The organism is Aurantimonas sp. A3-2-R12 (assembly GCF_036016755.1).
Lineage (GTDB): Bacteria > Pseudomonadota > Alphaproteobacteria > Rhizobiales > Rhizobiaceae > Aurantimonas > Aurantimonas coralicida_A.
Genome location: NZ_JAYXIH010000008.1, coordinates 56,880 through 112,817, shown reverse-complemented (window position 1 = coordinate 112,817; position 55,938 = coordinate 56,880). Strand labels below are relative to the sequence as shown.

The 55,938-nt window shown below is 64.1% G+C and carries 55 protein-coding genes and 4 pseudogenes (2 of these 59 running past the window's edge); 26 read left to right on the top strand and 33 right to left on the bottom strand.

What is annotated here, in order from left to right; all coding sequences use genetic code 11:
* Positions 1-245, top strand: the final stretch of a protein-coding gene (locus tag VSX60_RS06660) for a c-type cytochrome (protein WP_327623364.1). Its footprint begins 499 nt before the window's first position; 245 of the gene's 744 nt are visible here — the last part of the coding sequence; its start codon lies off the left edge, out of view; its stop codon occupies positions 243-245.
* A gap of 48 nt (positions 246-293) precedes the next feature.
* Here the strand turns inward: VSX60_RS06660 and VSX60_RS06655 are convergent, their stop codons facing one another.
* The 3 genes from VSX60_RS06655 to VSX60_RS06645 are packed head-to-tail and all read right to left on the bottom strand — an operon-like array spanning position 294 to position 2,603.
* The gene (locus tag VSX60_RS06655; protein WP_327623363.1) at positions 294-935 is read right to left on the bottom strand and encodes a TVP38/TMEM64 family protein; all 642 of its coding nucleotides are present in this window, start codon (positions 933-935) and stop codon (positions 294-296) included.
* Between the two features lie 7 nt (positions 936-942).
* Positions 943-1,866 carry a TatD family hydrolase gene (locus VSX60_RS06650; protein WP_327623362.1) on the bottom strand — a complete coding sequence of 308 codons (924 nt, stop codon included), beginning with the start codon at positions 1,864-1,866 and terminating at the stop codon, positions 943-945.
* Positions 1,863-2,603, bottom strand: a complete 741-nt coding sequence (locus VSX60_RS06645) for an EboA domain-containing protein (RefSeq protein WP_327623361.1) — start codon at positions 2,601-2,603, stop codon at positions 1,863-1,865. Before VSX60_RS06645 ends, VSX60_RS06650 begins: the two co-directional genes overlap by 4 nt.
* 293 nt (positions 2,604-2,896) lie before the next feature.
* On the opposite strand from VSX60_RS06645, the gene VSX60_RS06640 reads away from it, so the two are divergent.
* The gene (locus VSX60_RS06640; RefSeq protein WP_327623360.1) at positions 2,897-4,282 is read left to right on the top strand and encodes an alkaline phosphatase family protein; all 1,386 of its coding nucleotides are present in this window, start codon (positions 2,897-2,899) and stop codon (positions 4,280-4,282) included.
* A 23-nt stretch (positions 4,283-4,305) separates the two neighbouring features.
* On the opposite strand, the gene VSX60_RS06635 is transcribed toward VSX60_RS06640, so the two are convergent.
* Genes VSX60_RS06635 through VSX60_RS06625 form a run of 3 tightly spaced genes read right to left on the bottom strand, consistent with a single transcriptional unit; the run spans position 4,306 to position 7,538 of the window.
* Complete coding sequence (locus VSX60_RS06635; protein WP_327623359.1) at positions 4,306-5,148, bottom strand: UbiA family prenyltransferase; 843 nt, start codon at positions 5,146-5,148, stop codon at positions 4,306-4,308.
* The gene (eboE, locus tag VSX60_RS06630) at positions 5,145-6,332 is read right to left on the bottom strand and encodes a metabolite traffic protein EboE (RefSeq protein WP_327623358.1); all 1,188 of its coding nucleotides are present in this window, start codon (positions 6,330-6,332) and stop codon (positions 5,145-5,147) included. Before eboE ends, VSX60_RS06635 begins: the two co-directional genes overlap by 4 nt.
* Positions 6,333-7,538 carry a 3-dehydroquinate synthase gene (locus VSX60_RS06625; RefSeq protein WP_327623357.1) on the bottom strand — a complete coding sequence of 402 codons (1,206 nt, stop codon included), beginning with the start codon at positions 7,536-7,538 and terminating at the stop codon, positions 6,333-6,335.
* A 100-nt stretch (positions 7,539-7,638) separates the two neighbouring features.
* Between VSX60_RS06625 and VSX60_RS06620 the strand changes: the two genes are divergently transcribed.
* Together VSX60_RS06620 and VSX60_RS06615 are read left to right on the top strand one after the other, a co-directional pair.
* Positions 7,639-8,007, top strand: a complete 369-nt coding sequence (locus VSX60_RS06620) for a transmembrane 220 family protein (RefSeq protein WP_327623356.1) — start codon at positions 7,639-7,641, stop codon at positions 8,005-8,007.
* A gap of 284 nt (positions 8,008-8,291) precedes the next feature.
* On the top strand, positions 8,292-9,113 hold the full coding sequence (locus VSX60_RS06615) for an IS5 family transposase (RefSeq protein ID WP_327623371.1): 822 nt from the start codon (positions 8,292-8,294) through the stop codon (positions 9,111-9,113).
* 119 nt (positions 9,114-9,232) lie between these two features.
* On the opposite strand, the gene VSX60_RS06610 is transcribed toward VSX60_RS06615, so the two are convergent.
* From VSX60_RS06610 to VSX60_RS06555, 12 genes are all read right to left on the bottom strand, one after another.
* Positions 9,233-9,496, bottom strand: a complete 264-nt coding sequence (locus VSX60_RS06610; RefSeq protein ID WP_327623355.1) for a hypothetical protein — start codon at positions 9,494-9,496, stop codon at positions 9,233-9,235.
* Positions 9,497-10,453: 957 nt separating this feature from the next.
* Positions 10,454-10,666 carry a KTSC domain-containing protein gene (locus VSX60_RS06605; protein ID WP_327623354.1) on the bottom strand — a complete coding sequence of 71 codons (213 nt, stop codon included), beginning with the start codon at positions 10,664-10,666 and terminating at the stop codon, positions 10,454-10,456.
* 8 nt (positions 10,667-10,674) lie between these two features.
* A complete protein-coding gene (locus VSX60_RS06600; protein ID WP_327623353.1) occupies positions 10,675-12,501 on the bottom strand; it encodes an ATP-binding protein in 1,827 nt (608 codons plus the stop codon).
* A complete protein-coding gene (locus VSX60_RS06595; RefSeq protein ID WP_327623352.1) occupies positions 12,498-13,682 on the bottom strand; it encodes an SIR2 family NAD-dependent protein deacylase in 1,185 nt (394 codons plus the stop codon). Before VSX60_RS06595 ends, VSX60_RS06600 begins: the two co-directional genes overlap by 4 nt.
* 447 nt (positions 13,683-14,129) lie before the next feature.
* Positions 14,130-15,254: an acetylornithine deacetylase gene (gene argE / locus VSX60_RS06590; protein WP_327623351.1), complete on the bottom strand. Its 1,125-nt coding sequence runs from the start codon at positions 15,252-15,254 to the stop codon at positions 14,130-14,132.
* 144 nt (positions 15,255-15,398) lie between these two features.
* A complete protein-coding gene (locus VSX60_RS06585) occupies positions 15,399-16,370 on the bottom strand; it encodes an agmatinase (protein ID WP_327623350.1) in 972 nt (323 codons plus the stop codon).
* A gap of 93 nt (positions 16,371-16,463) precedes the next feature.
* Positions 16,464-17,213: an amino acid ABC transporter ATP-binding protein gene (locus VSX60_RS06580; protein WP_442873061.1), complete on the bottom strand. Its 750-nt coding sequence runs from the start codon at positions 17,211-17,213 to the stop codon at positions 16,464-16,466.
* A 154-nt stretch (positions 17,214-17,367) separates the two neighbouring features.
* Positions 17,368-18,012, bottom strand: coding sequence for an amino acid ABC transporter permease (locus VSX60_RS06575; RefSeq protein ID WP_327623349.1), 645 nt, complete (start codon positions 18,010-18,012; stop codon positions 17,368-17,370).
* A complete protein-coding gene (locus tag VSX60_RS06570) occupies positions 18,009-18,689 on the bottom strand; it encodes an amino acid ABC transporter permease (protein WP_327623348.1) in 681 nt (226 codons plus the stop codon). Before VSX60_RS06570 ends, VSX60_RS06575 begins: the two co-directional genes overlap by 4 nt.
* A 28-nt stretch (positions 18,690-18,717) precedes the next feature.
* Positions 18,718-20,091 carry an MmgE/PrpD family protein gene (locus VSX60_RS06565; RefSeq protein ID WP_327623347.1) on the bottom strand — a complete coding sequence of 458 codons (1,374 nt, stop codon included), beginning with the start codon at positions 20,089-20,091 and terminating at the stop codon, positions 18,718-18,720.
* A 37-nt stretch (positions 20,092-20,128) separates the two neighbouring features.
* Complete coding sequence (locus tag VSX60_RS06560) at positions 20,129-20,911, bottom strand: transporter substrate-binding domain-containing protein (RefSeq protein WP_327623369.1); 783 nt, start codon at positions 20,909-20,911, stop codon at positions 20,129-20,131.
* A gap of 98 nt (positions 20,912-21,009) precedes the next feature.
* A complete protein-coding gene (locus VSX60_RS06555) occupies positions 21,010-21,423 on the bottom strand; it encodes a RidA family protein (RefSeq protein ID WP_327623368.1) in 414 nt (137 codons plus the stop codon).
* Between the two features lie 171 nt (positions 21,424-21,594).
* Between VSX60_RS06555 and VSX60_RS06550 the strand changes: the two genes are divergently transcribed.
* The 3 genes and pseudogenes from VSX60_RS06550 to VSX60_RS06540 form a co-directional block, all read left to right on the top strand.
* Positions 21,595-22,479, top strand: a complete 885-nt coding sequence (locus tag VSX60_RS06550; RefSeq protein ID WP_327623346.1) for a LysR family transcriptional regulator — start codon at positions 21,595-21,597, stop codon at positions 22,477-22,479.
* Between the two features lie 151 nt (positions 22,480-22,630).
* On the top strand, positions 22,631-23,263 hold the full coding sequence (locus VSX60_RS06545) for a tyrosine-type recombinase/integrase (protein ID WP_327623345.1): 633 nt from the start codon (positions 22,631-22,633) through the stop codon (positions 23,261-23,263).
* Between the two features lie 148 nt (positions 23,264-23,411).
* A pseudogene (locus VSX60_RS06540) lies at positions 23,412-23,744 on the top strand (transposase); the annotation flags it as partial.
* Between the two features lie 250 nt (positions 23,745-23,994).
* Here the strand turns inward: VSX60_RS06540 and VSX60_RS06535 are convergent.
* The gene (locus VSX60_RS06535; RefSeq protein ID WP_327623344.1) at positions 23,995-24,363 is read right to left on the bottom strand and encodes a substrate-binding domain-containing protein; all 369 of its coding nucleotides are present in this window, start codon (positions 24,361-24,363) and stop codon (positions 23,995-23,997) included.
* A 731-nt stretch (positions 24,364-25,094) separates the two neighbouring features.
* Here VSX60_RS06535 and urtA point away from each other — a divergent pair.
* The 7 genes from urtA to VSX60_RS06500 all read left to right on the top strand — a co-directional run bounded on the left by urtA (position 25,095) and on the right by VSX60_RS06500 (position 32,396).
* Positions 25,095-26,414: an urea ABC transporter substrate-binding protein gene (urtA, locus tag VSX60_RS06530; RefSeq protein WP_327623343.1), complete on the top strand. Its 1,320-nt coding sequence runs from the start codon at positions 25,095-25,097 to the stop codon at positions 26,412-26,414.
* A gap of 102 nt (positions 26,415-26,516) precedes the next feature.
* Entirely contained in the window at positions 26,517-28,145 is a 1,629-nt protein-coding gene (urtB, locus tag VSX60_RS06525; protein ID WP_442873060.1) for an urea ABC transporter permease subunit UrtB, read from the top strand.
* On the top strand, positions 28,142-29,308 hold the full coding sequence (urtC, locus tag VSX60_RS06520; protein WP_327623342.1) for an urea ABC transporter permease subunit UrtC: 1,167 nt from the start codon (positions 28,142-28,144) through the stop codon (positions 29,306-29,308). The genes urtB and urtC overlap by 4 nt, the downstream gene beginning before the upstream one ends.
* Before the next feature lie 4 nt (positions 29,309-29,312).
* Positions 29,313-30,170 carry an urea ABC transporter ATP-binding protein UrtD gene (gene urtD / locus VSX60_RS06515; RefSeq protein ID WP_327623341.1) on the top strand — a complete coding sequence of 286 codons (858 nt, stop codon included), beginning with the start codon at positions 29,313-29,315 and terminating at the stop codon, positions 30,168-30,170.
* Between the two features lie 295 nt (positions 30,171-30,465).
* A complete protein-coding gene (gene urtE, locus VSX60_RS06510) occupies positions 30,466-31,161 on the top strand; it encodes an urea ABC transporter ATP-binding subunit UrtE (protein ID WP_327623340.1) in 696 nt (231 codons plus the stop codon).
* Positions 31,162-31,282: 121 nt separating this feature from the next.
* Positions 31,283-32,071: an urease accessory protein UreD gene (locus VSX60_RS06505; protein WP_327623339.1), complete on the top strand. Its 789-nt coding sequence runs from the start codon at positions 31,283-31,285 to the stop codon at positions 32,069-32,071.
* 22 nt (positions 32,072-32,093) lie between these two features.
* Positions 32,094-32,396 (top strand): urease subunit gamma, encoded by a 303-nt coding sequence (locus VSX60_RS06500; RefSeq protein ID WP_327623338.1) that lies wholly within the window; start codon positions 32,094-32,096, stop codon positions 32,394-32,396.
* A gap of 48 nt (positions 32,397-32,444) precedes the next feature.
* Here the strand turns inward: VSX60_RS06500 and VSX60_RS06495 are convergent, their stop codons facing one another.
* Positions 32,445-32,771 (bottom strand): hypothetical protein, encoded by a 327-nt coding sequence (locus VSX60_RS06495; protein ID WP_327623337.1) that lies wholly within the window; start codon positions 32,769-32,771, stop codon positions 32,445-32,447.
* A 359-nt stretch (positions 32,772-33,130) separates the two neighbouring features.
* Here VSX60_RS06495 and VSX60_RS06490 point away from each other — a divergent pair, with 359 nt between their 5' ends.
* From VSX60_RS06490 to VSX60_RS06470, 5 genes are all read left to right on the top strand, one after another.
* Positions 33,131-33,706 carry a HupE/UreJ family protein gene (locus VSX60_RS06490; protein WP_327623336.1) on the top strand — a complete coding sequence of 192 codons (576 nt, stop codon included), beginning with the start codon at positions 33,131-33,133 and terminating at the stop codon, positions 33,704-33,706.
* A gap of 43 nt (positions 33,707-33,749) precedes the next feature.
* The gene (locus tag VSX60_RS06485) at positions 33,750-33,872 is read left to right on the top strand and encodes a hypothetical protein (protein ID WP_327623335.1); all 123 of its coding nucleotides are present in this window, start codon (positions 33,750-33,752) and stop codon (positions 33,870-33,872) included.
* Complete coding sequence (locus VSX60_RS06480) at positions 33,869-34,174, top strand: urease subunit beta (protein ID WP_327623334.1); 306 nt, start codon at positions 33,869-33,871, stop codon at positions 34,172-34,174. Before VSX60_RS06485 ends, VSX60_RS06480 begins: the two co-directional genes overlap by 4 nt.
* Positions 34,175-34,277: 103 nt before the next feature.
* Positions 34,278-35,120, top strand: coding sequence for a cyclase family protein (locus VSX60_RS06475; protein WP_327623333.1), 843 nt, complete (start codon positions 34,278-34,280; stop codon positions 35,118-35,120).
* Between the two features lie 11 nt (positions 35,121-35,131).
* A complete protein-coding gene (locus tag VSX60_RS06470) occupies positions 35,132-35,530 on the top strand; it encodes a carboxymuconolactone decarboxylase family protein (protein ID WP_327623332.1) in 399 nt (132 codons plus the stop codon).
* A gap of 22 nt (positions 35,531-35,552) precedes the next feature.
* Here VSX60_RS06470 and VSX60_RS06465 read toward each other — a convergent pair whose 3' ends face one another.
* Positions 35,553-35,765, bottom strand: a complete 213-nt coding sequence (locus VSX60_RS06465; protein ID WP_327623331.1) for a hypothetical protein — start codon at positions 35,763-35,765, stop codon at positions 35,553-35,555.
* A 405-nt stretch (positions 35,766-36,170) separates the two neighbouring features.
* Here VSX60_RS06465 and ureC point away from each other — a divergent pair, with 405 nt between their 5' ends.
* Together ureC and VSX60_RS06455 are read left to right on the top strand one after the other, a co-directional pair.
* Positions 36,171-37,883, top strand: a complete 1,713-nt coding sequence (gene ureC / locus VSX60_RS06460; RefSeq protein WP_327623330.1) for an urease subunit alpha — start codon at positions 36,171-36,173, stop codon at positions 37,881-37,883.
* A 2-nt stretch (positions 37,884-37,885) separates the two neighbouring features.
* Positions 37,886-38,104: a DUF29 family protein gene (locus VSX60_RS06455; protein ID WP_327623329.1), complete on the top strand. Its 219-nt coding sequence runs from the start codon at positions 37,886-37,888 to the stop codon at positions 38,102-38,104.
* A gap of 23 nt (positions 38,105-38,127) precedes the next feature.
* Here the strand turns inward: VSX60_RS06455 and VSX60_RS06450 are convergent, their stop codons facing one another.
* Complete coding sequence (locus VSX60_RS06450; RefSeq protein ID WP_327623328.1) at positions 38,128-38,760, bottom strand: hypothetical protein; 633 nt, start codon at positions 38,758-38,760, stop codon at positions 38,128-38,130.
* 112 nt (positions 38,761-38,872) lie between these two features.
* Here VSX60_RS06450 and VSX60_RS06445 point away from each other — a divergent pair, with 112 nt between their 5' ends.
* The 5 genes and pseudogenes from VSX60_RS06445 to VSX60_RS06425 form a co-directional block, all read left to right on the top strand.
* On the top strand, positions 38,873-39,349 hold the full coding sequence (locus VSX60_RS06445; protein WP_327623327.1) for an urease accessory protein UreE: 477 nt from the start codon (positions 38,873-38,875) through the stop codon (positions 39,347-39,349).
* Entirely contained in the window at positions 39,346-40,089 is a 744-nt protein-coding gene (locus VSX60_RS06440; protein ID WP_327623326.1) for an urease accessory protein UreF, read from the top strand. Before VSX60_RS06445 ends, VSX60_RS06440 begins: the two co-directional genes overlap by 4 nt.
* Complete coding sequence (gene ureG / locus VSX60_RS06435) at positions 40,086-40,718, top strand: urease accessory protein UreG (RefSeq protein WP_327623325.1); 633 nt, start codon at positions 40,086-40,088, stop codon at positions 40,716-40,718. The genes VSX60_RS06440 and ureG overlap by 4 nt, the downstream gene beginning before the upstream one ends.
* A gap of 56 nt (positions 40,719-40,774) precedes the next feature.
* Positions 40,775-41,080: pseudogene (locus VSX60_RS06430) on the top strand (amidohydrolase family protein); the annotation flags it as partial.
* Positions 41,079-41,366: pseudogene (locus tag VSX60_RS06425) on the top strand (tyrosine-type recombinase/integrase); the annotation flags it as partial. The pseudogenes VSX60_RS06430 and VSX60_RS06425, both read left to right, overlap by 2 nt.
* Positions 41,367-41,588: 222 nt before the next feature.
* On the opposite strand, the gene VSX60_RS06420 reads toward VSX60_RS06425, so the two are convergent.
* From VSX60_RS06420 to VSX60_RS06370, 11 genes and pseudogenes are all read right to left on the bottom strand, one after another.
* A complete protein-coding gene (locus VSX60_RS06420; protein WP_327623324.1) occupies positions 41,589-43,172 on the bottom strand; it encodes a gamma-glutamyltransferase family protein in 1,584 nt (527 codons plus the stop codon).
* A gap of 6 nt (positions 43,173-43,178) precedes the next feature.
* Entirely contained in the window at positions 43,179-44,504 is a 1,326-nt protein-coding gene (locus tag VSX60_RS06415) for a TRAP transporter large permease (protein ID WP_327623323.1), read from the bottom strand.
* Positions 44,505-44,507: 3 nt separating this feature from the next.
* Positions 44,508-45,047, bottom strand: coding sequence for a TRAP transporter small permease subunit (locus tag VSX60_RS06410; protein WP_327623322.1), 540 nt, complete (start codon positions 45,045-45,047; stop codon positions 44,508-44,510).
* Positions 45,044-46,132, bottom strand: a complete 1,089-nt coding sequence (locus VSX60_RS06405; RefSeq protein ID WP_327623321.1) for a TRAP transporter substrate-binding protein — start codon at positions 46,130-46,132, stop codon at positions 45,044-45,046. The genes VSX60_RS06410 and VSX60_RS06405 overlap by 4 nt, the downstream gene beginning before the upstream one ends.
* Positions 46,133-46,323: 191 nt before the next feature.
* Positions 46,324-46,895 (bottom strand): annotated as a pseudogene (locus VSX60_RS06400) (helix-turn-helix domain-containing protein); the annotation flags it as partial.
* A 135-nt stretch (positions 46,896-47,030) separates the two neighbouring features.
* Positions 47,031-49,706, bottom strand: a complete 2,676-nt coding sequence (locus VSX60_RS06395) for a nitrate reductase (protein WP_327623320.1) — start codon at positions 49,704-49,706, stop codon at positions 47,031-47,033.
* Positions 49,707-49,716: 10 nt separating this feature from the next.
* Entirely contained in the window at positions 49,717-50,073 is a 357-nt protein-coding gene (gene nirD / locus VSX60_RS06390; protein ID WP_327623319.1) for a nitrite reductase small subunit NirD, read from the bottom strand.
* Positions 50,070-52,523 (bottom strand): nitrite reductase large subunit NirB, encoded by a 2,454-nt coding sequence (gene nirB / locus VSX60_RS06385; protein WP_327623318.1) that lies wholly within the window; start codon positions 52,521-52,523, stop codon positions 50,070-50,072. The genes nirD and nirB overlap by 4 nt, the downstream gene beginning before the upstream one ends.
* Positions 52,524-52,581: 58 nt before the next feature.
* The gene (locus VSX60_RS06380) at positions 52,582-54,330 is read right to left on the bottom strand and encodes an ABC transporter ATP-binding protein (RefSeq protein WP_327623317.1); all 1,749 of its coding nucleotides are present in this window, start codon (positions 54,328-54,330) and stop codon (positions 52,582-52,584) included.
* A gap of 67 nt (positions 54,331-54,397) precedes the next feature.
* Positions 54,398-55,492, bottom strand: a complete 1,095-nt coding sequence (locus VSX60_RS06375) for an ABC transporter permease (RefSeq protein WP_327623316.1) — start codon at positions 55,490-55,492, stop codon at positions 54,398-54,400.
* Between the two features lie 81 nt (positions 55,493-55,573).
* Positions 55,574-55,938: the 3' portion of a CmpA/NrtA family ABC transporter substrate-binding protein gene (locus VSX60_RS06370; RefSeq protein WP_327623315.1), read on the bottom strand. It continues 1,021 nt past the right edge of the window; only the last 365 of its 1,386 coding nucleotides appear in the window; its start codon lies beyond the right edge, outside the window — the gene reads right to left on this strand; the stop codon is at positions 55,574-55,576.

Genomic DNA, 55,938 nt, shown 5'->3' with positions numbered 1-55,938 from the left:
TGGCCGATCCCGCCAATATCAAAACCGGCAAGGACATCTGGTTCGCCCAGTGCACCCATTGCCATGGCTTCAAGGCCTATCCCGGCAAGGCACCGAAGCTGAAGGCTGGCAAGTACAAGCCCGAATTCGTGTTCAAGCGGGTCTACAAGGGCTTCAAGAAGATGCCTGCGTGGCGCGACAGCTATAGCATCGACGAGATCAGAGCGATCGTGGCCTATGTCAAAAGCCCGGGCTTCTCGCCGTAATCGGCGGTTCCCGAAGCGCTCTCCGGGTCCCGGTTTTCGGAGGGCGTGTCAGGACGGTCGCGATCGGCGCGTCAGAAAAGGCCGCAGCGCCAGCCACGGGGCCAGCGGCGCAACCGCGCTGATCGCCAGGGTGAGCGGCACGTTGTCCGCGCCGAAATGGCCGGCCGCGGCGAAGACGAAACCCAGCGGAATGGCCCCACAGGCGAGCGCGGCGAGATAGCGCCGGAAGGGCATTGCGGTCAGCCCGGCCAGGAACGAGATCGTTTCCGGCAGCACCGGCAGCCAGCGCGATCCGGCGACGAGCCAGCCGCCCCAGCGATCGAACAGAACCCGCGCCTCCGCAAAGCCCGCCGCTCCGGCCAGACGCTCGGCGGTGCGCGGGCCGATCAACCGGCAGATTCCGTATCCGACGAGCCCCGCCAGCATCGACCCGCCCGCCGAGACCGCTCCGCCGAACAGCGGGCCGTAAACGATGCCGAGCGCCGCCATGACCGCCGTCGCCGGCACCGGCAGCGCGATATCCGATGCGATCAGACCGAGGCCGGCCAGCCAGGCCCAATCGCCGAACTCGCGCATGAACCCCGCCGCGCCCTTTTGCGACAATGTGGCCTCGATACCCTCTCCCCAGATCAAAAAGGGAATGGCGCTGACGCCGATGAGCAGGAGGACGATCAGGAGCAGGCGCGGCATTTTCCGATCATTCGATCATCAGCCGGCTCGCGCCGCGCTCCGTCGGCGACTCGATGTGCGGCTCGCGGCCACCTCTGAGGATGGTGTTTCCCTCGAACAGGGTCCGCTGGTCGATGGCCGGTGGATCGAGCCAATCCTCCTCCCTCATCTGGCCGGACTGGCCATAGGCGTCGAGTGCGTTCTGATAGCAGACGAGGCGAACCGTTGCCTCCGGTATGCCGCTGTCGAGCGCGAGCCTGGCGGTCTTGGCGACTCCCAGGCAGTCGGAGATTCCCCAGTCGCAGGCGCTGTCGACGATGATCCGCTCGCCGCCATATTGCCGGAGAAGCTCCACCATCCGCGCATTTCCCATCTTAGTCGACGGGTAGATCGAGAACCCCGCCCAGAAGCCCCTTTGCAGGGTTTCGGCCACGGTCTCCTCGTTGTTGTGATCGATGATCACCATGCTCGGGTCGATGCCATGCTCCTCGCAGACATCCATCGAGCGCGACGTGCCGCGTTTCTTGTCACGATGCGGCGTGTGAACCATGACCGGCAGGTTCAGTTCCTTGGCCAGCTCCAGCTGCAGGCGAAAATACTTGTCCTCGAGCGGCGTCTGTTCGTCGTAGCCGATCTCGCCGATGGCCACGACGCCCTCCTTCAGGGCAAAACGGGGCAGCCATTCCATCACCCCCTCGGCCAGCTCCTCGTTATTGGCCTCCTTCGAGTTCAGCCCCACCGTGCAGTAATGGCGGATGCCGAACTGCCCGGCGCGGAAGCGCTCCCAGCCGACGATGGCGGACAAATAGTCGACATAGGTTCCGACGAAAGTGCGTGGCTGGCCGAGCCAGAAGGCCGGCTCGATCAGGGCGACGACCCCGGCCTCCGCCATGGCCTGATAATCGTCGGTGGTGCGCGAGATCATATGCGCGTGAGGGTCGATCAGCATCATGTCAAAGCCTCCTCGGTCAGATGCCCCTCGGCGATCGCCCGATCGAGCTGGCCGGCAATCGCCGGATCGCGGCGGAAGGGCTTCACCGGGATCCAGATTTCCGGCGGCAGCGGCCGCCGGGCGGCCCAGCGTTCCCGCGCATAGTCGACCAGAATGCGGGCCAACTCGGGATTGGCGCGCTCGCCGAGCCCGACGATCGGCGCCAGCTGACTGCCGATGAAGAGCGCCTTCAGGATCATGTGGTTCCAGCGGTGCTCATCGAAGATATCACGCGGATAGGGATTGCCGTGCGCAATCGCCTCGAACACCGGCTTGAGGTTGGATCGCAGCCCTTCTCCGACCTCGAATTCCATGCTCTCCGGCTCGGGATAGAGCGGCAAGCCGCGGTAGAGCGCGATCAACTCGGCCGCGTCGGCGGTCCGGCGCAAATCCTTGAACGTCTCGGCGAACGGACGGGTGCCGCGAAAGCGCAGCAGCCCGAGCACCCTGGCGGCTCCGTCGATGCTCCAGCCTTCGGGTTGCCAGCCGGGCCGCGCGCTATCGGCGTCGGATTCGTCCGCCTGCGACAGGCAAAGGTCCGCCTTGCCCAGCCGCCGTGGCGCGAAGCCAAGAAAGATGTGCAGGTCGCTTTCCTTCGCGCCTTTCGACAGAATCTCAAGCTGTTTCCTGATCCATGGCGCCGCGTCTCCCGACTGAGCCGTCACCCATTTCTCAAGCAGCGCGTCCGGTTGCTCCACCAGGTTCTCCCCCATTTCTCCCTGACGCAACCATAGCCAGTACGCGGGTCCGAACGCCAGCATCTCAAAGCCGATGCCTGCGATTGTTCGCCGGGCAGGGTCGGTCGATGCGCCGCATCGAACCGTGCGAAGGCCCCGACGCCTTTCTCGGCCTCGACGGCCGCCGCAGGCCCGTGACCGAGAACAGGTCTCTTATCGGCTGAAGGTTGGTATGACGCTTGACACCGGACGGCTCGGCTGGCGTGGTCCGGTTTCCTTCGGCAGGCGTCCAAAACAGGGTTGAAAATCGCAAGATGCAGAAAACCCTTGTCATCCTCGTGGTCGGTCTGTCACCGGACCTTCTGGGCACACACACGCCGAACCTGAGCGCGCTGGTCCGGCGCGGGGTGATGCGGCCGCTCAATACGGTGACGCCCGCGGTGACCTGCAGCGTCCAGTCGACGCTGGTAACGGGTCTGCCCCCCTCCGGCCACGGCGCCGTCGCCAACGGCTGGTATTTCCGCGATCTCGCCGAGGTGCTGTTGTGGCGTCAGCCCAATCAGCTCGTCACTGGTGAGAAGATCTGGGACGCGGCGAAGGCCAGGAATCCCGATTTCACCTGCGCCAAGATGTTCTGGTGGTACAATATGTATGCCAGCGCGGATTTCTCGGCCACGCCGCGCCCGATGTATCCGGCCGACGGGCGCAAGATCCCCGATCACTACGCGCATCCGCCCGAACTACACAACGAGCTCGACGCCAGGCTCGGGCAGTTTCCGCTGTTCAAATTCTGGGGGCCGGTGGCGGATATCACGTCGTCTGAGTGGATCGCGCGGTCGACGCTACATGTCATGGAGACGCGCGCCCCGACCCTGACGATGACCTACCTGCCGCATCTGGACTACAACCTTCAGCGTCTCGGACCCGACCTCGCGCATCCGCGTCTGCAACAGGATCTGCGCGAGGTCGACGCCTTGTGCGGCACGCTGATCGAGGCGGCCGACAAGACGGGCCAGCGGATCGTGGTGGTGTCGGAATACGGGATCACCCCAGCGAGCGACGCCGTGCATATCAATCGGGCGCTACGGCGCGCTGGCCTCATTACGGTCCGGCCCGAGGAATTCGGCCGTGAAATTCTCGATGCCGGCGCCTCGGAGGCTTTCGCCATGGCCGATCACCAGATCGCCCATATCTACGTGAAGAACCCAGAGCGTGTCGCCGAAGTCGCCGCGCTTGTCCGGGCGCTCGACGGGATCGAAGCCGTGTGGGACGAGGAGGGGAAACGCGCCAACGGGCTCGATCACCCGCGCTCGGGCGAGCTTGTCGCGGTGGCGCAGGCGGATCGGTGGTTCAGCTATTATTACTGGCTCGACGATGCCAAGGCGCCCGATTTCGCGCGAACCGTCGATATTCACCGCAAACCCGGATACGACCCGGTCGAGCTTTTCGTCGATCCGGTCATCCGGTTTCCGAAACTCGCCGCGGGCTGGAGGCTGGCCAAGCGCAAACTCGGCCAGCGGCAGTTGATGGACCTCATTTCCCTGAAGGACACGCAATTGGTGAAGGGCACCCACGGGCGCATCACCGACAACCCCTCGGCCGGCCCGCTGGTCATATCCTCCGAAGCCGATCTGATGCCCGAAGGCGCCGTCGCGGCCACCGCCTTCAAGGCGTTGGTTCTGGATCACATCTTCTCGTGATCGCGCCTCATGCATAGGATGTATCAGGTGCCCGAAACGGCCCGTTGCAACAGCAGCGTCAGGGCAAATCCGGCGACGGCGAGGATCGCCAGCACGGGCTGACCGGCCCCGGCGATCAACGTCGCGTCATAAAGTGATATGCCCGCGATCAGGGTCACGACCGCTTTCGGCACATCGCCCTTGCCGCGCCGGAACAGGCGCCGCAGCGCCACCGCCACCACCGCCACCAACCCGGCCCAGACGGCTAGCGCCAGCGGATCGGCCGCGGCCTGCGTCAGCCCGTAGAGAACCGGCAGGGCCAAAACCGCCAGAGGCCAGGCCCGGTCCAGACGGTCATAGGCTTCCTGTTTGGCGGCATAGGTCAGACCGACGATATAGGCGAGGAGGGCGAGGGCGCCGAGCAGCACCGAACCGGTGACCTGACCGATCGCCAGAGCCGCCAGGACATAGCTGAGAAACCGGGTGACCCCCATGATCACGGGGCTCAGTACGGTGCGCTTGTGCAGCCAGTCGTAAAGGACAATCGCCAGGGCAAGCGCGATCCCCGCCGCTCCGGCGGCGGCGCCGAGCGTGAAGGCCAGCGCCATGCCGGCAAGCAGCAGCGCGAAACCGACGGCAAAGACGGTGCCGACGGCGATTTCGCCCATCGGGATGGGGCGGTTGGCGCGTTCGCGCGCGTCGACCTCGGCGTCGAAGGCGTCGTTCAGCCACATGCCGCCGATGTAGAACAGCGTCAGCGCCAGACCGACCACCAGCACGGACTCGGACGAGACCTGACCGGCAAGCACGGAACCGGCGATCGCGTTGGTCCAGACGGTCGGCAGGTTGGACACGCGGCCGAGCTTCAGGAATGTGCCGAAGCTCATTGCCGCAACTGGCCCAGAACCCAGGCGATTTCCCGTGCGATGTCCTTGTCGACCGTGGCGCCGCGCAGGCCGTCGGGCAGGACATCCCAGGTGTAGGTCTCGATCTCCAGATGCGGCGAAATCGGCTCGTCCCGGTGCAGCGCCAGGATCTGCTCGAGGAAGTCGCGGGTCGAGGAAAACGCGCCCAGATCGTCGAGGAAGATCGGCACATGGAAATGCACGCGCCATTCCTCGCCGTCGCTCGCCGCGCCCAGCGCCAGCGCTTCGGCCAGATCGACATGGGCTTTCAGCCCGTTGTCGGTGCGGCGGATCACCTGATGAAGATAGGTCGGCTCGTCGAAGGCAGCCAGCGCCTCACGCTCGGCGGCGCCCACCCGCGGTATTCGCAACGCGGCGCTCAGCTGCAGCTTGTGAACGGGGATTTCGGCCTGCCGCAAGGCGGCGATGCTGCCGGCGGGGTCTTCGTATTCCACGGCCGCGTGGCAGACATCGTAGCAAAGTCCCAGATGACGGGGCAGAGCGGTGGCGGCCTCGAGCGGCGTCAGCCCGGTGAGACGAGCGATACGTTCGGCGGCGGCGCGGCTGAACAGATGTGCCTCGAAGAAGCCGACGGTCTCGGCGATGGTTTCCAGAAAGCAGAACGGTTCCGGCTCGATCGCCAGCGCGATCGTCACGCCGGTTCGGGCCTCGAGCGCGACCAGATGGGCGACGCAGCGCAGATAGTTCTCGGCCATCGCGGCCTCGGCCCCTTCGGCCAGCGGCTTGAAGGTGCCCGGCACCGTGCTCAGGCTGACCATCTCTCCCGGCGGGGCGATCTCGGCCATCAGATCGGCCAGCTCGTTGGTGTAGCGCACACGCTCCTCGCTCCGCCAATCGGGCTGGTAGACGTCTTCCTTGACCCGCGTCCCGTGAAAGGGGCCATAGGGGAATCCATTGACGGTAATGGCGCGGAAGTCGTTCTCGTCGAGCAGTGCTTTAAGTTCGGCGCGCCGGACCGGGTCTGACAGCTCCGCCAGGGCGTCGCCGGAAAACCGCAGGCCCACGGCAAAGGGCGCATCGGGGTTGACCGCCGATTTCACCGCCGCGACGGGCCCGCTGAGCGCGTCTTTGACGTCGTTCCAGCTCTGGGTCGGGTGAATGTTGAGGCAATAGGTGAGGTGCCCGAGCCGGTCGTTGAGTTTCATTCAGATTCTTTCGCGGGCTTTCAGCCAGTTCAGTGCCTGGCGCACAAGGTCGTGGTCCATCCGGTTGACCTCAACGCCGACCCCGAGCTCCCTGAGCAGGGTAATCGACAGTTCCCCGCCCAGATGTTCCTGAAACTCCCGCAGCCCCGAAAGGATCGACGAGCTGCCCCTGGCATCCGCCGCGTCCAGCGCCGGATGCCAGATCCGGAAGCCAAGATTTTCCAGCAGCACGACGATCCGCTCGTCCTCGCCTTCGGCTAGCAATCCCGCCAGCACAGAGTAGCGGGCATCGAGCGCGATGCCGATGGCGACGGCCTCGCCGTGGCGGACATGATGGCTGGTCATCGCCTCCAGCTTGTGCGCCGACCAGTGGCCGAAATCGAGCGGCCGGGCCGATCCCGTCTCGAACGGGTCACCGCCATGGGCGATCTGGTGCATGTGCAACTCGGCCGAGCGGCGCACCATGTATTCCTCCGCCTCGGGCTGGAAGGTCGCGAGCTGGTCGACGTGTTCCTCGAGCCAGTTGTAGAAGTCCCGGTCGCGGATCAACGCGACCTTGACCGCCTCCGAAATCCCAGAAATGCGCTCGCGGCGGGGCAGGGACATCAGGAAATCGAAATCGTTCAGCACCGCCCAGGGCGGGGCGAAGGTGCCGACGTAATTCTTGATTCCCTTGAAATTGACCGCGTTTTTCACCCCGACGCCGGAATCGTTTTGCGACAGGACTGTCGTGGGGACGCGGATATGGCGAATTCCGCGATGCGCCGTCGCCGCCACCAGACCGACCGCGTCGAGCACCGCGCCGCCGCCGATCGCGATCACATAGGAGTGCCGGTCGATCGCATGGGCATGGATCGCGTCCTGCATGCGCTCTACATAAGCCAGTTCGCGTTTGACGATCTCGCCGCCCGGAATGAGCATCGGCGGGGCGATCAACTGCAATCGTTCGCGATAAACTTCGAAATAGGCCGCGACCGCGTTCTCCAGGCCGGGTACCGTGCCCGCCACCCCCTCGTCGATGATGAACAGACAGCGATGCCGTTTCGCGGTGTCCTCGCGGGCCACGGTTTCGGCAAAAAGCGGATTTTCGGTGCGAAACAGGCCACGGAGGAACGCGACCGGGTATTGATACGGGACGGCGAAACGCTGCCACACGACATCACCGTGCCCAGCCTCGGCCAGGCTGGTTGACGCATTGACCTCCATACATTCCTCCCACGACGCGGCGTCGCCGCTTGACCTGTCGGCCTGGCTATAGCCTAGTCTCAGGATGACGGTGTCTCAACCCTAGAATAGGAGCGTCGAAATGCGGATCCTTTCCGCGATCTTCTGCATCCTTCTCGTCCTGTTCACGCTGGTTCAATACAATGATCCCGACGCGTTGTTCTGGGGGCTGATCTATGGCGTTGCCGCTCTGTGGTGCGGACTGGCTGCCTTCCGGCCGGCCGTGTTAGCCCGACCCCTCTGGCGCGGTTTATACGCCGCGACCTTGGCCCTGTCCGTCGTCGGAGTCGTCTGGTTTTGGCCGACGACGCCCGGCTTCTGGCGCCAGGAAGTCTGGTGGGAAACCGAAACCGCGCGCGAGGGCATGGGCATGATGATCGTTCTGATCGCCCTGATCACCGTCTGGTTCGCGTCGCGGCGCGGCAGGACCGGCGCGCGATCCGTGCAATAGGGAATTTCTTGTTCCGCCGGATCCGCCAGGATGCCGTCGAAGCTGTAGCGATTATCGCTCCGATCGCGCTTCACCCGGCGACCAGCTCCGTCGAAGCCTGAGAGACCGTTTGAGAAGGGTTGGCATGGAGGCCCGATTGCNTTCCGCCGGATCCGCCAGGATGCCGTCGAAGCTGTAGCGATTATCGCTCCGATCGCGCTTCACCCGGCGACCAGCTCCGTCGAAGCCTGAGAGACCGTTTGAGAAGGGTTGGCATGGAGGCCCGATTGCGATTCACGCTTTTGATGTGGACCTCAGCGAGCCGTGGCCGAATGGCCGATATCGAGAAGCGATCGAAGCGTTATCCGACTGATCTGACGGATCGGGAGTGGGCGGTTGTTGCGCCGTTCCTGCCGCCGACGGCAAGCACGGGACGCCGGCGATCGGTCGATCTACGCGAGGTGCTGAACGCCATTCGCTATCTGGCTCGGACCGGTTGCGGCTGGCGCATGCTGCCGAAGGATTTTCCGCCGTGGCAGACGGTCTACTGGTGGTTTCGCCGCTTCATCCGACTGTTTCTGTTCCGCACGATCCACAATACCGCGCTGATGATCGACCGGGAGCGGGCGGGTCGGGAGGCGAGCCCCACCGGGGGTATCCTCGACAGCCAGTCGATCAAGGCGCCGCAGGGTCCGGCTCGCGGCTATGACGCAGGAAAGAAGGTGAATGGCCGCAAGCGCCACATCGCCGCCGATACCGACGGACGCCTGTTGATGGTCAATCTGACCACTGCCGACATCTCCGATAGCGCCGGCGCCCAGATGATCCTCGACGCGGTCCGCAAGCGCTGGCCGTTCCTGAAGCATCTGTTCGCTGACGGCGCCTACGACCGCAAGCAATTGATGGACAAGGCGGCCTATCGCGACTTCATCGTCCAGGTGGTCCGTCGGATCGACAATGAGCCGGGCTTCAAGGTGTTGCCGCGACGCTGGGTCGTGGAGCGATCCTTCGGCTGGATGGTTCGCTGGCGCCGGCTCGTGCGTGACTACGAGGAACGCACAGACGTCTCCGAGGCCATGATCCACGTCGCTATGGGCGGTCTTCTACTGCGAAGGATCGCTCACTGATGAAAGTTCTCAAACGGACTCTAACGGCGTTGATGTTCCTCGGTGCGTAGGGCGAATTTCTGGCAATAAGCGCCATCCCTTGGAAATATTTTGCTGCGAGCCGACAAAGCCGCTCGTGGTCATTTCTCTGCGGCCGCGTCGCTAGATGATTTCGGCCGAGCATGAACCTTCCTCAGAGCATTCGCGTCATCCAAATAAGGCTTTACCGATTTGGACGCCTCACGCCTGATTTCCGCAATCCGATCCGGTGGCTGATCTCGGGCCTCGCTGGCCGCATTGCGCCATATCCCGTTTACCGTCTGTTTGATGTCTTCGAAGATCCGCCGGGCATCCTCGTCGGTCCACTCATAGGTCTCGAATGCGCCCATCGATCGATCGTCCATCTCACGCTGATCCGGAAGCTAAAGGTGCCAGAGCGGACAAAGTAGCCTCGAATCGCGGAAAATTGCGATAGCCGGCTAGCGATCGCACCATTTGTTGCCTTGATTCGGCCAAGGCTGCGACAGGCCTTCTTGGATCAACACCTGACCGGCATCGCGATCATCGGCAAAGCGGACCCGCGCGAGTTCACGGCCGAACACGGGGAAAGGGGGCCTGCCGTTGCGGGGCCGAAGCGATTGCCGGCGCGGTGGGCTCCGCGGGCGACGCGGTGACAAGCTCCGGGATATGCCGCGCCACGAAGAGTGCGGCGAAGGTGACGACGCATGCACCAGTGAGGAGAGCCGCGAAGGATGGTGATCGCCATGTCCCTTCTCACGGCCCCAGCATGCCGATGATCGTTCAATGATTTCTTGCCGGAGGCTGCTCTGCGGACGTCCGCGAGGGTCAATGGCCGCAACGAAGAAGGGGCGGATCATCACGGGGCGGTCCCGCCAGGGATCTTCGCCAAGGGTCCAATAATCTCCACTTATCGGACCCTTGCACGATGAAGCTTGTGTCTTGAAAGGAGAGCGGGCCGCACAGGTGTACGAAATGCGAACGATACGGCGTTATCGTTCCGTTCGTATCGTTCGTGAGCATTTGCTACTGCGGTACGCGGCCGGTGGAAACCGGCGGCTTCGCGCCCCTTTACGACGTTCCGCCTGACCGTAGTGATGCTCCGAAGCAGCCGTTCATTCAGCTACCAGACAGCCGCAACCATGCCGTAAAATAAGCAATGAAATGGGATTGGTCTCCGCCACGAGAAAATGGGAGCCTTTCCACCGGCTTGCGACCCGGTATGGACAGGGTCGTCTCGCAACCTCGTTTGGCGTTGCTGAGGGTCGCGCCACACAACCGGGCGCGAGTGGGAAAGACGCTTACCGCAGTATCCTGATTTGTAGCTGGAAACAGGGGCTAGACTAACCGACACGCGAGTACGGGTAGCCGTTCTTAATGTAAACGTTCAAAAATTGCCCCTTGGAGGGAGCTGCCATCAGCTGATCATTGAGACCAGAGGGTATATTGAAATACTGGTAGATCGAGCCATTAAGGAACTCGATCTCCAGTGTTTCGCTGTTGGAGTCGTAGCCGATCGACGCGATATTGCTAGAGGTGACGGGGTCTCGGATCATTGCATTTCCTACTGCTCGTTTTCATCGATGGCCGTCCGCTGGATAGCTACATCCCGCACAACAGCGGTGGTCCGTTGCGCACGCCAAGACGCCACCATGCGATCATAGCCTTCGGCAATTCGGCGGGTTCGCCAAGCTGCGCTTACTTCCGGGTCGGAGCTTCGTGGCAAATGATCGGCAGACGGTAGTGTCACACGGCAGCGCACGGGAAGCCGTGCGGCCTCACCGGAGATAATAGTCTCACCGGTCCGCAGAACTGGCAAAAGGTCCATTAAGCCCGACAAATTATCTGGAAGCGCCCCCTTCACCCGGCTGCGGTCGGCTGGGTTGGATAGCCGCAGAGCTATAAGCGTCCCGCACTGGGAGAGCACAGTTTCGTCAATCTCGGATGGGCGCTGCGAGACGAGCATGGCGCCGACCCCGTACTTGCGGCCTTCCTTCGCGATCCGTTTGACAATGTCTGCCGCGACGTTGCCGCTGTCGGGGCTGACATAGCGGTGGGCTTCCTCCATCACCACGAGTAGAGGCCGGAGAATACCGCCCTCGGTCTTCTCCCGACTCCAGTAGAGCGCTTCATAGACGATGCGCAGGATGGAGCCAATCAGTTGCACCAAGACCGCGCTCGGCACACCGGAAAGGTCGAGGATTGTGATCGGACGATCATGGCCGAGCCAGCCGGCGAGCAGCGTGTCCAGGTCCTGGGCCGTTTGCCCGACAAGGTCAGGTTCCCAATGGCCAGGATGCAGAATGAAGTCGTAGCGGCGGTCGAGAAGGCGGGAGCGCAGCAGATTAAGCGGTCGACGGATGCCCTTGGCAGCCTGATTGAGGAATGGTCCGGCCGTGCCCATCGCGTGCGGCGTGTAACGGGGAGCGGTCAAAGTTGCCGGATTACCGGCGGCCTCACGCGCTGGCTGGTCTCGAAGCGGCCCGGTGAAAGTGGTTGTTTCGAAATCGATCAGGTCATACCAAAGCTGGTTCAGCGAAAATGGCACCGGGCTGTCGACCGTCAATGATTGAGGGTCGAGGCCCGGAAGCGCGCCAGCGGCGAGTCGCCTTTCCTTCAACTCTTGGATTTTGTCAGTGAACGCGATCAGGTGATTGTCGCTAAGCGCACCCGCGACGAAATCGAGTAGCTCGCCGGCCTCCAGTGCCCAATACGGAACGAACAGCGGCTCTTCACCTGGGGACGGCGAAGAGCTGAACGTCTTGGCGAGGTCGCCGAGCGCGGCGGAGTATTCGCCGTGAACGTCGAGGAGCAGTACTCGCGCGCCGCTAGAGGCGACGTTTTCGGCTGTACGGACGATGGAGCGCAGTAGGCTCGCTACGGTCGTCGACTTGCCTGACCCCGTCGAGCCGACGATGGCGCTGTGCCGGGTGACTAGCGCGTCAAGCGCAAGTCGCACTACGATATTCTCGGCGCTTGAAAGCGTTCCGATCTCTACCTGATCCTCCTCTTCCCCGCCGTAGATGCGGCGAAGATCCTTTTGCGTGACGATATGGACCGCGTCATCGACGTTAGGATGCTGACTGAGGCCGCGCTCGAAGTGCTCACCGATTGCCTCGCCAGCTAGCTCCACCCGCATCCAGCGTCCGGTGTCGACTTCAGCAAGAGCGGCGGCTTGAGGCGCGGCGTTAGCGCCAATCTCGGCAACAACTCCATAGAGGTCCTGATATCCGAGTGGGATACGGATAAAGCTGCCGACCTGACCGACGCGGTAGGTGTGGCCATCGATCATAGCGAGGCCGGACGAGAGAGACTCGGCGAGCTTGATCGTGATGGTCGAGCCCGACACTGCGCTCACGCGGCCGAGATAGGTTGGGTCGGTCGCGGTCATGCCTCAGCCGTAGCTGGCTTGGCATCCTCGGCCAGAACGACCGCATCCGCTGCACGAGCGAGGTCGGAGGAGTAGGACAGTGCGCAGAACCGGCAGAAACTTGCGAAGTCGCCCAGGAGAAAGGCTTGGTTGTTACCGCGCGGACCCCAGAAGCTTGCGCGGATTTCGCTCCAGTTCTTAGGCAAGTCGCCCGGGCGCCACGGGCCGGGGACGCCGCCGATCACGGCGGCGTCGCTCGCGTAGACCGAAAGGTTCGGGTGTTCGAAGGCGAGTTTACGCGCTGGCTCCTCGTCGGAGAGAGGCTGAAACTGGAATGCGATCACCGCCGCGTTAGCGTTCATCGCGAGCGTCTCGCCGAGCACCGCGCAGATGTGAGCGTCACGGAAGGAGAAGCCGCTGGTCAGGAGCACGGTGTCGGGCGTTAGGAGGAATTGCTTCAGGCGCTCGAACAGAGCGGCGTAGGGCTGCTTCTGCGTCAGGTCATATTTCAGGTGATCAGGGTAGACGAGTTCGGTGCAATCCCGACCGCCGCAACGGACCACAACCCCGTTGTCGCTCTTCCACCCAAGCGAGCCATGCAATTTCCAGACGCGTGACCAGCGGGCGGGCAGGTCATTTCCCGCCACGGTGACGGAGTCAAAGAAGGGTGCGTGCCCGCCCGTGAACCCATCGAAATATGGTGCTTTGGCCCGCTCGAATGCGGATTCGATGAGAAGGTCATAGTTGGTAGTGAAAATCTCTACCGGGTGTGCGCGCTGCGTCCCGCCTACCCACGAAACGAGCTCGTGATAGGATGTTCTTTCCTCCGGGAGGCGCGCGCCGACGATCTCCCCGATCGCTTCGCAGATCGCCGTCCCTAGCCCGGCGTAACCTGCGCCATCAAGACCGTGCTTTGGCGTGTCTCCGAGCGCCGTCTGAAGCAACCGCACCTTGGACAAGATGGTCTCGATATTGCCGCCTGCTGGCAGGGACGCGCGGATTGCTGCCGTAGCGGTTGCCTCCGTTCCTGTCAGCTTCGCCACCGCCTGATTTGTCAGTTCGTCCACTCCCGGAATAAGCGCTTGCCCATTGGGGTCGAGCTTACCGGTTGCGTCAACTCTCACCGACAGCGGAGCACCTGCGCCGATCAGGACACCTATACGTTTGCGCCCCTGCGAGAGAATTTGCCTGAGATCAGCCATGAAGCGATCCGGATTATGTACGGTGTCCAAAGCGCCCCACTTACTAGCTTCGTTCGAAATATATTGATTATCGAAAATGAACTACCAAAGGAAGCATTTACTGCGTTGATGACATCAGATCCGATAAACGCTTAGCGCTGCAAAAAGCGTAGTATTCAGCTCACTTGGAGAACGGTGCTACTGTGCGCACGGCGGCTTGCAGAGCTTGCCATCCGAAAGGCACCGGTCCGCGTCCGGCTCGGTCCTGCGCGAGTCATCAGACTGCTTCGCCTAGGAGCTGGACCGCACAATCAAGTGATGACCGCGCTCATCGACAATTGCCGATGAGTATAGGATCGAGCCGCACCTGACCACTGCACCGTGAAATGGCTGATGCAGGATCTGAGCAGTTAAGGCGTGAATCGTCGTTCACGCCAAAAAGCAGACCCACGCTCGGAAAGAGCTGACTCAGCCTTCGAGCGACGCGCCCAGTGCTTCGACGACTTGCTGGCAGGCCATCAGTTCTTCGATGAGAATGAATTCATTTGGCTTGTGCGCGCGGCCGATATCGCCGGGACCGCAGATGATCGAGTCAATGCCTGCCTGCTGATAAAGCCCCGCTTCTGTACCGAAACTGACAGCCGCCAGCGACGGCCTTCCTGTGAGTTTCTCCAGAAGCGCGGCGAGTGGGGCGTTCGCAGGAAGGGAAAGCGCAGGATACGTGCTCAATGGTTCCCATTTTACCTCGATGCCATCAGCGGAAAGCGTACGCGCAAAGGCGCGAAGTGGTTCGAGGAGCGTTGTTGGCGGGACGCCTGGAATAGCGCGCGCCTCGATTTCTGCCACGCAAAGGTCCGGGATGATATTAAGTGCTTGGCCTCCATGCACCTTGCCGATCTGCATCGAGGAACAGGGCGGCTCGAAATCCGGATCGAAGGGCCCATCGCCCATGGCGTTCGCGGCCGTCACGGCGCAAGACAGCACCTCCGCCATTACGTGTATCGCGTTGGCTCCCTGATCAGGCCGCGAGGAATGGCCTGCTCGGCCCCTAACGACAACTCGGGCCGCGGCCTTGCCCTTGTGCGCGCGCACGCCCTGCAGCCCGCTCGGTTCGCCGATGATCGCCCCCGATGGCGGGGCGCAAAGCTCCGGCAACTGGGAAAGGAGATGGGGCACGCCCCGACAGCCCGCTTCCTCGTCATAGGAAAACGCCAGATGGACGGGGCGTTTCAGGTCGACGGTCTGGAGGACCGGAACGCTCGCCAGCACCGCCGCCAGGAAGCCCTTCATGTCCGTGGTGCCGCGCCCGTACAGACGTCGCCCCTCTTGTCGCAGACGGAAGGGATCGGACTCCCATTCCGGCTCCTGGGCCGGCACAACGTCCATGTGGCCCGAGAGAAGGTATCCCGCGCCATCGGGTGGGCCCAGGGTGGCAAAGAGATTGGCCCTGTCGCCCTCCGGGCCGGGAAGCACTGCGACCGTCACGGCGTGGCTTTCGAGGTAGCGCGCGATCCAGTCGACGATGTCGCGGTTGGACGATCCACAGACCGAGGGAAAGCTCACCAGCTTTTCGAGAATCGCGACGACGTTCATTCGGGCTACCTTCGCTGAAAACTACCGGGTCAGGCGCGCCGGCGGATGCGCTTCGAGAGCATGCCACCCGCCGCCTCGACGTGCGCCGGCCCGGTCCCTCGGGCCGATGAGGGTGTGCCGGCCGACGATCGGCCGACGGGAAGCCTATGCCCTGCCGGCCCTCGACTTGCCCTCGAAATAGTCGGCCCGCACCGCCGCCCCGACCAGGTTCACGATCAGCCGCCCTGCGGTGATGCAGGTGATCTGATTGACGTCGGTTGCCGGCGTGATCTCCACCACGTCCATCCCGACGACCCTGCCCTTGTTGACGAGACCGTGGATCAGGCTCCTCGCCTGGATGAACGTCATGCCGCCCGCGCACGGCGCGGCGACGCCTGGCGCGATGGATGGTTCGAAGGCATCCAGGTCGATCGTGATGTAGAACCGGCCCCCGTCGGGGATCATGTCGAGGACCGGCTGGATGCCCCGCTCGTGGATGTCGTAGGCCGAAAACAGGTGCGCCCCGTAGGCTTTCGCGGCGTCGAATTCCTCTTGCCGCGCGCTGCCGGTCCCATGCAGTCCGATCTGGTAGATCTCGCCGACATGCTCCATCTCCGACGCCCGACGGATGGGGCTGGACAGGCCGTGGGTGACGCCATTGATCTCCTCGCGCCAATCGAGATGCTGATCGATCTGGATGAGCGTTATCGGCCCCTGGTCGTCGAGGGCCTGAAGAACGGGAATAGGGACCGAGTGGTCGCCGCCCAGCACGATCGGCAGGGCGCCCGACGCCACGATCTTGCGGACGACCTGCTCGGATCGCTGGAGATGATCCTTGAGTTCCCGGGGATCGGCATACACGTCCCCGCAATCGACCGCCCGGATCGGGCGGTTGTCGTAGAGCGGACCGCCGATGTCGAAGTCATAACGCTCAATGGAGCGCAGGATCCTGTCGGTCGCTCGGCGCATCGCCAGCGCGCCACGGCTCTGATCGCTGGCGATCTCGCCGAACGTGTAGGACTCCCCGTAGGGGATGCCGAGATAGGCAATGTCGGCGCTAAGCGTGTCCAGATCGCTGCACGGCTCGGCGTAGAGAAAGGTCTGATGCTCGGCCTTCGCCGGAATCGTCAATGGCATGTTCGTCTTTCCAAATCTAAAGTCTGATATTGGGCGAGCGCGACTTCGGGCTGAACCGCTCACCTGGCCGTTGCGGGTGACGACGACGGCTCGTCAGTGTCCGAGGATCTGCGACAGAAACAGCTTCGTGCGCTCATGCTTCGGGTTGCCGAAGAACTCTTCCGGCTCGTTCCGCTCCACGATACTGCCGGCGTCCATGAAGACGACCCGGTTGGCGACCTGGCGGGCAAAGCCCATCTCGTGCGTCACGCAGATCATGGTCATCCCTTCCTCGGCGAGGCCGACCATTACGTCCAGAACCTCCTTGATCATTTCGGGGTCGAGGGCGGAGGTCGGCTCATCGAACAGCATGACCTTCGGGCTCATGCAGAGAGAGCGCGCGATCGCGACGCGTTGCTGCTGGCCACCGGACAATTCGCCGGGATACTTGTTTGCCTGCTCCGGAATCTTCACGCGGGCGAGGTAATGCATGGCAATTTCCTCCGCTTCTTTCCTCGGTAACTTTCGCACCCAAATCGGGGCGAGCGTGCAGTTTTCCAGGATCGTCAGATGGGGGAAGAGATTGAAGTGCTGGAACACCATTCCCACCTCGCGTTGGACGACGTCGATGTTCTTCAGGTCACCGGTCAGTTCCGTTCCGTCGACGACGATCCGGCCCGTCTGGTGCTCCTCCAGCCTGTTGATGCATCGGACCATCGTGGACTTGCCGGACCCGGATGGTCCGCAAACGACAATGCGTTCGCCCCGCCGCACCGTCAGGTTGATGTCGCGCAGTACGTGGAAGTCGCCGTACCATTTGTTGACACCTGCCAACTCGATGACGTCGGCGGGGAGTTCGGCGATGGGTGTCTCGAGAGACGGGTCGCTCTTGGCGAAAGCGGGCATCATTTTGATGAAAGCCTTTCATGCAGTGGGAAAGGGAGCCTGATCCGCTGACCAGGGATCCAAGTGCTCCATGGGACCCCTGGCAGGGCATGGCGCGAACGGGTCGCGGCGGTCAGATCCTGATCATGCTTTCGATCTTTCTGCCGCCGAGCGAGATCGAGAAGCAGATCACGAAATAGATGAGTGCCACGGCGCCGTAAGCGATGAACGGCTCGAAAGTGGCGTTGGCGATCATCTGGCTGGCTCGGGTCAGTTCGACGAAGCCGACGATGGACGCCAGAGAGGTGTTCTTGACGATCTGCACCATGAGCCCGACCGTCGGCGGAACGGAAAGGCGAAGCGCCTGCGGCAGGATGATCAGCCGCATCTGATGCCAGTTCCTGAGCCCGAGGCTCGACGAAGCCTCCCACTGGCCTTTCGGGACAGCGAGCACGCAGCCATACCAGGTCTCGGTGAGATACGCGCTGGCGTAGACGGACAGGCAAAGGCTTGCAGCCATTAGCGGCGAGGTCTGGAAACCTATCAAGGCGAGGCCGAAGTAAACAAGGAACAGTTGCATGAGCAACGGTGTTCCCTGAAACAGCTGCACGTACATGCGAACCGACGGCGCAGCGACGCGCGGCGAGACAAGTCGCAGGAACAGGAGAACAAGGCTGACGCTGGCGCCACCGGCAAACGCGATCAACGAAAGGTAGATCGTCCATGGTACGGCGGCGAGCAGGTTCCGGAATACGTCCCAGGTGGTAAACTCAATCATCGCTGACCTGCCATGGCGAAGTTACCGAAAATCAGTCGGTGGCCGATCCAGGCCAGCAGTTCCCTGAATAGGATGGCCAGCATCAAGTAGAGTACAGTCACGACGATGTAGGCTTCGAAATTCCGGAAAGTCCGGCTCGCAATGACGTTCGCCGCATAGGAGAGTTCGGCGACGGAAATCTGGCTGCAAAGGGCCGAGGCCAGAAGGATGATGACGAGTTGGCTGGTCATGGCCGGCCATACGCGCTGGAAGGCCGGCGGTACGACGACGAGGAAGAAGGCCTGGACGGGCCGCAGCCCCAAGGCCTGCGCCGCTTCGAACTGACCGCGGGGTGTAGCCTCTATGCCGGCGCGGATTATTTCGGTGGCATAGGCCGTCAGGTTGATCGTCAGGGCGACGATGGCCGCCGTCACGCTGGTCATCTTCAAGCCGAGCGCCGGCAATCCGAAGAAGATAAAGAATATCTGCCCGAGGAACGGTGTGTTCCGGAAGAACTCGACGTAGCAGCGGATGGCCCATCGCGCGAATTTCGGGCCCTGCAGGCTCGCCCATGCGCATAGGGTTCCGAGGCCGACGCCCAGCAGCGACGAGACGAGCGTCAGCATTATCGTCATCGCAAAGCCGTCGAGCAGGCTCGGCCAGCTCAGGAAGACATCGTGAAACGCTAATAGGGTCATTCGCTGGCGATCCGCGTCATTGAAGGTGTCAGTGGGCCGGGTTCAACAAGCTACGAACCGAGACATCCGCATCCAGGCACTCGAGAGAGTGCAGAAGGCTCAGGGCTGCCTTGCGGCCGAGGGCCGGCTCTGAACAACTCAGGAATTTCGATTGGATGTCAGCCGCGGGCATGGGATTGGCCGCGGTTCCGCGAGCGTGGGTCCTGTAGCCCGAGTATCGGCGCCCATCCTTCAGCGAAATGAGAACCGATGCGCCTTCCGGTGCGGCCTCACAGCGGTCCGCATCCCACATCGTCCCGCTCACCATCCGGACGCGCTGCATAATCGCCTGCACGGTGTCGCTCTCGATGACCTCCTCGTGCAGCTGATCGAGGCCGAGAGCGCCGAAGCACAGGGTTCCCGCGACCGCGAATTCCATGCTGAATTGCGCCTCGCGATGGCTCCCTGGCGATGAATATTTGAGATTGGCCACAACGACGGGCGGCACGTCACAAAGAACCTCGTCGATATCATCGTGCGAGAACTCTTCCTGCGCGATCAATTCCGCAATGATGTCGACCGCCGCATGCGAGGACAGGCAAACCGGGTATTTTTTTATGTCGACCCCGGGGGTTTGCAGACGCCACACTCGGCCAAGATCCTGGCATGCCGCATGATCGAAGGCACCGTCATTGTGAAGGGCGGCGAAGCCGGCAGGATGGGAGAACGGGTCACTCGGGCCGGTGGCGCCCGCGGCCGCGAGACATGCCCATCGCAAGCCCGCTTCGCTTGCCTGGGCGGCCAGGAGAGCCTTGCCATCCGTGCCGAAGCAGATCTTCGTGCCGCCTGCGCCCGCGACGGCCAGTCCGATGCACGAGCGCATTTGGGCAGCTTCGAGCTTGAGAAGATGGCCGACCGCGACGCCGGCGCCGATCGGTCCCAGAAGACCGGTCGTCCACCATCCCTTCTGATAAAGCGCCATCCCCGCGGCAGCACCGACCGCGTATTCGCACTCGGCCCCGACCGTGATCGCCGTGATGAGATCCGCGCCCTTGGCGTCGATCGTCTGAGCCAGGGCGATCGCAGCTGGTACGATGACGGCGGAGCCGTGCACGAAACCCGCGTAACAATTATCGTCGAAGTCGAGGGCATGGGCGGCTGCAGCGTTACAGAACGCGGCTGCGGCGGCCGACGAAGCGGTCGCAGATCCCAGCACGTCGGCCGAGCCTCGGCATGCATTCTCCTCCGCAAACTGCCGCGCTGTGGCCGCCACGCCGGTTCGGGAGCCAGCGACGGCGACGCCGATCGTATCAACCACGCACGTCCTGACGATATGGCGCACGTCATCGGGGATATCGGCACTGGTTACGCCGCTCGCCCATTCCGACAAGGACAGGGATGCGTCCCGAAATTCGTCATTCATCGCGCATCACCTGTCGTGCGTCGGGAGAGAAGGATGGTTACTCCGGAAGGTCGCCAGCCGGGGCACCCAGCCACTCGTTCGAAAGGCGGTCGAGCTCGCCGCTGGCCTTCGCCGCACGGATGATCTCGTTAACCTTTTCCAGAAGCCGGGTTTCGCCCTTGGCTACGCCTACATAGCAAGGCGCATTGGCCAGAATGATCTTGAGTTCCATGTCGAGATCGGGGTTCTGCTCGTTGATGGCCGCGGCGACCGGCGTGCCCGACGCGAACATCTCCGACTGTCCCGACATGAACGCGGCAATAGTGCTGGCATTGTCCTCAAAGCGTTGCACGACCGCACCCGGAGCAAGTTCCTGCAGTTCCTGGTCCTGCATCGAACCGCGGGTGACGGCGATGACCTTGCCGTCGAGATCCGAGTAGTCCTCGACTGGCGGCTCCTTAGCGCCGAACACCGCATCAAAAAACGGCGAGTAGGCGATGCTGAAGTCGATCGCCTTGCTTCGTTCTTCGGTTTTGCCCAGAGAGGAGATCGTCAGGTCTGTCTTGCCCGTCTGAAGGAACGCAACGCGGTTGGGCGCGGTCACGGGCACCAGTTCGACCTGGACACCGAGCTTTTCGGCAATCAACCTGGCGACATCGATGTCCATCCCCCTCGGCTGCATGTCTGGCCCGACGGATCCGAAAGGCGGGTAGTCCGTCGGCACTGCGACCCGGATCGTGTTGCGGCTGACAATCTCGTCCAACGCGTCCGCGAGTGCCGGAACGGCGGCGAACGAGGCCATGAATCCAAGCGCGGCCGTGATCAGAAATCGTGCTGTCATAGTTTTCTTCCTTTGGTTGAGGTGACTGATGCAATGCGTAGCGAGTTGATCTCGTGGCACCGCCGAGGCAGAGGCGGATGGCGGGACGTCCGCCCGGATCAGTCCGGGATCACCGCGGTGGCGTCGACCTCGACGAGATATTCCGTCCGCGCGAACGCGGTGACGACAATGCCGGTCGATACCGGGAAGACACCATTCAGCCAGCGGCCAACCACCCGATACACGTCTTCGCGATAGCGCGGATCCGAGATGTAGATCGTCAGCTTGCAGATGTGATCGAGCTGACTGCCGCATTCCTTCAGCAGTATGTCGATGTTTTTCATCGCCTGCTCTGTCTGCCCGGCTACGTCGCCGATGCATACGCATTCCGATGTATCGAGATCCTGTCCGATCTGCCCGCGCAGGTAGACCGTTGTTCCACGCGCGATCACCGCTTGGCAGAGATCGTTGTCGATATTCTGTTCGGGGTACGTGGTCTTTGTATTGAATTTTCTAATTCTGGTATGAGCCATCAACACATTTCCGAAGGATCTCGGGATGAGAAATCGTTACAGCCTCATCCCAGAATTTGATTATCGATCTGGGCATTTTTACCGATCTTCCCTTGGACCCTACGAACGGGGGATGATCTCGAAAAGCGATTTTTTTGGTACCCAGGTTTTATTTTTTGATACATTGCCATAATGCGGAAGCTTGATTTCGACGAACGCGATCTTCGCTCACTCCGGGTCTTCTGCGCCGTCGCGGAGGCGGGCGGACTGGCGGCGGCCGAAAAAAAGCTCGCGATGTCAAAACCTTCGATTAGTCGCCACGTCCGCGAGGTCGAGCACAGGCTGGGAGTTAGGTTGTGCGACCGAGGGCCAGGTGGATTTCGGCTGACGCCGGAAGGTATCGTCGCCCTTGATCTGGCTTCTGCTGCATTTCAGGCGTTGGGGCGGATTAGACCCGAGATCGACGCCGTGCACGGGGTCTTGTCTGGAAGGCTTGCGATTGGGATCGGCGAACACACGCTGACTCATCCAGACTGTAAGCTGCCGGAGGCCTTGACCGATATGCGAAATCTGGCCCCCGGGGTGGAGCCGCATGTTCTCGTAATGAACTTCACCGAACTGGGGCAGTCGTTAAACGACGGTCGTGTCGACCTGGTAATCAGGGGAAAATACAGGGAAGACCGAGACTTCTTCCATATCCCTCTATATCATGAGACTCACAAGATATACTTGGCAAAATGCGCTGTTAATGCAGATAAGTGCAAGTTGCCTTTGATCTTCCGTTCGCATCCTCATGTGGAAAAGGCGCTTAAATCGGGTCGCTATTTTAGAGGGCCCGATGTCGCGGGGCTCGACTCTGTGGCTGCGATGGTCGCAACCGGCTTTTATCAAGGTCTGCTCCCCACGCACTACGGCGACCTGATCAAGAAGAGGTTCAAGCTGGAAGTCGATGCGAGCGGTCCGGTATATCAACATATGGGTTGTGCGGTATTTTTGACGTCGCGCTCCCTCAGTCAACGAGCGAAGGTTTTCCTCAATATTTTGAAGGATCTGCATTGCTTTGGCGGTAAGCGGTGATTTCGACTGCGGTGCAGGGGCGAAAGTCGGAAGGCAGCCTTCTCCTGATTGAGAGTCGCAACCAGATGGTCCGCCTCCGGCCCTTACGATCCGTGCCCTTCTGCTCCCGTGCTGTTCTTCTCGGGGCCATCCTGGCCAGTGGAGAAGAACAATGGGACATTCCCAATATGATCCGGCGGGCAAGGCTCGTCGAGCATGGAATGCGGGGCGAACGGTCGGCGCGAAACGGGCCCTGAAACCGCAACAGGTCTGGGCGATCCGCTTTTGGCTGGATCGCGAAGGACGCGTGCGCGACCGGGCGCTGTTCGACCTCGCGATCGACAGCAAGCTGCGCGGATGCGACGTCGTGAAGGTCAAGATCGGCGATTTGACCTCGGGTGGCCAGATCCGAACGAGGGCAATCGTCGTCCAGCGTAAAACGAAGCGGCCCGTCCAGTTTGAGCTGCTCGAACCCGCCAGATTAAGCTTGCTGGTATGGTTGGAGTTGCGAGGCGGGACGATCAGCGACTACTGCTTTCCCAGTCGGGTTGATCATACGACACATCTCAGCACGAGGCAGTATGCTCGCCTCGTCGATGAATGGGTTACGGTGATCGGGCTTCGGAAGGAGGACTACGGCACGCATTCGCTCCGGCGAACAAAAGCGTCGATCATCTACAAGGCAACCGGCAACCTACGAGCCGTCCAGATTCTGCTAGGTCACACGAAGATCGAGAGCACGGTTCGCTATCTCGGCGTTGATGTCGAGGACGCCTTGACGCTGGCCGAAAGCACCGAGGTCTAGTCCTCGACCTGCACTACCCTCATGCCGAAACGGCTGCTTCAGGTGCGTCCCGGCGGCCGTTTCTGTAGCTACACCGGGTGGAGAACCGTCCGGGACTGTCAGGAATTCCGTGTGTGGGCGGGCATAATGGGATCGAAGGAGATCGCCCATGGCCCGCCGCAAAGAACCCAGCATTCCTGACGCGCTGCTCGACCAGCTTCTGTCGGGCGCCGATCCGAAGACCGCCTTCGACCCCGGCGGCCTGCTTGACGGCCTGAAGAAGGCGCTCGCCGAGCGGGCGCTGAACGCCGAGATGGATCATCATCTGGCTGGCGAGAACGGCGCCGGAAACGCCCGCAATGGCTATGGCCGCAAGACTGTAACGACGGACAGCGGCAAGTTCGACCTGACCGTGCCGCGAGATCGGCAGGCAAGCTTCGATCCGCAACTCATCGCCAAATATCAACGGCGGTTCCCGGGCTTCAGCGTCCGAGTAAGGTCGAGAGAGGAATGGCAGCTTTACGCCCCGCCGGTTCCGATACCGGACAGTCTTCTTCCGGCCCATAAGCGCCGCTCGGATCACGCTCGCGGACAATCCGAAGCGGCCGGTCCCGGCCGCTGTCGACGACATGGGGGGGTAATCAGTCTGCTCGTCCGAGTTCGGGCCGAGGCTACCTGTCCGGTTCAAAAAGTTAGCGATCGGTTGTGGAGAACCGATTCTGCCATTCAAAGCAGTATACGACGCAAGAATGTCATGTCTTGTTCGGTACTCCGCCGACGCTTTTCCTAACGACGAGATTCCCGCTTACAAGCACTTTCACCGCAGGCTGGCTCTCTTTCGATACGATGAGATCGTCGAGGAGCCTTATCGCCATCGCGCCAATCTTCTGTTTAGGGACATTGACCGACGTGAGCGCGGGCTCGATCACCTCGCTCATGGGAAGGTTGTCGAAACCTACGATCGAGACGTCGCGCGGAATTTCGTAGCCATGATCGCGCAAGGCCTTGATGAAGCCGTACGCAACGATGTCGTTTGCGCAGAGATAGGCTTCTGAGATCGGACTGTCCTGAGCAAGCTGCGTTTCGGCATCCCGGCAGGCGCCTTCGAGGGTCGAGTCCACGGAGAGGATAGCCCCGTCCTCCACCTCCAGTCCGACTCGATCGCCTCGGCAAGCAGCCGGCGCGCACCGTCACGCAACACCGACGTCAGCGGGTCGTCGATTGCCTCGGGATGCCGAAAGGCAGAAATAGTGGTATCGGTCGACATAGGCGTATTGCTCCTCCTGGAGGTTCGGGCATCCGCACCGCGGAAGTGCGGATCATCTCGCCGTCGGCCGCCGCCGAGGACTTGACGCAGCGCCAGCCGAACCCTTGGTGCACGCCGTCGGAACCTCCGCCCAGGCGCATCACCCGCTGGGCGAATATGCCGCCGAGTAACTCGGCTACAAGAAGATCGCGCCATCATCCCCGACGACTTCGCCTTCGGCCACGAGATTGCCTCGGGCTTCCAGCGGGTGTTCCAGGAGAATGGTGGCACCGTCGTCCAGTAGCTGTGGCCGCCGCTGAACACCGCGGATTACGGCTCCTACATCACCCAGATCGACCCCGACGTCGATGCGATCTGCGGCGACCGTATTTGCCTAATTTAATGGCGAAATTGATCGTGTCTGATGAATTAGCCTAAAAAATAGACGATTCTTCTCTGATGCGGTTGCCTCGATGCGTTGGGGGAGGGGCCGCCAGCGGGGCGGTCGCGCCTTCCATGGCCCGCGACGGCATTTGGCACGCGCTTTGCTCACCATCCAGTCGTGACCTCCGGTGACAACGGAGGCGAAACAACTGGAGAGCGCGTATGACATCCCCTATCACATGGCTTCGCGGCGCTGCGGCCGCGGCCACCATGGCCAGCGTGGCCAGCGTGGCATTGACCGGCGCAACCGCCCAAGAGAAACCTTCCGGCGATCCGATCAAGGTTGGCGTCCTGCATTCGCTGTCGGGCACGATGGCGATCTCCGAGACGACCCTCAAGGACGTCATGGAGATGCTGATCGAGGAACAGAACGCCAAGGGCGGTCTGCTCGGACGGCCGCTCGAGGCGGTCGTCGTCGACCCCACCTCGGACTGGCCGCTATTCGCCGAAAAGATGCGCGACCTCGTCTCGGCGCAGGACGTGGCGGCGGTGTTCTGCTGCTGGACGTCGGTGTCGCGGAAGTCGATCCTGCCGGTCGCCGAGGAACTGAACACGGTGGTGTTCTATCCGGTGCAGTACGAGGGCGAGGAATCCTCGCGCAATATCTTCTACACCGGTGCCGCGCCGAACCAGCAGGCGATCCCGGCCGTCGATTATCTGATGGAAGAAGGCGTCGAGCGCTGGGTGCTGGAAGGCACCGACTACGTCTATCCGCGCACCACCAACAAGATCCTCGAGCAGTATCTGAAGGACAAGGGCGTCGCGGCGGAGGACATCAAGGTCAACTACACTCCGTTCGGCTTCTCCGACTGGCAGACCGAGGTGTCGTCGATCAAGGAGTTCGGCGCGACCGGCAAGAAGACGGCGGTGGTCTCGACGGTGAACGGCGACGCCAACGTGCCATTCTACAAGGAACTCGCCAATCAGGGTATCGAAGCGACCGACATCCCCGTCGTCGCCTTCTCCGTCGGTGAGGAAGAACTCGCCGGCATCGACACCGGGCCGCTGGTCGGCCACCTCGCCGCCTGGAACTACTTCCAGTCCGTCGACACGCCGGAAAACGCCGAATTCATCAAGAAGTGGAAAGCCTATATCGGTGACGACAAGCGTGTGACCAACGACCCGATGGAAGCCCACTATATCGGCTTCAACATGTGGGTGAAGGCAGTCGAAAAGGCCGGCACCATCGAGGCCGACGCCGTCATCGCGGCGCTTCCCGGCGTCGAGGTGCCGAACCTGACCGGCGGCACCGCCAGGATGCTGCCCAATCACCACATCACCAAGCCGGTGCTGATCGGCGAGATCAACGCGGAGGGCCAGTTCGACATCGTCGAGGAGACCGACCTCGTCGAGGGCGACGCCTGGTCGGACTTCCTGCCGGATTCCAAGATGCTGAAAGCCGATTGGACCGACCCGATCAACTGCGGCAACTACAACACCGAGACCGAGAGCTGCGGCAGCAAGGAGGCGGCGGCCAAATGAGGTTCCGCGCCTCCTAGACGTCCGCCTTCCTCCCAAGGCGCGACCGAGCGGGGGCGGCCATGCCGGCCGTCCCGCGACCTTCCATCCCGATCAGGACGCTCCATGAACGATCTTCTGCGCTGGTACCTCGTCGGCTTCCTAGCCTTCGGTGGCGCGCTCATCCCGGTTGCCGCCATGGCCCAGGACGTCGATCCGGCGGCGATCATCCAGAAATTCGGCGGCAAGCAGAGCTTCGACGACACCGAGGCGGTGATCGCCGAACTGGCCGCCACCGGCGAACCGGAAGTTGCCCGGGCATTGCGCGCGCTGTCGGCCGGCGACCTCTACTGGCGCGAATCCGACGAAGCAGTGTTCATCGTGACCGGCAAGGGCGACGCGGTCACGCTGCGCGATCCGCTGACCGGCAAGGAGGCCGGAACCGCTCCATCCGGTGATCTGACCAAGGTCCGCATCAAGAATTCGATCCGCAACGCCATCACCGGCGCGCTCGGCAGTTTGACGCTTCGCGCCGCCGACCCGAACGTGCGGCTGAGGGCCGCATCGACGCTGTTTTCGGATGCCGATCCCGACATGGTGGAGCCGATCGAGGCGGCCCTCGCTGAGGAAACCGACCCGGCGGTCAAGGCACGAATGGAAGAAGCCCGTGCTTCGGCAATCCTTGCCTCCGACCGGCCCGCCGCCGCCAAGGCGGAGGCCGCCGCAATCCTCGAAGCGCGCGGCGACCGGGAATCCCTGACGATGCTCATGCGTTTCGCCGCCGCGACCGCCGATCCGGCGGCGCGGCAAGCCGCCGAAGCGGCGGTCGCGGGAATCGAGAGCAACATCGCCTTCTGGAATCAGATGCAGAACATCTGGTACGGATTGTCGCTGGGCTCGGTCCTGTTGCTCGCCGCGATCGGCCTCGCCATCACCTTCGGCGTGATGGGTGTGATTAACATGGCGCATGGCGAAATGGTGATGCTCGGCGCCTACACGACCTTCGTCGTGCAGGAGGTCATCCGGGTCGACGCGCCCTGGCTGTTCCCCTGGTCGCTGGCGATCGCCCTGCCGCTCGCCTTCCTCGTTTCGGGTTTCGTCGGTCTCGTCATGGAGCGCGGCATCATCCGCTTTCTCTACGGCCGGCCGCTGGAGACCCTGCTCGCAACCTTCGGCGTGTCGCTGATGCTGCAACAGGCGGTCCGTACGATCTTCGGCCCGAGCAATCGCGAGGTCGGCAATCCCGACTGGATGTCCGGCGCTTTCGACATCGGCCTGATGTCGGTGACGTGGAACCGGCTGTGGATCATCGTTTTCTCCCTGGTCGTTTTCGCCGGGCTGCTTCTGGTGCTTAACCGCACGGCGCTCGGCCTGCAGATGCGGGCGGTGACGCAGAACCGGAAGATGGCGTCGGCCATGGGCATCCGCACGCGTTGGGTCGACGCGATGACCTTCGCGCTCGGCTCAGGCGTCGCCGGGATTGCCGGCGTCGCGCTCAGCCAGATCGACAACGTCTCGCCCAGTCTCGGCCAAGGCTACATCATCGACAGTTTCATGGTCGTCGTCTTCGGCGGGGTTGGCAGTCTGTGGGGCACGCTGGTCGGCGCGATGAGCCTTGGCATCCTCAACAAGTTCCTTGAGCCCTATGCCGGCGCGGTGCTCGGCAAGATCGTCGTCTTGGTGCTCGTCATCCTGTTCATCCAGAAACGGCCGCGCGGCCTGTTCGCCCAAAAGGGAAGGTTCGTCGACGCATGATCCTCGCGCGCTTTCTCGGCCCAAGGGTCTTCATTCTCGTTGCAGCGCTTCTGGCCGCCGCCGTGCTCGTGCCGATGGCGAGCCTGTGGCTGCCGGCGAGCCACCCGCTGCATGTGCCGCCCTATCTGGTGCCGCTGTTCGGCAAATATGTCTGCTACGCGCTTTTGGCGCTCGCCCTCGATCTGGTCTGGGGCTATGTCGGCATCCTGTCGCTGGGCCACGGGGCGTTCTTCGCCCTCGGCGGCTACGCCATGGGCATGTATCTGATGCGCCAGATCGGCCCGCGCGGCGTCTATGGCGATCCGGTGCTGCCCGACTTCATGGTGTTCCTCAATTGGCAGGAACTGCCCTGGTACTGGACCGGCTTCGACCAGTTCTGGTTCGCGGCGATCATGATCGTCGTCGCGCCCGGCCTGCTCGCCTTTGTGTTCGGCTATTTCGCCTTCCGCAGCCGCGTGACCGGAGTGTATCTCTCGATCATCACCCAGGCGATGACCTACGCGCTGCTGCTGGCTTTTTTCCGCAACGACATGGGGTTCGGCGGAAATAACGGTCTGACCGACTTCAAGGAACTGCTCGGCTTTCCGCTGCAGGCGGCGTCTACCCGGGCCGGACTGTTCGCGGCGAGCTGCGTCGCGCTTGCGCTCGGCGTTCTCCTCGTCGGCTGGATCACCCGCTCGCAGCTCGGCAAGCTGATGGTCGCGGTGCGCGATGCGGAAAGCCGCACCCGCTTCATCGGCTGGCGGCCGGAGCATGTGAAGTTGTTCGCCTTTACCGTCTCGGCGGTGATGGCCGGCATTGCCGGAGCGCTCTACGTGCCGCAGGTCGGTATCATCAATCCGGGCGAGTTCGCCCCGGTCAATTCCATCGAGATCGTCGTCTGGGCGGCGGTCGGCGGGCGCGGCATGCTGCTCGGCCCGGTCGTCGGGGCGCTGCTGGTCAATTTCGGCAAGAGCACGTTTACGGCGATCGCTCCGGAATCCTGGCTGTTCGTGCTCGGCGGCCTGTTCGTCTTCGTGACGCTGTTCCTGCCGAAGGGCATCGTCGGCACGTTCGATCATGGCTGGCGGTCGTGGCGCGATCGCCGCGCCTCGGCCGAGGCCGAGAAGGGGGAGGCGGCGACGACGGACGACGCGCACGCCGTCCCGAACCCGGCGGAGTAGGGCGATGAGCGACATGAACCCCGCTAGCGAACCGACCCTTCCCTCTCAGCCGGCAGTTTCGCCGCACCCTTACGCGACGCAGCGCGCGGCTCTGCTCGCCGAGCAGGCGGCGGGAAGCAAACGCAAGGACACGCTGCTCTACCTCAACGGCGTCGCCAAGAGCTTCGACGGCTTCAAGGCGATCAACAACCTCTCGCTGGTCGTGGCGAAGGGCGAGATGCGGGCGATCATCGGGCCAAACGGCGCCGGCAAGACCACGATGATGGATATCGTCACCGGCAAGACCCGGCCGGACGAGGGTGAGGTCTATTTCGACGGCGATGTCGATCTGACAAAGGAGGACGAGGCGGCGATCGCCAACAGGGGGATCGGCCGCAAGTTCCAGAAGCCGACGGTCTTCGAGGGGCATTCGGTCGAGGACAACATCCGCCTGTCGCTCGCCGGCTCGCGCTCGATTTTCGCGGCGCTGCTCCACCGCAAGGACGAAGCCGAGCAGGCGAAGATCGATGCGATTCTGGAAACCACACGCCTCGGCGAGAAACGGCTAACGCCGGCCGCTGACCTCAGCCACGGCCAGAAGCAATGGCTGGAGATCGGCATGCTGCTTGCCCAGGACCCGGAGCTTCTTTTGGTCGACGAGCCGGTGGCGGGCATGACCGATGCCGAGACCGAGGAGACCGCCCGGCTGCTCAAGGAGATCGCCCGGACGCGCTCGGTCGTCGTCGTCGAGCACGACATGCATTTCGTCCGGGCGCTCGGGGTCAAGGTCACCTGCCTGCACGAGGGCTCTGTGCTGTCGGAGGGCTCGCTCGATCATGTCTCCGCCGACCCGCGCGTGGTCGAGGTGTATCTGGGGCGATGAGGATGACGGAAATGATCGCATTCGCGGGTTTGGGTGGCCCCTCATCCGCCCCTCCGGGGCAGCAGGGGAAGCCACGCGTCTCGCCCGTCCTCCGGACGCCCGTCGGGGAGAAGAACAGGTCTGCGCCGACTGGCGCCTTCTCCACAAGCGGCGACGAAAAGGGCGCCATTCCTCGCCCTGCTGGGGAGAGGGTGGATGCGAGCGGGAGCGAGCAGCCGGGGGAGGGGCTTTCGCGACCACGAACACGCCGGTCGATTGCCCTACGCTTGGGCAGTGTTTCTTCATGGTGCGCGCCATGCTGACCGTTTCGAATGTCGATTTGTATTACGGTGCCGCCCAGACCCTGCGCGGTGTCTCGCTCGCGGCCAAGCCCGGCGAGATCACTTGCGTGCTCGGTCGCAACGGCGTCGGCAAGACCAGCCTGTTGCGCGCCATCGTCGGCCAGCAACCGATCCGCGCCGGGGCGATTACCCTCGATGGTGAGGATCTCGGCCGGTTCGCTCCCTACGCCCGGGCACGAAAGGGAATCGGCTTCGTGCCGCAGGGTCGCGAGATCTTCCCGCTGCTGACGGTGCGGGAAAATCTCCAAACCGGCTTCGCGCCGCTGGCATCCGCCGACCGGTCGATCCCCGAGCATGTGTTCGAGCTGTTCCCGGTGCTCGCCGACATGCTCGGCCGGCGCGGCGGCGATCTGTCCGGTGGCCAGCAGCAGCAACTCGCGATCGGCCGGGCGCTGGTGACCCGGCCCCGGGTGCTTGTGCTCGACGAGCCGACCGAGGGCATCCAGCCGTCGATCATCAAGGATATCGGTCGGGCGATCCGCTATCTGCGGGACCAGTCGGGCCTCGCGATCCTGCTTGTCGAGCAGTATCTCGATTTCTGCCGCGAGCTCGCCGACCAAGTCTACATCATGGATCGCGGCGAGATCGTCTTCGACGGCTCAGCCGAAGGTCTCGACGATCCCGAGGTCCGCAAGCACCTGACGGTTTGAACTGGCGGAAGTCGCAAGGATGCGGCAAGCACGGCCTATGCAGGTTCACCTTCCTCAAATGCCCGTGAATCGGCCGTCCGACTCGCCGTCACTTCCGGCCGAAGCCGGGCGTGTCGTTCCGATGCAGCGCGCGGCCGGTTCGGCGACAGCGGAATTCCAGCTCGTCACGGGCCGCACGCGTCTGAAGCGCTTGCACCAGTCCGGATGCCTGAAACTGCGGTTTCCCCGCCTGCCGCGGCCAGAGGCCGAGGCGATCCTGATCAACACGTCCGGCGGGCTGACCGGCGGTGATCGCATCGACCAGACCTTTGCCGTTTCGGAAGGCGCCAGCCTGACGGTGACGACCCAGGCCTGTGAACGCGTTTACCGGGCGGCAGAAGGCCATGCCGCCGTCGCGACGCGCATCGCCCTCGGGCCCGAGGCGGGTTTTCACTGGCTGCCGCAGGAAACGATCCTCTATGACGGCGGCGCGGTCCAGCGCTCGTTGGATCTTGAGGCGGCCGAATCCTCCCGCTTCCTGTTATGTGAAAGCGTGATCCTCGGACGCGAGCGCATGGGCGAGACTATCGAGGCCGGTCTGTTCCGCGACCGCTGGCGCGTGCGCGTCGGCGGCCGGCTGGTGTTCGCCGACGATCTGCGGCTCGACGGTGCGATCGCCGAGGCGACGGCGCGGGCCGCCAGCCTTGCCGGCAACCGGGCCTTCGCAACCTTCGTCGCGCAGGGGGCCGGCGTCGAACGCGGTCTTAACGACATTCGTGCGATTATCGGGGAGGCCGGGGGCGCGAGCCTTGTCGGCGGCGTGCTCGTCGCCCGCATCATGGCGCCTTCGGGCTTTCTGTTGCGCAAGCGGTTGGTTCCGCTGCTGTCGGCTCTGGCGAACGGGCGGCTGCCGCTTGTATGGTCGCTCTGACGGACCGGCGAAGGATGGACGGATGCAACTGACCCCGCGCGAAAAGGACAAGCTGCTCATCTCCATGGCCGCCATCGTGGCGCGGAAGCGGCTGGAGCGGGGCGTCAAGCTGAACCATCCGGAGGCGATCGCGCTGATCAGCGACTTCGTCGTCGAGGGCGCGCGCGACGGTCGCTCGGTGGCGGATCTGATGGAGGCGGGGGCGCATGTGATCACCCGCGATCAGGTGATGGAGGGCATTGCCGAGATGATCCATGACGTGCAGGTCGAGGCGACGTTCCCGGACGGCACCAAGCTGGTGACGGTTCACGAGCCGATCCGCTGAGGATCGGCGCGGAGGGCGGCCGAACGCCCAGCCCATAGAGGCGATCGATCAACTGCCCTGCTGGACGTCCTCGTCGTTTCCGCCGGCCTGACCTTGGTCCGAGGCGCTTTTCTTCGGCAGCGTCATGCTCGAAGCCTCGCTCGCGGCCGCATTCTCGGCTTCATCCAGCGAGGAGACCGCGATCGGCGCATCAGCGGTAACGAGGCCGTTCCGCGGCGGTCCGCCGATGAAGCGATAGCCCTGCTCGACCGTTGAATAGTACGCGGTCCCGACGATTCCATTCATGGTCACGGTGCGAATCATGACCGGGTCGCCGGACCCCGCCGATCCGGTCCATGCAAGAAGTACCGCCGCGATCACGAATGATCTCAGCATGAAGTCGACTCCCTTCTGTTGCCGGCCGTCTGGCTTCGATCGTTGCGCGTCGAAACTCCGGAGCGGCCTGGCCTCGATCCTCCAGAGCCAATGTGCGGCGTCGAAAATCGGGCTTGCCGAGACAATAACGAAAGGTGGTTGCCAGAGTTTCTCGCTTGTCGCGCCGGCTTTGGTTTATCGTTTCCAAAACCCTTCCAACGACCGGCGATCGGTGGTCCCTTGAAGCGCGGCGGGAAAGGCGGCGAGAAACCCTTTGACACCTGCTTTCCGGCCTTCCATGCTCCGCACAGCAACCCGGCCGAATGCCGGGCGGGACGCGACCCAATTCGGGGCGACCGTCGACCAAACGAGGGACAATCATGCTCAAGCGCCTTTCGCTCACCGCCGCAACGCTTTTCGCCGCGACGGCCCCCGCCTTTGCCCACATCAATCCGGCCGAGCACGGCTCGCTGCTCACCGGCTTCGTCCATCCGCTGATGGGCTGGGACCATGTGCTGGTCATGGTCGCCGTCGGAATCTGGGCGGCGATGATCGGTGGCCGTGCGTTGTGGGCGGTGCCACTCGCCTTCGTCACGGTGATGAGTGCCGGCTTCGCCCTGGCGGTGGCCGGAATTGCGCTGCCCTTCGTCGAACCGGTGGTGCTTGCCTCGGTCGTCGCGCTCGGCCTGCTGATCGCGATGGCGGTGAAGCTGCCGGTTTCGCTCGCCGCGACCATCGTCGGCGCTTTCGCGCTGTTTCACGGGGCCGCGCATGGTGCTGAACTCGGCGCATCGGGGGCCGCAGTCTTTGGCCTTGGCTTCGCGATGGCGACGGCACTGCTGCATGGCGGCGGATTGTTGCTCGGCAACGCTCTGGTCCGGACGGCGAACCCTATCCTCCTGCGGGCGATTGGTGCGCTGTCCGCCGGCGCCGGCCTCTATCTGATGGCCGGCTGATCGTCCGCGACCGTCGAGCCGCGTCGGGCGGCGGGGAGATGTCATGCCGGAATTCATGCGGGCACCTCAGCCGGTCGGGGAGTATGATCTGATGGCGATCGGCCCGGTTCTCCTGGCCGTGCTCGTCATTCTCGGTATCCGCAAGCTCTGGAGTCATTGGTCATGATCCCTGGCGAAATCATCACGGCGGCGGGCGACATCGTCCTCAACGAGGGGGCGGTTCCGGTTACGATCGAGGTCGCCAACACGGGCGACCGGCCGATCCAGATCGGCAGCCACTACCACTTCGCCGAGACCAACCCGGCGCTCGCCTTCGACCGGGTGGCGGCGCGCGGCATGCGCCTCGACATCGCCGCCGGCACGGCCGTGCGCTTCGAGCCGGGGCAGACCCGCGAGGTGACGCTGGTGCCGCTCGGCGGCGCCCGCAAGGTCTATGGCTTCAATGGCAGGGTGATGGGCGCGCTCTGAGGCGGCCGCGCGCCGAAGTCGGTCGCGCCAGCCTCGCGATGCAATTGTTCAGCCTGTGCCTGATCCGATCAGGCCAGTGTGTTCTGCAAGGAGGAGGAAACCAATGTGCAACCAATGCGTGATCGAGGGTGTGAAGCTGACGATGCTGAGCCGGCGGCGGCTGCTCGGGGGCGGCGCGGCCGCGGCGGCGACGCTCGGCCTGGCAGGGTCGGCCCTGGCTCAGGATGCCGCGAAGCCCGCTGTCGATGCCGGCAAGTCTCTCGCGGACATGGCGATCAGCGATCTGACCCATGAGCTCCATCCGGACTTCCCGACCTTTTTCGGCGAGCAGCAATTCTTCATGGAGCAGAAGTTCTCCTACGAAAAGGACAAGTTCAACCTGTTCGAGCTCAGGGTGAACGAGCACACCGGCACGCATGTCGACGCGCCACTGCATTTTTCTGCCGACGGCCAGTCGGTCGCCGAAATTCCGGTCGAGAAGCTGATGGCGCCCCTGGTCGTCATCGACATCAAGGCGAAGGCGGCGGACGATGCGGACGCGCAGGTGACGCCCGACGACATCAAGGCCTGGACCGACGCCAATGGCGAACTGCCCGAAAACTGCTGCGTGGCGATGAACTCGGGATGGCAGCAACATCTCGATAGCGAAAAATTCCGCAACGCCGACGACAAGGGCGTGATGCATTTTCCCGGGTTTCATGTCGAGGCGGCGCAAATGCTGCTCGGAGGCTCCGCCGTCGGCATCGCCGTGGATACGCTGTCGCTCGATTTCGGCCAGTCGCCGGACTTCGCCGTGCATTATGCATGGCTGCCGGAAGGGCGCTGGGGCCTCGAATGCATCGCCAATCTCGACGCGATGCCGGCTGTCGGCGCCACTCTCATCCTTGGCGCGCCGAAGCACCGGGGCGGCTCGGGCGGGCCGTCGCGGGTGCTGGCGCTGAGCTGAGGGGGGACGCCGTGGCGACCGCGCCGATTGTTTCCGACGAGCAAGCCTGTGCCGAAGTTCGCGCGGTGTTCGACGATATCCGCGCGACGCGGGGCACTGACTTCGTCAACAATTTCTGGCGGGTGCTGGCGGCGGATCCCCGGACGCTCAAGCGGACCTGGGAGGAGGTGAAGGCGGTGATGATCGCGCCCGGCGCGCTCGATCCGCTGACGCGGGAGATGCTCTACATCGCGGTCTCGGTGACCAATGGCTGCGGCTACTGCGCGCATTCGCACACCGCAGCGGCGCGGGCCAAGGGCATGACGGCCGATCAATACGGCGAGCTTCTGGCAATTGTTGGCCTCGCCGGCAAGACCAACCAACTGTCCGACGCCCTGCAAGTGCCGGTCGATCCCGAGTTTCTGGCCTGATCGAGGCGCGCGTGAAGACTCGCTATTTCGGCGTCGACTGCTTTGGCGATCGCCGAATGATCGCCCGGTGCGAGCCGGGCGAGCGCCCGCGCGTCACCGCGCTGCGGCCGATGGCGCCTGGCCCGCCGCGAGCGAAAGCGCCGGCATTGACGCTGTTGAGATCGGAGCGGCCCTCCATCGCCCTGAGCTCGTTCGGCACGTTGGCGCCGCGCCCGAAGCGGGAACGACCGGCCACAGATAGCTGTCGCCGAAGACTTTGGCGCCAGGAATACGCGGACCGGCTGGCGGGTGCGGCGCGCCAACGATCGGCAAGCCGGCCATCGACATTCCCGGCACGTCTCCCATCAGGCCGGGATCGAACGGCTGGGCGACGGCCGGCGTCGGCAGAAAGAGTGCCGCGAGCAGCGCGAAACGAAACACGGGACACTCCTTTCCGGCAAATGGTCGATCGTGATCGGCGACAGCCGCGCGCGATCGCTGATGGCGGTCGGTCCATCCAGGAACGCGCCGGCAGTCTGCGCGATCCCGACAAATCGGGGAAGACAAGCTTTCGCGACCGACTTATGGTCTTGAATGGTGCGACGCAGCGACGGACGGCGCGGAGCGCCGATCCTCTCCGGCCCTCGACGCGAGATCGCCCATGCCCGCCACTATCCCCCGCTCCTCCTATGCCGCGATGTTCGGCCCGACCACTGGCGACAAGGTGCGACTGGCCGATACCGAGCTCTTTATCGAGGTCGAGAAGGACCTGACCACCTATGGCGAGGAGGTGAAGTTCGGCGGCGGCAAGGTGATCCGCGACGGCATGGGGCAAAGCCAGCATTCACGCGCCGAAGGGGCGGTCGACACGGTGATCACCAACGCGCTGATCCTCGACCACACCGGCGTCTACAAGGCCGATATCGGCCTGAGGGACGGGCGGATCGCCGCCATCGGCAAGGCCGGCAATCCCGATACCCAGCCGAACGTTACCATCGTCGTCGGACCCGGCACCGAGGCGATTGCCGCCGAGGGCAAGATCGTCACCGCCGGCGGTTTCGACAGCCACATCCACTTCATCTGCCCGCAGCAGATCGAGGAGGCGCTGTTTTCCGGCGTCACCACGATGCTCGGCGGCGGCACCGGCCCGGCGCACGGCACGCTCGCCACGACCTGCACGCCCGGACCTTGGCACATGGCGCGGATGCTGCAGGCGGCGGACGCCTTTCCGATGAATCTCGGCTTTTCCGGCAAGGGCAACGCCTCGCTGCCGGCGGCGCTGGAGGAGATGGTCAAGGGCGGGGCCTGTGCGCTGAAGCTGCACGAGGACTGGGGCACGACGCCGGCCGCCATCGACTGCTGTCTCTCGGTCGCCGACGCTTACGACGTCCAGGTGATGATCCACACCGACACGCTGAACGAATCGGGCTTCGTCGAGAACACCGTTGACGCCTTCAAGGGCCGCACGATCCACGCCTTCCACACCGAGGGCGCCGGCGGCGGCCACGCGCCGGATATCATCAAGATCTGCGGCCTGCCCAACGTGCTGCCGTCCTCGACCAACCCGACCCGGCCCTACACGATCAACACGCTGGAAGAGCATCTCGACATGCTGATGGTCTGCCACCATCTCGATGCGTCGATCCCCGAGGATATCGCCTTTGCCGAAAGCCGCATCCGCAAGGAGACGATCGCGGCCGAGGACATCCTACACGATCTGGGCGCCTTTTCGATCATCGCATCCGATTCACAGGCGATGGGGCGCGTCGGCGAGGTGATCATCCGCACCTGGCAGACCGCCGACAAGATGAAGCGCCAGCGCGGGCGGCTGCCGGAGGAGACCGGCGACAACGATAATTACCGCGCCCGCCGCTACGTCGCGAAATACACCATCAACCCGGCGATCGCGCAGGGGATGAGCCGCGAGATCGGCTCGGTCGAAGTGGGCAAACGCGCCGATCTGGTGCTGTGGGACCCGGCCTTCTTCGGCGTCAAACCGATGATGGTGCTGCTCGGCGGGACGATCGTCGCGGCGCCGATGGGCGACCCCAACGCCTCGATCCCGACGCCACAGCCGGTCCACTACCGGCCGATGTTCGGCGCCTTCGGCAAGGCGGTCAGCAATTCCGCGGTCTCCTTCGTCTCCAAGGCCGCGATGGGCGAGGGGCTGGGCGAGCAGCTCGGCTGCGACAAGGCGTTTGTAGCGGTCGAGAACACCCGTGGCGGCATATCCAAGGCTTCGATGATCCTCAATGATGCGACGCCTGAGATGGAGGTCGACCCGGAGACCTACGAGGTGCGGGCCGACGGCGTGCTTTTGACCTGCGAGCCCGCCACGGTCCTGCCAATGGCGCAGCGGTATTTTCTGTTTTAGAATTGGGTCCACGGCCGAACCTTCCCCGACGGATAGGCCGTGACATCATCGCTAGTCCCAGTCTCGCAAGCTATCCGAGCCAGATCGTCCACGAGGAATATCCTGACGCCTGCTTGAAGGCTGCTGGCGAGACCGGTCTGCCCGAGGAAATCTTCCCGCAGGATTGCCCGTTCACGATCGATCAGATTCTCGATGAGACTTTCTACCCCGAGACCGACTGACACATGCGTCGGGGCCAACTGGTTCAGTCCCCGACAAGATCGCTGGCGCTGTCATGGACAGTGACGCGATAGCCGGCGGCAAGGGCCTCGACACCGGGTTGCGGCGTGACCACGGCCAGCCGGCCGCCGGGAAGGCTGCCGACGCGGTCATAGCCGCTGGGGCTCCAGCGCAGCAGGCGGCGCTTCCAGACCAGCCATGGCGCGCGGTCGACCAGCACGAAGGCGCCGTCCGGGACATCTGCGGCCGCCCTCGTATGATGCACTTGCTCGCGCAACCTCGGTTTGACCCGATGGGCATGGAGCGCGTCGTCCATGGCTTTGGCCGAGGGCGGTGCGTCGAGATGATGGGCCGTCGCCCAGGCGGCGCGGTAGACATCGAAGCTGGCGCGCCGGCATTCGGCGCAAGGGCGGTGGCCGGCGGCCAGCGCCGTCGCTTCGTCGAGAAAGAACAGTTCGGTGTAGCGGCCCTGCGTCATCGGCGTGCGCCGCCTGCCGCGAAAGGCGAGGGCGCAGGCAATCCAAGCCTTGTGCTTCCAGCGGCTCTGGCCGAGTTTTCGATCGTGATCGTGCAGAATGCCGCGATTGCCCATCAGCGTGCCCCGAGCCGGATCGGCGATGATCTCTCCCAGCGGGGTCACCCGGTTTTGCAGCGGCATGGCGGCTCCTCATGCCTGGTGCGCGGCTTGGGGGTGGCGGCTTGCTTGTCGCCGCCGTATCGTCGCTGCAAAGGCGACAGGGCGCGCTAGCATGCGGAAGTAGGAAGATTGAATGATCCTTGGCACTTCGGTCAAGCGCGCGGGCGAATGGACGGACGCCGCCGATACGATCACGCTCGACGAGACGGCGCGGCATCGCCGGCGCATGGCGATGGTGTCGGACGACGGCATCGCTTTCCTGCTCGATCTGCCCGAGGCGACCCTGCTCAGGGATGGCGACGCGATCCGTCTCGACGACGGCCGGTCGATTGGGGTGCGGGCCAAGCCCGAAGACCTCTACGACGTTCGCGGCAAGGACGCCCGGCATCTGCTCATTCTGGCTTGGCAGATCGGCAATCGCCATCTGCCGGCGCAGCTTCTGGGCGAATGCATCCTGATCCGCCGCGACCCGGTCATTCGCGAGATGCTGTCGGGCCTCGGTGCGACGATCACCGACATCGAGGCCGGGTTCGATCCGGAAGGCGGCGCCTATGAGGCGCACGGCCATGATCATGACCACGAGCCTTCGCCCGAGACCCCAATCCGGTGAATCGTATCCCCCCCTCGACGACGCCAGAGGCGCTTGGCGTGGACGGCGAAGCCGCCACCGCGCATCTGCCGCAACTGCTGACGCTGTTTTCGCCGGCCTTTCCCATCGGGGCCTTCGCGTGGTCGCACGGGTTGGAGACGGTGGTCGCCGAGGGGCTGCTCGCCGACGCTGACAGCGTCACCGACTGGATCGCGGTGCTGCTCGACCGTGGCAGTGGCTGGAACGATGGTGTGTTACTTGCCGAAGCGTGGCACGCCGTCAAGGACGGAGACGCTGGCCGACTTGCCGCCGTGGCCGAATTGGCACTGGCGCTGGCGGGAAGCGCCGAACGGCGCGCCGAGACGCTGGCGTTGGGCACGGCCTTCGCGGAGGCATCGCGGCCGTGGCTCGGTGCGTCCGGGCTGGGTGGACACGTCGGGGGGCGTGAGGAAAACAGCGCGGCCGAGTCTTACCCCGTCGCGGCGGGACGCCTGGCAGCCAGCGCTGGACTGCCGCTCGCCGATACGCTGCTCGGCTATGCTCACGGCTTCGCGGCATCGTTGGTTTCGGCCGCCGTGCGGCTGGTTCCGCTGGCGCAGAGCGACGCGGTTCGGGTGATGCGGTGGCTGGAGCCGGTCATACAGGCGACGGCCGAACGCGCCGCGCGATCGACGCTGGACGATCTGGGTTCGGCGGCGCTAGGTTCCGACATCGCCGCAATGCGGCATGAGACGCTCCGAACGAGGCTCTTCCGGTCATGATCCACACAAACGGCCCGCTCAGGGTCGGCATCGGCGGGCCGGTCGGCTCCGGCAAGACGACGCTGGTAGAAAAGCTCTGCAAGGCGGCGCGCGAGACATGGTCGATCGGGGTCGTCACCAACGACATCTATACGCGCGAGGACGCCGAGGCGCTGGTGCGGCTGCAGGCGCTCGCCTCCGACCGCATTATCGGGGTCGAGACCGGCGGCTGCCCGCACACCGCGATCCGTGAGGATGCCTCGATCAACATCGCGGCGATCCGCGATTTGCGGGCGCGGCATCCGGACCTCGATCTGGTGCTGGTGGAATCGGGCGGCGACAATCTCGCCGCGACCTTCTCGCCGGACCTCGTCGATCTGTCGATCTACGTCATCTCGGTCTGTCAGGGCGACGATATTCCGCGGAAGGGCGGGCCGGCGATCAGCCGCTCGGACCTGCTCGTCATCAACAAGACCGATCTGGCGCCCTATGTCGGCGCCGATCTTGAACGGATGCGGACCGACGCGGCCAGCGCGCGCAGCGCGCGCCCGACGCTGTTCGCCGACCTGTCGCGCGCCAAGGGCGTCGGCGACATTCTCGCCTTTCTCGCCGCTGAGGGCGGCCTGCCGATGGTCGAGTCCGCGGCGTGACACGGCTCTGGCTGAAGCAGCCGCTCGCCATTCTTGCCTTCGGCGCGGCTGGCGGCATGGTGATCGAGGATGGGCGGATCGTCGAACTGGTGCCCTCGGGCGGCGCGCCGTCCGGGCCGGTCGACGCGGTCTTCGACTCACGGCACGTGGTTCTGCCGGGGCTGATCAACACCCACCACCATTTCTACCAGACGCTGACGCGGGCGCATCCGGCGGCGACCGACAAGGCGCTGTTTCCCTGGCTGACCAGCCTTTATCCGATCTGGGCGCGGCTCGATCCGGACAGTTTCCGCCTGTCGGCGCGGCTGGCGCTGACCGAACTTCTCATGTCGGGCTGCACCACCGCAGCGGACCATCATTACGATCGATGATTATGCCTTCCCCAGCCGCGTAGATCACGACACCCATATCAGCACGCGCCAGTACGCTCGCCTCGTCGATGAATGGGTGACGGCCATCGATCTACGGCGGGAAGATTACGGCACGCATTCGCTTCGGCGGACCAAAGCGTCCATCATCTATAAGGCGACCGGCAACCTGCGGGCGGTGGAGATCCTGCTCGGCCACACCAAGATCGAGAGCACGGTGCGCTACCTCGGCGTCGGCGTCGAGGACGCCCTGACCCTTGCCGAAAGGACGGTGACCTAACCGCCGCGCGGCGAACTCTTTTCGAAGAAGACAATTTGAGCGGTCGCTTCGGATTTACGTGGCGACCGTCTGGAAAGCTCGATCGGGGGGGCGAGTGCTCGGATGAACGGTCATACACCTGATCAAGCGTAGGTCAATTACGTTCACGAACGACGTCGTAAATTCACGCGGATTGGGCGGTCTAATGCCCCAGTCGGCGGCGACTTCACCGACGAGCGGTTATCAGAGCGTCACCGCCGCGCCGTCGGCCCGCGGATCGCTTGCCCCTTCCATGACGCCGGAGGGATGCCGGACCAGCGCCCCGGCATGGCCGGCCGCATCGCAGAACGGCTCGATCATTTCGACGACATGGCCGCTTGCGGTCAGCTTCGCGACGAGGTCGGGCGCGAAACGGTCCTCCAGCTTGAGCGATGTCGTGGCGTCGCCCCAGGTGCGGCCGAGCAGCCAGCGCGGCGCGGTTATAGCCGCCTGCAGACCCTGGCCGAACATCGCGTAGCGGGTGAAGATCGCCGCCTGGGTCTGCGGCTGACCTTCGCCGCCCATCGTGCCGTAGGCCATGACACGGCCGTCCTTGAGCTGGGCGAGCGCCGGGTTGAGCGTGTGGAACGGTCGCCGGAACGACCCGAGCTGATTGGGGCCGGGGGTCAGGGAAAAGCCCGCACCGCGGTTCTGGAAGAAGACGCCGGTGTCGGGGCAGGTCAGGCCCGAGCCGAATTCCCAGTAGACGCTCTGGATGAAGCTGACGACGGTGCCGTCGCAGTCGGCGGCGCCCATCCAGATTGTATCGCCGGGTTTGGGCTCGTGCGGCCAAGCCAGCGCCCTCTGCCGGTCGATCTTGGCATGAATCTCATCGATCGTGGCGTCGGAGAGCCAGTCGGCGGCCGGCGGGTCCATGAAATCCGGGTCGCCGAGCCCCGCATTGCGCATAATGAATGCCTGCTTTGTCGCCTCGATCAGCCCGTGCAGATGGTCGAAGCCTTCGGCCTGCGTCACTTTCAGCCGGTCGAACAGGGCGAGGATCATCAGCGATGACACGCCTTGCGTCGGCGGCGGCATGTTGAAGACGGTGCCGACCGACAATTCGACCGACAGGGGCGCGACGATCTCGGCGTGGAAACGCTCCAAATCCGACAGCCGCAACGGCGATCCGGACGCTTCCAGGAATGCCCCGTGCGTCTTGGCGATGCTGCCGCGATAATAGGCATCGAGGCCTTCCCGGGCGAGGGTCTCGAAGGTGTTCGCCAGCGCCGGCTGTTTCAGGACATCGTTTTCGCGCGGCGGCGCCCCGTGCGGCATGAAGACGCCGGCGAAACCGGGCACGTCCTTCAGCCCGTCCATCTTGGCTTCGGTATAGGCGGCCTGACTGCCGGTCACGACCATGCCGTCGCGGGCGTGGGCGATGGCGCTCGCGAAAAGGTCGCCAAGGCTAAGCCGGCTGCCGCCGTCCACCAACTCCAGCGCCTTGGCCCAGCCCGATATCGTCCCCGGTACGGTCAGCGCGGCGTGGGCGCCGCGCGTCGGCATCTCGCTGTGGCCGTGATCCGCGTACCAGTCCGGCGTGGCCAGTTCCGCCGCGCGGCCGCAGGCCGAGATGCCAACGGGCGGCTTGCCGGGCTTCTGGATGATCCAGAAGCCGTCGCCGCCGATCGAGTTCATGTGCGGATAGACGACCGCGATGGTTGCGGCGGCGGCCACCATCGCCTCGATCGCGGTGCCGCCCCTGGCGAGGATGTCGCGGCCGGCGAGGGCGGCCGCCGCGTGGGGCGCTGTGACGCAGCCATTGAGGCCTTTGGCGCTGTGGAGCATGTCGTCTCACCAACCGATCGCGGCCGGCAGCCAGAGCGCCGTCGCGGGAAACAGAAACACCAGAAACAGCCCGAACAGCTGGATCGCGATGAACGGCACCACGCCGCGATAGATCTCGCCGGACGTTAGGTCCGGCGGCGCGACTCCCTTCAGGAAGAACAGGGCCCAGCCAAAGGGCGGCGTCAAGAACGATGTCTGGAGATTGACCGCGACGAGGATCGCAATCCAGGCCAGATCAACGCCCGAAGCCTTGAGGACCGGCAGGAACAGCGGCAGCGCGATGTAGGAGATCTCGATCCATTCCAGGAAGAATCCGAGGATGAACAGGAGCAGCATCAGGAACAGGATCTGGCCGTTGAGCCCACCGGGAACGAAGGCGAAGGCGTCCTGCACCAGCCGCTCGCCGCCGAGCCCCCTGAAGGCGAGCGAGAACACCTGCGCGAAGATCAGGATGAAGAACACCATCGCGCTGGTCTTGAAGGCGCCACGCACGACCTCGGTCATCACGGAGAGGCTGAGCCGGCCGGAGAACAGGGCCAGAAGGATGCTGCCGACGGCACCCATCGCAGCGGCCTCCGTTGGGGCGGCGACGCCGCCGATGATCGAGCCGAGAACGAGGAAGATCAAGACCAGCGGCGGCACGACGACCTTGAGAAGCTTGCCCGCCAGTTGCTTGCCCGACACGGCCTGCCGCTCAGCTAGCGGCAGCGCCGGCACCTTGTGCGGCAGGACGATGCCCAGCCCGATCACATAGACGACGAAGAGCCCCGCCAGGATCAGTCCGGGGATCAGCGCGGCCGCGAACAGCGTGCCGACCGACTCGCCCATGATGTCGGCCAAGAGGATGAGAACGAGGCTCGGCGGGATGATTTGTCCGAGCGTGCCGGAGGCGCAGATGACACCGGCGGCGACGCCCTTGTCGTAACCGCGCGCGATCAGCGGCCGGAGCGCGATCAGCCCCATGGTGACCACGGTGGCGCCGACGACGCCCGACGCCGCGCCCATCAAGACGCCGACGAGAACGATCGCCAGCGCCATGCCGCCGCGCAGTCCACCCATCGCAAGCCCGATGACCTCGAGGAGATCCTCGGCGATCTTCGATCGCTCCAGCATGATGCCCATGAAAATAAACAAGGGCAGCGCCAGCAGGGTGTAATTGGTGATGACGCCGAAGATGCGGGCGGGCAGGAGGCCGAAGAGCAGCGAGCCGAAGCCGAGATAGCCGAACACGAAGCCGCAGACGGCTAGGCAGATCGGCACCGGCAGCCCGCCAAGCAGCATCAGGAAGAACGCGCCGATCATCGTCAGCGCGAGGATTTCGTTCACTGGCATGGATCAGCTTTCGGAGGCGGGGCGGCGGGAGCTGGTGAAGCCAGGGTCGAGGAGACCGGCGCCAAGCAGCAGGAGGTTCGACAGGGCCTGCAGGGCCAGAAGCAGGAACGCGAGCGGGATGCAGGCTTTCAGCACCCAGCGCAGCGGCAGGCCGCCTGGATCGGCCGAGCCCTCGCCGAGCGAATAGCTCTGCAGCACGAAGCCGATCGACAGATAAGCGACGGCGACAGAGACGAAGAAAAGAAGCAGCGAGGCGACCAAGTCGACGAGGCGCTTGGCGCGCGGCGAAAATCCCGCATAGAGGACGTCGACGCGGACCTCCTCGCCCTGGTTCAGAGCGTAGGACATGCCGAACAATGCGCCGACGGCCAACAGGTGCCATTCCGATTCCTGCAGCGCCACGGAGCCATAGGAAAACAGGTATCGGGCGAAGACGTTGAAGCCGATCAAAAGCACCATGACGAGGCCGGTCCAGGCCGCCGCCTCGCCGACGACGCGGACGAGGCGATCAGCCCCGCCCGCGAAAGCGATCAGCCGCCTCATGCCTTGTAGAGCACCGGCAGCAACGGCTCGTCGGCGGTGCCCGCCCAGTCGCCATACTGGTCCTTGAAGGCCATGTAGGCGTCATGGACCTTCCGGGTTTTCGGATCGGCCGCCGCGCCTTCCTCCAGAACCTCTTGCGTCACCTCGCGCAGTCTGGCGACGACCGCGTCCGGGAGCGGCTTGGCGATGACCTCGAAATTGTCGACGAGGTCCTTCATAGCCTCGGCGTTGGTGGCGTCGCACCAAGCGTTGCTCTCGACATTGCAGGCGAAGGCCGCCGTCTTGACAATCTCCTGGAGATCCGCCGGCAGGCTGTCCCAGGCGGCCTTGCCGATCAACAGCTCGGTGACATTGTTCGGCTCGTGCCAGCCGGTGGTGTAATAGTATTTCGCGGCCTTCTGCAGGCCGAGTCGGCGGTCCTGGTAAGGGCCGACGAACTCCGCCGCATCGATGACGCCGCGTTCGAGCGCGGGAAAGATTTCGCCGCCCGGCAGCAGCTGAACATTGACGCCAAGCTTGGCATAGACTTTTCCGGCAAGGCCCGGGATGCGCATCTTCAGGCCGGAGAAATCCTCGAGTGAATTGATCTCCTTGCGGAACCAGCCGGTCATCTGCACGCCGGTATTGCCCATCGGAAAGGCGATCATGCCGAGCGGCTCGTAAAGCTCGTGCCACAGGTCGATGCCGCCGCCGTGATAGAGCCAGGCATTGGTGCCCTTGACGTCCATGCCGAAGGGAACGGTGGTGAAATACTGCGCGGCTGGCAATTTTCCGGCCCAGAAATAGGCGTTCGCGGCATTCATCTCGACGATGCCGTTCTGCACGGCGTCGAAGCCTTCGAGCGCGGGGATCAACTCGCCAGCGGCAAAATGCTGGATCGTCAGCCGTCCGTCCGACATCGCTGCGACCTTCTTGCAGAAATCGGTCGGGCTTCCCGGTCCTTCCACGTAGTAAGGCGAGCCGGGGCCGTAAGCGTTGGTCATCTTCCAGCTGAAGGTCTCTTGTGCCCGGGCGAGGCTCGGGGCGGCGAGTGTACCGGCCGTCGCCGCAAGCGCGGTCCCTGCCAGGAAGTCACGTCTTTTCATGAGAACTCCATTTGCTTCGGTGTCGATGTCGCGCGGCCAACCCGTGGACGCTCGGTTCACCAAAAGCAGGAGTCGTGCCATTCGCCGCGACTCCCATCCAGCGCGGGGCTTAAGGAGTGGCGGAGGGAACAGGACGTAGTTTTTTTGCCTATTAAGCATGCAGAATCAGTAATGCCGTCTGCGTAATCAGGCGGCAGTCCGGGCTCGGTTCGGTCGAGCGCCTGGACCGGCGACTTCTCAGCGATGCTGAGCACCATGGCGTGCGCGGGTGGAGCGACATAGAGGCCCACGACGTCGTGGAGCTTCTCGGCGAAGGCCCGGCCGTTGGAGAGCTTGAACGCCCGCCAGCGATGCGGGGCGAGACCGTGGGCCTGCCAGATATTCTGCACCGTCGAGACGGTGAGCCCGATCGCCTTGGCCATCGCCCGCGCCGTCCAGTGGGTCGCCTCGGGCGGCGACTTCAGCGTCATCGCCACGATGTTGGCCGCCCGCTCGTCGCCACCGGCGCCGTGCCGGGCGGGCGGGTCTTGTCGCGGAGCAGGCCGGCGACGCCCTGCTCCATGAACCGCGCCTGCCAGCGCCGAACCGGCGTCTTCGACGTGCCCGTGGCGGCCATGATGGCGTTCGTGCCGACGCCGTCGGCGCTGAGCAGCACGATCCGGGCGCGCCAGACATGTTTCTGCGACGTGTTCCCATCGCTGACGAGGGCTTCGAGCCGCTGACGGTCAGCCTCGACAAGGGTGATGGATATTCCCGTGCGTATGCCCATACTGGCACGCGCAAACGACAACGGGAATCCCCAACAGGACTCATCCGCCTCGGTTGATCCACTAGGACCAGGAGGCCTGATCGCGTATCTTGGCTGACGTGGAGACCGCCCGTCGCCTGCGTGCGGTCTTCAGGCGGTTTCTTTCGCTTGGGCGTCCGCGATGATCCCTCTGATCTCGCTGCGGCAGGAGCCGCAATTGGTTCCGGCCTTCAGCGCTTCGCCCACCGCCTCGACCGTCATAGCCTTGCCGGAGGCAACGGCATTGGCGATGTCGTTGACGCCGACCGAAAAGCACGAGCACACGATGGCACCGCAGTCGGGACGGTCTGCCCCGCCGCGACCCGCCAGCAGCAGCGATCGGTCGCGCGGCGAGTGGTCAGGCTCCGACAACTGGCCGGCTGCCCAGACTCGGGAGACGGCGACGGGTTCGCGAGACATCCACATTGCCCCAATCAGCGTCGAACCGTCGAATGCGGCGAAGCGAAAGGCGCCGGTCGCCTCGTCCTGATAGGCAAGGAGGTCGGCATTGCCGGCCACTCCCAGCAATCCGGCGGCCAGCGTGCCCGCGTCTTTCGGCATCGCGAAACCAGCGACCTCCAGGCGCCAGCCGCTCTCGGCCCGGGCGAGGGCGACATAGTCGAGGTCACTCGTGTCGGGGCGTGAGCGCGTTACGGCAAAGCCGTACCAGGAGGCGTCGAAGCGTTCGACGCGAACGCGCGTCGATTTCAATCCCGGCTGACCCGAAACGGGATCGACGGCTGGCGCGACGACCGCGTCGATCCGGCCATTGGACGAGTTTTCGCCGGTCCAGTGCATCGGGACGAAGACCGAGCCGCGCCGTTGCCGATCGGTGATGAGGGCGCGGACCGTCGCCGTCCCCTGCGGCGAACGGATGGTCACGAGTGCGGCCTCGCGCAATCCCAGTGCTGCCGCGTCGGCCGGATGGATCTCGGCGAATGGTTCGGCGATATGGCCAGACAGGCGCGCCGACACGCCCGTGCGAGTCATCGTGTGCCAGTGATCACGCACCCGGCCGGTATTGAGGATGAAGCGGCCCGGCCGCTCCGCCGCGCCGGTCGTCGTGGCGGGCTCGACCGGCACGAAGCGTGCGCGGCCATCCGGATGATAGAAGCCGCCGTCGGCGAAAAAACGTTCGCGTGCGGCTCCCTTGGCTGGCCGCGGCCAACGCACTGGCTGAAGCGCGTCATAGCCGGGCTGGCCGAGGCCGGCGAGTCCGCCGATATCGAAGTCGCGGGTGCCCTCGTTCCGGTAGGCCGACAGTCGGGCATGCTCATCGAAGATGTCGGCTGCGCTCGCATAGGCGAACGCTTCGCCATATCCCATCCGCTGGGCGATTTCGGCAATGATTTTCCAGTCGGGCAGCGCCTCGCCCGGCGCCGGCAGGAAGGAGCGCTGGCGTGAGATGCGGCGTTCGGAATTGGTGACCGTGCCGTCCTTTTCGCCCCACGCGGTTGCGGGTAAAGCCACATGGGCGTGGCGCAGCGTGTCGGTCTTCGCGACGACGTCGGAAACGACGACGAAGGGGCAGGCGACGAGCGCCCGTTTCACCACGTCGGCGTCGGGCATGGAGACGACCGGGTTGGTGCCCATGATCCAGATCGCCTTGATGCGGCCGTCGGCGACCGCGCGGAACATCTCGACGGCCTTGAGGCCAGCCCGGTCGGGCATGCGAGGCGCCTTCCAGAAGGTCCGCACCAACGCGCGGTGTTCGGGATTTTCGAGCTCCATATGGGCGGCGAGCATGTTGGCCATGCCGCCGACTTCGCGGCCACCCATGGCGTTCGGTTGGCCGGTCACCGAAAACGGCCCCATCCCCGGCCGGCCGATGCGGCCCGTCGCCAAATGGCAGTTGATGATGGCGTTGACCTTGTCGGTGCCGCTGAGTGACTGGTTGACGCCCTGGCTATAGACGGTGACGACCTTCTCGGTCTTGGCGAACAGCTCGTAGAACGCCGTGATGGCGCGTGGATCGAGGCCGGTCATTTCCGCCACGCGTGCCACCCGCATCGAACGCGTGGTCCGCAGCGTCTCGACGAAACCCTCGCTGTGCCGCGCGACGTAATCGCAATTGATCGCGCCGGCTTCGGCGAGAGCAGGCAGCAATCCGGCGAACAGCGCCGTGTCACCATCCGCCGCGATCGGCAGATGCAAGTCCGCAAGGTCCGCCGTCGCCGTGCGGCGCGGGTCGATCAGAACCACCTTCATGGTGGGCCGCGCCGCCTTCGCCGCCGCGAGCCGCTGATAGAGCACCGGGTGACACCAGGCGAGGTTTGAGCCGACCAGCACGACGAGGTCCGCCAGTTCCAGATCCTCATAGGTGCCCGGGACGGTGTCCGAGCCGAAGGCGCGGCGATGACCGGCCACCGAGGAGGCCATGCAGAGACGCGAGTTGGTGTCGATATTGGCCGAGCCGATGAAGCCTTTCATCAGCTTGTTGGCGAGGTAGTAGTCCTCGGTGAGGAGTTGGCCGGAGACGTAGAAGGCGACCGAGTCCGGCCCGTATTCGGCGATCGTCCTGGCGAATGTGCTTGCGACCTTGTCGAGCGCCGCGTCAAAGGTGACACGCACCCCGTCGATGCTCGGAAACAGGAGGCGCTCCTCGAGCCCAAGCGTTTCGCCGAGCGCCGAACCTTTCGAGCACAACCGGCCGAAATTGGCGGGATGCTCCGGGTCTCCGGCAATCGCGACGCTACCGTCGGAACGCGGCGTCGCCAACACGCCGCAACCGACGCCGCAATAGGGGCATGTGGTCCGCACGGTCTTGGTGGTCGGAGCGGCATCCATCGTCGTTGCCCTATTCGGCCGCGTCGGCGAAAGCGGCCGCAATCGGGCTGAGCGACAATTCAAGGACCTTGGTGAGCGGTTCGATCCGGACCGCGAAGGTCCGCACCTTGCCGTCGTCCGGTCCCCGCATCTCGCCGTCCTTGAGCGAAATGACGGCGTTGTGGAGCGGACAGGTGACCGAGGCATCGTGGACGATGCCCTGGCTGAGCGGCCCGCCCTTGTGTGGGCAGCGGTCCTCGGTGGCGAAAACCTGGTCGTCGGCGGTCCTGAAGACGGCGATCCGTCCGACTGGCGTCAACACGCAGCGCGCGCCGCGCCGGGGGATGTCGTTGATCGTGCCGATCGCAAAAAAGGTCTCTCCGTTCATTCAGCAGCCTCCAGCATCGTGAGGTCGGCCATCGGCTTGAACTCATGCGTCGCCACGTCACCGCGCGCCCGCTCGGCCCAGGGATCTGTCTGGCTGAATGTCTGGCTGTGGACGAAGCGGTCGAAATAATGCCGGCGCTTATTGGGATCGTCGACGATCGCCGCCTGGATAGAGTCCATGCCGACACGCCGCAGCCACTTGTAGATGCGTTCGAGATAATGACCCTGTTCGCGATAAAGCTGGGTCAGCGCCACGATCGTCTCCAGCGCTTCGTCCTCGGTCTTGACCTGGCACAAAACCTCCGTGCCCTTGATGTCGAGGCCGGCGGCGCCCGCGAAGTGAATTTCGTAGCCCGCATCCGTGCAGATGACGCCGACATCCTTGGAGGTCGCCTCGGCGCAATTCCTGGGACAGCCCGAAACCGCCATCTTGACCTTGGCGGGGGTCCATGAGCCCCACATGAACTTTTCGATGCGAACCCCGAGGCCGGTCGAATCCTGCGTGCCGAAGCGACACCAGTCGGTGCCGACGCAGGTCTTCACGGTCCGAAGCCCCTTGGCGTAGGCCGCGCCCGAGACCATGCCGGCGGCGTTGAGGTCGCCCCAGACGGCAGGAAGATCCTCCTTCTTGACGCCGAGGAGGTCGATGCGCTGGCCGCCGGTGCATTTGACCGTCGGAATCTGAAACTTGTCGGCGACGTCGGCGATCGCTCGCAATTCCTTTGCCGAGGTGATGCCGCCCCACATGCGCGGCACCACCGAATAGGTGCCGTCCTTCTGGATATTGGCGTGCACCCGCTCGTTGATGAAGCGCGACTGCTTGTCGTCGACATATTCGCCCGGCCAGTCGGCGAGGAGATAGTAGTTCAGCGCCGGGCGACATTTGGCGCAGCCGCAGGAGGTCTTCCATTCGAGTTCCTGCATGACCTGCGGGATCGACTTCAGCTCCTTGGCCACGATCAGCCGGCGGACGTCGCCGTGGCCGAGATCGGTGCAGGGGCACATCGGCTTGACGGCGGCCGGATCGAACGCGTCACCGAGCGTCAGAGCCATCAGCTGTTCGACGAGCCCGGTGCAGGACCCGCAGGAAGACGAGGCCTTGGTGTGAGCCCGGACATCGTCGAGGCTGGTCAGGCCCTTCTCGGCGATAGTGCCAGTGATCTTGCTCTTGCAGACGCCGTTGCAGCCGCAGATTTCCGCATCATCCGGCAAGGCTGCAACGGCCGCCATAGGGTCCAGGGGGGCGCCTCCCTGGAACGACTGGCCGAAGATCAGGGTCTCGCGCATGGGCGAGATGTCGGTCGCCTTCTTCTTCAGGTCGTTGAACCAGGCGCCGTCCGAGGTCTCCCCGTAAAGAACCGTGCCGATAATGCGGTTGTCCTTCAGGACGAGGCGTTTGTAGATGCCCGCCGTCGCGTCGCGCAGCACGATCTCCTGTCGGTCCTCGCCGTCGGCGAAATCGCCGAGCGAATAAAGATCGATGCCTGTGACCTTGAGCTTGGTCGGGGTGTCTGCGTGGACGAAGGCGGCGGAGCGGTCGTCCGCGAGATGCGCGGCGGCGACGCGTGCCATTTCGTAGAGCGGTGCGACCAGGCCGTAGACCATGCCGTCCACTTCCGCGCATTCGCCGAGGGCCAGAATGTCGGCGTCCGAGGTTTGCATTCCGGCGTCGACGACGATGCCGCGATTGACTGCGAGGCCCGCCTCCTTGGCGAGACCGCTATTGGGCCGGATGCCGACCGCCATGACGACGAGCGTCGCCGGGATGATCGTGCCGTCGTCGAGCTCGATCCCCTCGACCTTGCCGTCTCCGATGATCTGCTTGGTATTGGCCCTGGTGATGACCTTGATCCCGCGTTCCTCGACCGCCTTCTGCAGCAGATAACCGGCGGCCGGGTCGAGCTGGCGTTCCATCAGCGTCGGCATGACATGCAGCACCGTCACCTCCATGCCGCGCGCGCTGAGCCCCGCCGCCGCTTCGAGGCCGAGCAGACCGCCGCCGATGACGACGGCCTTTGCCCGCGACTGAGCGGCGAGCAGCATCGCCTGGACGTCGTCGAGATCGCGGTAAGTGATCACGCCGGGCAGATCCTTGCCCGGGACAGGGATGATGAAGGGCACCGAGCCGGTGGCGATCACCAGTTTGTCGTAGCTTTCGGTGACGCCGTGATCGGATGTGACGGTCTTGGCGTCGCGGTCGATCGCGACGATCCGGTGCCCCTTGTAGAGCGTGATGCCATGGTCGATGTACCAGCCGTCGCCGTGGATGACGATCTCTTCGTAGGACTTCTCGCCGGAGAGCACCGGCGACAGCATGATGCGGTCGTAATTGACCCGCGGTTCGGCGTTGAAGATCGTCACTTCGTACTGATCGGGGGCCTTGTCGAAGAGATGTTCGAGCATGCGGCCGGGCGCCATGCCGTTGCCGATGACGACGAGTTTCTCTCTCATCTCGTTACTCCTTTGGGGAGAGGGCTCGGATTCCGACGCTGTGGTGAGGGGCCGTGGCTCATGCTGCTTCCTTGGCCGTGCCGCCATCCGTTCCCGCCGCCTTCGGCACCTCTTCGGGCCGCGCGCCGCCTTCGTATTCCTCGAGGAAGTCGAGCAGTTCCTGCCGGTAGCGCCAGTAGTCGGGATGTTCGAGCAGCGCCTTGCGGGTGCGCGGCCGCGGCAGGTCGACCGTCATGATCTTGCCGATCCTCGCCATCGGGCCGTTGGTCATCACCACCACCCGGTCGGCGAGCAGGATCGCCTCGTCAACGTCGTGGGTGACGCAGATCGCGGTGACCTCGGTGCGCTTCCAGACGTCCATCAAGACCTCCTGAAGCTCCCAGCGGGTCAGCGAATCCAGCATGCCGAAGGGCTCGTCGAGCAGCAGTAGTTTCGGCGACAAGGCGAAGGCGCGGGCGATGCCGACGCGCTGCTTCATGCCGTTGGACAGATCGGCCGCCTTGCGGTGCATGGCCTCGCCGAGGCCGACTCGGTGAAGGTAATGCTCGACGATGCCGCGGCGCTCGGCAGGGGTCGCGTCGGGGTAAACCCGGTCGACGCCGAGCGCGACGTTCTCGCGCGCCGTCAGCCAGGGCATCAGCGATGGCGCCTGGAAAACCACGGCGCGCTCCGGCCCGGCGCCGGCGACTTCCCGGCCGTCGAGAATGATGCCGCCGGTGGAAATGTCGTTGAGGCCGGCGGCCATGGTCAGAACCGTCGACTTGCCGCAGCCCGAATGGCCGATCAGCGACACGAACTCGCCCCGCCGCATCTTCATGTCGAAACCGTCGACGATGGTCAGCGGCCCCTTCGGCGTCGGATAGGTCTTTCTGACCTTGAAGAATTCGACGAAGCCGCGCGCGATCGGCGAATGTGCCGCCTTGCGATAGGCCGCCGGCAATTCTGGCGCGGGACCCGTATGCGGCTTCTGGGTGATCGGGACGACGTTCGGCAACAGCACCGCTTCGTCCGCTCCGCCGGAAGCGTGGCGGCCACGCGCCATGAGGTAGTTTGTGACCTCGCGGCGCAGCCGCTTGAACTCCTCGTTGCCGTTCATCGCGGTGCGGTCGCGCGGATGCGGAAGATCGACGGCGAAGGAAGGGCCAAGCTTCGCCCGCGGTCCCGGATCGAGCGGGATGATCCGGTCGGCGAGCAGGATCGCCTCGTCGACGTCGTTGGTGATCAGGATGATGGTCTTCTTTTCGATCTTGCTGATCGCCGCGAACTCGTCCTGCAGCTTCGCCCGGGTCAGCGCGTCGAGCGCCGAGAGCGGCTCGTCCAGGAGCAGGATTTCCGGACTCATCGCCAGCGCCCGCGCAACCGAAACCCGCTGGCGCATGCCGCCCGACAGTTCCGCCGGGCGCCGGTCGACGGCGTGCGTGAGGCCGACCATGTCGATGTATTTGTCGACGCGCGCCCGGCGCGGGGCCTTCGATTCCCTGGCGAATACCGTGTCGACGGCCAGGGCGACGTTGCCGCGCACGGAAAGCCAAGGCATCAGCGAGTAGGACTGGAAGACCAGGCCGCGCTCTGGCCCCGGTCCATCGACGGGCTTGCCGCGCATGCGGACCTCACCGGCGTCGGGCCGGATCAGCCCGGCGAGCAACGAGATCAGCGTCGTCTTGCCGGAGCCGGAGAACCCGACGATCGCAACGAACTCGCCCTCGCGGACCGTCAGATCGACACCGTTCAGGATTTCGGCCCGCTGCTTGCCTTCGCCGTAGACTTTCGAGACGTTGCTGAGTTCGATGATCGGGGATGTGGTCATGGCTGTTCTTTCTTGTCGCATGTCGCGGACGGAAAACCGGCTTCCACTTTTCCTGCGAATGCTCCGCTCAGCGCGTCGACGAGAAGGTGAAGGCGGTCTGCAGCGCGGCCATGATCCGATCGAGGATGAAGCCGACGATCCCGATGGTGATGACTGCGACGATGATGCGGGCGAGCGAGTCCGACGAGCCGTTCTGGAACTCGTCCCAGACGAATTTGCCGAGGCCGGGATTCTGCGCCAGCATCTCGGCGGCGATCAGCACCATCCAGCCGACACCCAGCGACAGGCGCAGGCCAGTGAAAATCAGCGGCATGGCCGAGGGCAGGACCAGCTTGGTGATGGTCTTCGACGTCGACAATTGCAGCACCTTGCCGACATTGACGAGGTCCTTGTCGATCGAGGCGACGCCGAGCGAGGTGTTGATCAGCGTCGGCCAGAGCGAGCAGAGGGTCACGGTGATCGCCGAGACCACCATGGATTTCGGCAGCGCGTCCGAGGCGTTCGCGTAAAGCGCCGAGACGATCATGGTGACGATCGGCAACCAGGCCAGCGGCGAGACCGGTTTGAAGATCTGGATCAGCGGGTTCAGCGCGCCGCTGACGGTCGAGGACAGCCCGCAGGCGATGCCGACCGGAACCGCAATGATCGTGGCGAGTAAGAAGCCGAGGAATACCGTCTTCAGGCTGGTGAAGATCTGCTCGGGATAGGTCGGCGCGCCGGTATAGGCGCGGACCTTCGCCCGGTCGGCCATGCCTTGTTCGACCAGTTTGGCGTTGCGGGCCTCTTGCCGCTCATAGAACTCCACCCGGTCCTCGCGTCCCCGCTGATGATCGGCGTAGAGCCCCTCGACCTGCTGCCAGACCTGGACCGGCCCCGGCACGGTGCCGAGCGAGGTTTGCACCTGCGGCGCCAGCGCCGCCCAGGCCGCCAGGAAAGCGAGAATGCCGATGAGCGGGACGATGAGGCCTTTCCACAGGGCCGAGAGGTTGGATCGTGGATCGTCACCCGCGGCCATTTTCATCAGCGGCACGGACCAGCCGAGACCTATGGCTGTCAGCGGACCGGCGGCGCGGCTGATCCTGACCATGCGCTTTTCCTGGCGGATAGCGCGGCGTTCGGCCGAGGACAGCTCATGCCCCATGAAATCGGATGCGGTGCTCATCGCTCGGGTCCTTCCTCGAATGCTGCGGCAAGTGTCGGATGGAAGCGCGGCGGAACGCTCCGCCGCCTCTTCGCGCGCGGATCAGTTGGAGGCGAGGCTCGCCACGTCCTCGGATCCCTTGAGACCAATTTCGAATTTCTCGAGGTATTCGTTGGGCTTGCGGCCGTCATATTCGACGCCGTCGATGAACGCTGCGGTTGCCGCCTTGTAGCCGTCGGTATCGGGGGTGTCGGAAGCTGTCAGATAGCCGTCATCGATGAGCGATTCGGCCGCCTTGCGGTAGATGTCCGGGCGGTAGACCGATGCAGCCGTTTCCGCGTACCAGCTGTCCGGCTTCTTGTCGGCGATCTGGCCCCAGCGGCGCATCTGCGTGAGATACCAGATGGCGTCCGAGTAGTAGGGATAGGTCGCGAACTTGGCGAAGAAGACGTTGAAATCGGGGGCGG

Excerpts from the sequence above, each read along its gene's own strand:
- VSX60_RS06565 (WP_327623347.1), bottom strand. The coding sequence starts at position 20,091 with ATGAATGACGAATTTCGGGACGCATCCCTGTCCTTGTCGGAATGGGCG.
- eboE (WP_327623358.1), bottom strand. The coding sequence starts at position 6,332 with ATGAAACTCAACGACCGGCTCGGGCACCTCACCTATTGCCTCAACATT.
- VSX60_RS06420 (WP_327623324.1), bottom strand. The coding sequence starts at position 43,172 with ATGCTCCACAGCGCCAAAGGCCTCAATGGCTGCGTCACAGCGCCCCAC.
- VSX60_RS06410 (WP_327623322.1), bottom strand. The coding sequence starts at position 45,047 with ATGAGGCGGCTGATCGCTTTCGCGGGCGGGGCTGATCGCCTCGTCCGC.
- urtA (WP_327623343.1), top strand. The coding sequence starts at position 25,095 with ATGACATCCCCTATCACATGGCTTCGCGGCGCTGCGGCCGCGGCCACC.
- urtE (WP_327623340.1), top strand. The coding sequence starts at position 30,466 with ATGCTGACCGTTTCGAATGTCGATTTGTATTACGGTGCCGCCCAGACC.
- VSX60_RS06550 (WP_327623346.1), top strand. The coding sequence starts at position 21,595 with ATGCGGAAGCTTGATTTCGACGAACGCGATCTTCGCTCACTCCGGGTC.
- VSX60_RS06655 (WP_327623363.1), bottom strand. The coding sequence starts at position 935 with ATGCCGCGCCTGCTCCTGATCGTCCTCCTGCTCATCGGCGTCAGCGCC.
- VSX60_RS06570 (WP_327623348.1), bottom strand. The coding sequence starts at position 18,689 with ATGACCCTATTAGCGTTTCACGATGTCTTCCTGAGCTGGCCGAGCCTG.
- VSX60_RS06600 (WP_327623353.1), bottom strand. The coding sequence starts at position 12,501 with ATGACCGCGACCGACCCAACCTATCTCGGCCGCGTGAGCGCAGTGTCG.
- nirD (WP_327623319.1), bottom strand. The coding sequence starts at position 50,073 with ATGAACGGAGAGACCTTTTTTGCGATCGGCACGATCAACGACATCCCC.
- VSX60_RS06485 (WP_327623335.1), top strand. The coding sequence starts at position 33,750 with ATGCCGGAATTCATGCGGGCACCTCAGCCGGTCGGGGAGTATGATCTG.
- VSX60_RS06615 (WP_327623371.1), top strand. The coding sequence starts at position 8,292 with ATGTGGACCTCAGCGAGCCGTGGCCGAATGGCCGATATCGAGAAGCGA.
- urtD (WP_327623341.1), top strand. The coding sequence starts at position 29,313 with ATGAGCGACATGAACCCCGCTAGCGAACCGACCCTTCCCTCTCAGCCG.
- VSX60_RS06405 (WP_327623321.1), bottom strand. The coding sequence starts at position 46,132 with ATGAAAAGACGTGACTTCCTGGCAGGGACCGCGCTTGCGGCGACGGCC.
- VSX60_RS06560 (WP_327623369.1), bottom strand. The coding sequence starts at position 20,911 with ATGACAGCACGATTTCTGATCACGGCCGCGCTTGGATTCATGGCCTCG.
- VSX60_RS06380 (WP_327623317.1), bottom strand. The coding sequence starts at position 54,330 with ATGACCACATCCCCGATCATCGAACTCAGCAACGTCTCGAAAGTCTAC.
- urtC (WP_327623342.1), top strand. The coding sequence starts at position 28,142 with ATGATCCTCGCGCGCTTTCTCGGCCCAAGGGTCTTCATTCTCGTTGCA.
- VSX60_RS06610 (WP_327623355.1), bottom strand. The coding sequence starts at position 9,496 with ATGGACGATCGATCGATGGGCGCATTCGAGACCTATGAGTGGACCGAC.
- VSX60_RS06415 (WP_327623323.1), bottom strand. The coding sequence starts at position 44,504 with ATGCCAGTGAACGAAATCCTCGCGCTGACGATGATCGGCGCGTTCTTC.
- VSX60_RS06545 (WP_327623345.1), top strand. The coding sequence starts at position 22,631 with ATGGGACATTCCCAATATGATCCGGCGGGCAAGGCTCGTCGAGCATGG.
- ureG (WP_327623325.1), top strand. The coding sequence starts at position 40,086 with ATGATCCACACAAACGGCCCGCTCAGGGTCGGCATCGGCGGGCCGGTC.
- VSX60_RS06495 (WP_327623337.1), bottom strand. The coding sequence starts at position 32,771 with ATGCTGAGATCATTCGTGATCGCGGCGGTACTTCTTGCATGGACCGGA.
- VSX60_RS06490 (WP_327623336.1), top strand. The coding sequence starts at position 33,131 with ATGCTCAAGCGCCTTTCGCTCACCGCCGCAACGCTTTTCGCCGCGACG.
- VSX60_RS06480 (WP_327623334.1), top strand. The coding sequence starts at position 33,869 with ATGATCCCTGGCGAAATCATCACGGCGGCGGGCGACATCGTCCTCAAC.
- VSX60_RS06445 (WP_327623327.1), top strand. The coding sequence starts at position 38,873 with ATGATCCTTGGCACTTCGGTCAAGCGCGCGGGCGAATGGACGGACGCC.
- VSX60_RS06585 (WP_327623350.1), bottom strand. The coding sequence starts at position 16,370 with ATGCCATTGACGATTCCGGCGAAGGCCGAGCATCAGACCTTTCTCTAC.
- VSX60_RS06640 (WP_327623360.1), top strand. The coding sequence starts at position 2,897 with ATGCAGAAAACCCTTGTCATCCTCGTGGTCGGTCTGTCACCGGACCTT.
- VSX60_RS06395 (WP_327623320.1), bottom strand. The coding sequence starts at position 49,706 with ATGGATGCCGCTCCGACCACCAAGACCGTGCGGACCACATGCCCCTAT.
- VSX60_RS06650 (WP_327623362.1), bottom strand. The coding sequence starts at position 1,866 with ATGATGCTGATCGACCCTCACGCGCATATGATCTCGCGCACCACCGAC.
- argE (WP_327623351.1), bottom strand. The coding sequence starts at position 15,254 with ATGAACGTCGTCGCGATTCTCGAAAAGCTGGTGAGCTTTCCCTCGGTC.
- nirB (WP_327623318.1), bottom strand. The coding sequence starts at position 52,523 with ATGAGAGAGAAACTCGTCGTCATCGGCAACGGCATGGCGCCCGGCCGC.
- ureC (WP_327623330.1), top strand. The coding sequence starts at position 36,171 with ATGCCCGCCACTATCCCCCGCTCCTCCTATGCCGCGATGTTCGGCCCG.
- VSX60_RS06605 (WP_327623354.1), bottom strand. The coding sequence starts at position 10,666 with ATGATCCGAGACCCCGTCACCTCTAGCAATATCGCGTCGATCGGCTAC.
- VSX60_RS06555 (WP_327623368.1), bottom strand. The coding sequence starts at position 21,423 with ATGGCTCATACCAGAATTAGAAAATTCAATACAAAGACCACGTACCCC.
- VSX60_RS06595 (WP_327623352.1), bottom strand. The coding sequence starts at position 13,682 with ATGGCTGATCTCAGGCAAATTCTCTCGCAGGGGCGCAAACGTATAGGT.
- urtB (WP_442873060.1), top strand. The coding sequence starts at position 26,517 with ATGAACGATCTTCTGCGCTGGTACCTCGTCGGCTTCCTAGCCTTCGGT.
- VSX60_RS06575 (WP_327623349.1), bottom strand. The coding sequence starts at position 18,012 with ATGATTGAGTTTACCACCTGGGACGTATTCCGGAACCTGCTCGCCGCC.
- VSX60_RS06450 (WP_327623328.1), bottom strand. The coding sequence starts at position 38,760 with ATGCCGCTGCAAAACCGGGTGACCCCGCTGGGAGAGATCATCGCCGAT.
- VSX60_RS06475 (WP_327623333.1), top strand. The coding sequence starts at position 34,278 with ATGTGCAACCAATGCGTGATCGAGGGTGTGAAGCTGACGATGCTGAGC.
- VSX60_RS06620 (WP_327623356.1), top strand. The coding sequence starts at position 7,639 with ATGCGGATCCTTTCCGCGATCTTCTGCATCCTTCTCGTCCTGTTCACG.
- VSX60_RS06375 (WP_327623316.1), bottom strand. The coding sequence starts at position 55,492 with ATGAGCACCGCATCCGATTTCATGGGGCATGAGCTGTCCTCGGCCGAA.
- VSX60_RS06500 (WP_327623338.1), top strand. The coding sequence starts at position 32,094 with ATGCAACTGACCCCGCGCGAAAAGGACAAGCTGCTCATCTCCATGGCC.
- VSX60_RS06625 (WP_327623357.1), bottom strand. The coding sequence starts at position 7,538 with ATGGAGGTCAATGCGTCAACCAGCCTGGCCGAGGCTGGGCACGGTGAT.
- VSX60_RS06505 (WP_327623339.1), top strand. The coding sequence starts at position 31,283 with ATGCAGCGCGCGGCCGGTTCGGCGACAGCGGAATTCCAGCTCGTCACG.
- VSX60_RS06635 (WP_327623359.1), bottom strand. The coding sequence starts at position 5,148 with ATGAGCTTCGGCACATTCCTGAAGCTCGGCCGCGTGTCCAACCTGCCG.